Source organism: Brachybacterium sp. AOP24-D1-21, assembly GCF_052378665.1.
Classification (GTDB): Bacteria; Actinomycetota; Actinomycetes; order Actinomycetales; family Dermabacteraceae; genus Brachybacterium.
In genome coordinates this window covers 1-57,671 of record NZ_JBQSXX010000002.1, presented here as the reverse complement: position 1 = coordinate 57,671, position 57,671 = coordinate 1, and the positions used below count along the sequence as shown (strand labels likewise).

The window sequence follows — 57,671 nt, the reverse complement described above, 5'->3', positions numbered from 1 at the left end:
GTGCTGCTGGAGCACCTCGCGGCCGCTGCCCGCGAGCGCGGCATCAACGAGTTCACCGCCGAGGTGCTCCCGCAGAACACCAAGATGATCAAGGTCTTCACCGAGACCGGCTTCGACGTCACCCGGGTGCTCGATGACGGCGTGGTCATGGTCTCCTTCCGGATCGACCCCACCGCCCGCTCTCTCGCCGTGATGTCGGAACGGGAGCACCGCGCCGAGGCGAGGGCCATGGAACGGCTCCTTCACCCGCAGTCGGTGCTGCTGATCGGTGTCTCCTCCCGCGCGGACTCAGCCGGCGGCCGCTTCCTCACCGCTCTGGAGGACTCGGGCTACGGCGGCACCGTGCACCTCATCGCCCGTGACGTCCTCGAGCTGAGGGGGCGCCGCACCTGGGCCAGAGTGGGTGACGTGCCGGGCACCGTGGACCTCGCCGTGATCGCGCTGCGTCCCGAAGCCTGCCTGGACGCGATCGACGAATGCGCCGCGATCGGGGTGCGCAGCGTCCTGATCCCCACCGAAGGATTCTCCGACAGCGACGAAGGGCGCCTGCTGCAGCGCGAGCTGGTGGCCCGCGCCCGCCGCCACGGCATGCGCCTGCTGGGACCCGGCTCCCTCGGCTTCCTGCGCACCGGGGAGGATGCCATCAGCCTCTCGCTGGCCCCTCGGATGCCGCAGCCCGGAACGGTCGCGCTCGCCGGGCAGTCCAGCGCGCTCTCAGCGATGCTGCTGGCGGGCACCGACGCCCGAGGCATCGGCCTGCACGAGTTCGTGGGCGTGGGGAACCGTGCGGACGTCTCCTTGAACGACACCCTCCAGCACTGGGAGGACGACGATCAGGTCGGCGTCATCGGGCTGGCCCTGGAATCGATGGGAAATCCTCGCAAGTTCACCCGGATCGCGCGCCGGCTGACGCGCAGCACCCCGCTGATCGTGCTGCGTCCCCCCGGCAGCGAGTCACACCTGCCGCCCGGTCACGACGTGCGCTCCTCGACCCTGCCCCGTCGCGCCATGGACCAGGTGCTCGACTCGGCCGGGGTGGTCCAGGCAACGGGAGTGGACCACCTGCTCGACGTGGTCGACGCGATCGGACGGCAGGGCCTCCCGCTCGGCCGACGAGTAGGGCTGCTCTCCAACACGGCCGCGCTCGGCGCCTCCCTGAGCGGGGCCGCCGGTCAAGCCGGCTTCGACGTGGTCGCGGAGAACCACAGCGTTCCGCTCTCCCCGGATCCGCGCCTCATCCAGCGCGCCTTCACCACGATGGCGGCGCTGGGCCAGGTCGACCTGGTGATCGCCGGCATGATCGACCCGCAGACGGCCGACATCACCGAGGTGCTGCGGCAGATGTCGATCGTGGCCCGTCATTCCGAGGTGGTGCTCCTGGTCTGCCTGGTCACCACCGAGGACCGCTTCGCCGAGGTGCAGCGGGCGGTGCGCGCCGACCTCTCGCTGCCGCCGGTGCACGCCACCCCCTACGCGGTGGTGCGCGCCGGTGCAGGAATGCTCGCGGCCGCCCTGCGTCCCGAGGTGGATGACGCGGAGCCGGCCCAGCGGGAGGGCATCGATCGCGCGGCGGCCCGGGAGCTGGTGGAAGCGCTGACTCCCTCGCCCGCCGCGTCCGCCGTGGATCTCTCCACCGCCGAGATCACCGCGCTGCTTGCCGCCTACGGCATCGACCAGCTGAGCAGCCGCCGGATCACCGATGCCGAGGACGCCCTCGCCCAGGCGGCGGAGATCGGCTATCCGGTCGCGCTGAAGTCCACGGACCCCGTGCTGCGCCATCGCGCTGATCTCGGCGGGGTGCGGCTCGACATCCCCGACGCGGTCCAGCTGCGCCACGCCGTCGACTCGATGCGCCGTGACCTGTCCTATTCGAGCGCACCGCTCGAGGTCCAGGCGATGGCCCCCGCCGGGGTGCCGATGGTGGTGCGCAGCGTCGAGGATCCCTCTCTCGGCCCGGTGGTCTCGCTGTCGGTGGCGGGGGATGCCACCGATCTGCTCGATGACATCGCCTATGCGATCCCGCCCTTCAGCGAGAGCGCCGCGGCACGGCTGGTGGACGCTCCCGCCACGGCCGTGAAGCTCCGGGGAATGCGCGGCCTGCCCCCGGCGGATCGGGAGGCGCTCGCCGATCTGGTGGTCCGCATCGGCCTGCTCGCGGAGGACCTTCCCGAGGTGGCCTCCCTCGAGCTGTACCCGGTGCTGGTGGCGCAGGACGGCCTCACCGTGATCGGTGCCCGGGTACGGCTGGCACCCCCGCCCAACCGCACCGATGGGGCCCGACGCACGCTGTCCGGCCCACCGGGGTCCTGAGCCGCGCCGCCCATCGAGTCGGAGCGTGGAACAATGACGGGATGACCACCGCACTTCCCACCGATCTACTCAAGGCTCTCGAGACCGCCGGGTACTTCCCACAGGCGGCAGCCCAGAGCCTGGAGCGTTCGCTGCGAGGCCGCGCTCCGGTCGCCCATCTGGTGCGGCCCGAGACCACCTTCGACGGGCCGGAGGTGCGCCGCCACCTCACCGTCGTGGTGCTGACCCCCACGCACCTCCTGATCACACACCTCGATGACGATCCGGCCGATGCGCTCAACCCCAGCCAGGTGGTCTCCACCACCGAGCGGATCCGGCTGCAGCGGATCACCGCGACCGGCCTCTCGCAGGTCTTCGACACCGATGGGCAGCTCAACCCCGGCCGGGAGTCCGAGATCACCCTGGGCATCACCTGGGACGGCAGCCGCCGCCTGGACCTCGAGCGGGCAGTGTGCGAGGACCCCGGCTGCCAGCTGGATCATGGGTACACCGGCACCATCGCCCCCTCGGATCTCGCCCTGCGGGTCAGCGCCCTGGCCGATGGCGCCGGCGCGGTCGAGGAGGCCCTGGCCTTCCACGACCAGCTGATCGACGCGATCGACGCGGTCGGGGCCTGAGCCGGCGTGCGTGCCACAGGTCCCGGACCCCGCCACCGCGACGCACCCGGAGCGATGGAGGACTGGCCCGCCGACCTGCTGCCGCCGCCCTTCACCGGCGGCGCACGGCCCGGCCTCCTGGATGTCCTGCGCCCGCTGGTCGAGAAGCCGAAGCCCGGCCGGGACCTCGTGGTGCTGCTCGACGGGCTCGGCGCAGATCTGCTGCGTGAGCACCGGTCGCTCACGCCGACTTTGCGTCGCCTGGAGGCGCAGACCCAGCGGATCCGCACCGTGGCCCCCTCGACCACCTCCAGCGCCATGGTCTCGCTGCAGACCGGCGCTGCACCGCTCGAGCACGGGGTCCTCGGCTATCTCACCTACGACCCGCAGACAGGCCGCAGCCTCAATCAGATCAGCGGAGCGAATTGGATCGACCCGCGTGCCTGGATGCCGCTGCCGACCCTGGTCGGCTCCGGCTCTCGCCGGGCGGTGCAGGTGGGGCCGAGCAAGCACGCCGGCTCCCATCTGAGCGGCGTGGCCTACCGGGGCTGGGAGTTCCTCGGCCACGGGCGCACCGACCGTGTCGACGTCGTCCGTGCCGCCCTGCGTCGCGCTGGCGCCGACGGGCTGGTGCATCTCCATGTCGATGACGTCGACCACGCCGGACATCGCCACGGGGTCGACTCCATGCAGTGGCGTGACGCGCTGGCCGAGGTGGACTCCCTGATCGGGACGCTGCTGCGGCGACTGCCTCGCGGCACCCGGATCCACCTCACCGCAGACCACGGCATGGTCGACACGTCACCTGAGCTCACCACGGACCTCGCGGACCACCCGCAGATCCTGCGCCTCATCCATGAGGTCTCAGGCGAGGCCCGCGCGCTGGCGCTGCATGCGGTCCGCGGCGACGGTGCGGCTGAGGAGCTCGCGGCTCAGCTCGCAACGCTGCTGGGGGAGCGGGCCCTGGTGCTGCCGCGCGAGGACATCCTCGCCAGCGCCCTGCTGGGACCGGCCGGAGCTGAGGTGACCGAGCGGGTCGCGGGCCGCGTCCCGGATGTGCTGGTGCTGTCCCGGGGACGCTGGAGCGTCGACGACTTCTCCCGGCGACCGGACTCCGCACGGCAGATGGTCGGCGTGCACGGATCGCTCACCGCGGCCGAGTCCTGGGTGCCGCTGCTGCACACCGAGGTCTGAGCAACCCCTCCAGCTCAGGCCCAGCCCTGTTCGGGCTCAGTCCTGCTTCGAGCCGTTCGACCCGAAGACGATCTCGTCCCAGCTCGGCATCGAGGCGCGCTTGCTCTTCGGTCGCGGCTTCTTCGTGCTCTTCGATGGCGTGCCCGCGGCGTCTCCCGCAGGCTTCTCTGAGCTCGCTGAGCTACCTGAGCCCTCTGAACTCTCCGCCGGTTCCGCGCCCGCGGCGCCGGGGATCACCGTACCGACGGCGTCGAATCCGGGCAGCGGGGTGAGATCGATCGTGTCCTGGTACTGGATCTCGTCTTCGGCCGTGTCGGCAGTGTGCCCTGCCTCAGGATCCAGGTCGCCCTGGTCCTCGTCGGTGCCGTCGGACTCCGGGGTCGCGGTGAGGTCGTCCTCGTGATCGCTCTGGGTGGAGTGCTCCTCCAGCGCCTCGAGGTCGGCGTCGTCGTCGGCGTGTCCCGACTCGACGGACTGGGCTGTGAGGTCCGTCTCGGACGGCTCGGGCTGGGAGTCCTCGTCGAGCCCGGACCAGACGGTCGCGGAATCGTCGGGGCGCGGCACGGAGCGCAGGCCGCGACGTGCGTTGAGGGCATCGAGCTCCTGGTCGTCGATCACGGAGGCGTGATCGTCGACCGAGGGGTGGTCCTCGGCCACGGTGCGGCGTGCATTCCAGCCGCGGGCGCGCGAGGGCGCCGCCGGGCTGCCCTCGAGCGACCCGTCCGCCTCGAGGTCGTAGACCGCGCTCTTGACGGCCTGGAGCCGTCCCCGGCCGCGCGACGGCTCGGAGGGCGCGTCCTCGTCGCTGATCCAGCGCGCCTCATCGTCCACCGGCGAGACGGTGCGGTTGTCGATGTCGGCGACCCAGTGCGCCTGCCGGGTGCGCCCGCCGGCGGAGAAGGTCAGCTCGAGCGTCCAGGTGCCGTCCTGGCGCCGCCAGGCGTCCCAGGCGGTCTCCCCGGTCGCCTCCCGGGCGGCGAGCCGCTCGGCGACGACGTCCTGCAGTGCAGGACCCCCGCGGCCGACGGGGAAGGTGCGGGCACGGGAGGCGGTCCACTCACGCTCGGCGAGCACCGGGCCTTCGTAGCGGCGCACTCGCTCGAGCGGGATCTCGGAGGCGTCGGCGATGTCCTCGGCGCTGCGGCCGGAACGGAGCATCGCCTGGATCTCGCGCGGACGGACGGGGGTGGAGTCCGCGGCCTGGATCATGTTCAGGGCCGGGCGGTCCGAACGGACCGCCGCCCGGAGCGCCCGGTCGATGCGCAGCGTGTACCGCTCGCCGTCGGAGTCGACCAGGAGCAGATGTTCCCCGTCGTCATGGATCCCGTCGAGTTCGAGCTCGCGCATCGTCGTCCTCTCCGTCGGAGCCTGGTCGCTTGCATGCAGAAGTCTAGGCCGTGACCATATCGTGCACGGCCCCGCGGTGCCGGTTCCCGGGGGTGCGGGCGTCGGCGTGTTGCGGGCTGCGGTGGACGCCGTGTTGTGAGTCGCAGGCCGCTCTGCAATAATGCCGCCGCATTCAGCGTTGAGACCCGGGCCGACCAGAAGTGGCCCGCGAGGACTCACCGGCGCGGAACTGCCCCAGCCACCCAGGTCGGATGAACCCCGATGACAACCAGGAACGGACCGTAGATGGCCACTGATTACGACGCCCCGCGCAAGAACGACGACGAATCGAATGACGACTCCATCGAGGAGCTGAAGGGTCGCCGGAACGAAGCGGCGACCCCCACCGTCGATGAGGACGAGGCGGATGCCGCCGACTCCTATGAGCTCCCCGGTGCCGATCTCTCGGGCGAGGAGCTCTCCGTGCGGGTGCTGCCCCGCCAGGCGGACGAGTTCACCTGTGCGAGCTGCTTCCTCGTGAAGCACCGCAGCCAGATCGACCACGTCGAGGGCACTCTCATCATCTGCAAGGAGTGCGCCGCGGCGTGATCCTGCTCGTCCCATGACGACGACGGCGCCACCTCCCGACCGGGAGGTGGCGCCGTCGTCGTTCTACGGGCTGGCGCATCGTGGGTCCTGGGTCCTGGGTCCTGGGTCCTGGGTCCTGGGTCCTGGGTCCTGGGTCCTGGGTCCTGGGTCCTGGGTCCTGCGGCACGGGCCTCAGGGTCAGCGGCCCCACCGCTCGAGCCGAGTGTTGCCCGGGCCCAGCGCTGCCCGGGTCCGAGCGCTCAGCGGTCCTCGCGCGCCTTCAGCTGCTTCGCGGTCCTCAGCGCGAGGGCCAGGTCCTCGGGACGGCGGGTCGAGGCGACCCAGGCGGTGATCGGATCCTCAGGGTCGAGCACCTCGACCCGGAGCCCGGAGCGGGTCCACCCACGGATGCAGTGATGAGCCAGCGGCTCGAAGCCCTGTCCGATCGTGCGAGCCCAGTCCTCTCCCTGGAGCGGCGTGGGATCGCCGAGCAGCTCGACCCCGATCTGCGCGCGGCCCAGGCGGAAGCGGCCGTTCGCCACCTCGAGCACGGGGGAGTACTGGTGGACCAGCACCAGCAGGGCGAGGATGCACACGGAGGAGAACACGATCGCGACCGTGAGGTTCAGCGGGACCAGGATCAGGCCGAGCGCGGCTCCGATGGCGACCGCGACCACCCAGACCGTGGGGCCGGGGAAGAGGTGCTCACGGAAGAGGACGGTGCTCTCGTCGGAGGCGGCGGGGCGAGCGGCCGCCGGGACGGGGGAGGTGTGATCAGCGGGGCGATCAGCTGCTGCGGACATGCCGCCATGGTCTCACGCAGCACCTGGACGTCCACGGCCCGCCGTGCGAGGCTCCGAGCTCGCTGGGAGCAGGGTGTCGCCACGGCATACCCTGTGCCCATGTCTGTCGATCACGCTGATTCCTCGTCACACGATGCGACGGCCGCACCTGCGGCCGGAGACCCCGTCCTGCGCATCCGCCGCAGCGGCGCGACGGCGTTGCCGCATCGCGCCCATGCCGACGACGCTGGGCTGGACCTCGCCAGTGCGGAGGACCTCGTGATCCCCGCCGGTGGCCGGGCCCTGGTGGACACGGGCCTCGCGCTCGCGCTGCCGCCCGGCACCGTGGGCATGGTCTGCCCCCGCTCCGGCCTCGCAGCGCGCCACGGGATCACCGTCCTGAACGGCCCCGGTATCGTGGATGCTGGCTACCGCGGTCCCGTCAAGGTCTCGCTGCACAACACCGATCCGACGGAGCCGTTCGCCCTCCATGTCGGAGACCGCATCGCCCAGCTGGTGGTGGTGCCCTTCATCACCCCGGTGCTGCAGGAGGTCGCGGACCTCGAGGAGACCGACCGGGCGCAGGGCGGCTTCGGCTCCAGCGGCGGTTTCGGAGCCGCCGCGACAGCTGAGCCGATGACGGCGGCTGCGACCGCCACGGCGGCCGTGACCGCCGACGAGACCACGGAGGGATGATCATGGGACTGTTCTCTCGCAAGAAGCAGCAGAAGGTCGAGGAGATCGACGGCCTGGATGCGCACGACTCCCAGGATTCGGGGATCTCGCAGAAGGCGACCGACCGGCCCGATGCCGAGGACGCCGAGAACGATGAGGGCACCGAGCGGGCAGAGGGCCGCGACGGCGACAGCGACTCCGCCGCCCCTCGCGGAGAGCACCTCGAAGACGGCCCCTATGACGAGTCCGAGGCACCCGCGGAAGAGCGGATCGACCTCGGAGCACTACGCGTCCCGGCCATCGACGGCATGGAGCTGAGGATGGAGGTCGATCAGCGCAGCGGCTCGGTCACCGGGGCGAATCTGGTGATCGCCGGCTCGTCCCTGCAGGTCCAGGCCTTCGCCGCGCCCAAGACCCGCGGTCTGTGGGAGGACGTGCGCTCCTCGCTGCGCGACTCCGTGGTCAAGCAGGGAGGGACCGCGGAGACCCGGCCCGGAGCCTTCGGCACCGAGCTGATCACCCGGCTGCCCGTGAAGCGGACCGATGGGCGTACGGGATACCGGCCGGCGCGATTCATCGGCATCGACGGACCGCGCTGGTTCGTCCGGGCGATCCTCACAGGCAAGGCGCTGGGCGACAAGGAGCAGTCACGCCGTTTCGAGACCCTCATCTCCCGCCTGGTGGTGGTGCGCGGGTCCGAGGCGATGGCTCCGCAGGAGCTGATCCCGCTGCATCTGCCCGGGGAGCGGCCGGGCCTGAGCCAGGTCGGTGCCGCACCGCTGGACCCGCTGGCACGGGGCCCAGAGATCACGGAGGTCGGGTGAGTCCCGCGGTGCCCGGCTCCGGCTCTGGCCCCGAGACCCACGGCCCCGAGCACGAAGCACCCGAGACCCAGGGGCCGGAGCCGCGAGGCGCCGAGCGCCCGGCTCCGGCGGCCCGAGGCCCTGAGCGCCAGGGTCCCGCAGCCGGAGGCCCCGGCATCGGTCCAGAGGCGGGCACGGGCCCAGCCGCCGAGGAGCACGAGCCGACGTCCCGCAGCGGGCTGGGTGCCGTGCTGCGGGATGAGGAGTTCTCCGTCTCCGACGCCATCGGCGGCCCCCGCGGCATCGTCGAGTCGGTGCTGCCCACGCTGCTCTTCGTGGTGCTGTTCGTGGTCACGCGCTCGGTCATGGTCGCGGCCGTGGCTGCGGTCATCGTGGTGCTGGGACTGCTGATCGCTCGCATCGTGCAGCGACAGAGCCCGTCCACGGTGCTCGGCGGCCTGCTCGGGGTGGCACTCGGCGCCGTGCTCGCGATCCGCTCCGGCGAAGGCTCTGACTTCTACTGGCCCGGTATCGTCACCAACGCCGTCGCTCTGGTGGTGCTGCTGACCACTCTGGCGCTGCGGCGACCGCTGGTGGGAATCTTCGTCGGCCTGCTCGATCCTCGGGTGAAGGACTGGACCGAGGACCCTGACGCACGCCGTGTCTACACCAGGGCCACGTTGCTCTTCGTCGGGCTCTACGCCGCGAAGCTGGCCGTGCAGCTCCCGCTGCTGCTGACGGATCAGGTCGCCGCCCTCGGCGCCGCCAAGATCGCCATGGGCCTGCCCGCCTTCGCCGTGATCGCGTATCTGGTGTGGCTCATGCATCGCGGACTGCTGGCGCGTCGCGAGCGACGTTGAGCACCTGCTCGGGCCGTGTGCGCAGGAGCGTCATCGGGTCGGGCACGCAGGAACGCCATCGGGCCGGGCGCCAGGACCGTCCACTGGATGAGACAATGGGCGGACGGTTCCCCGCACCCGACCGCAGGTCTGCGCGGGACCTCCCCATAGATCGAGCAGCCACGGTCCGCGTCGTTCCCCGCGCGGACGGGAAGAGAGTGGTCCGATGACCTCCGATGCCGAAACCGCGCCGAGCAGCTCCGCCCTCGGCGGGCGCCTCCTGACCCTCACTGTCGGCCCGCCCGCAGCCGGCGGCACCTTCGTGGCACGCCATGAGGGACGGGTCGTGTTCGTCCGCGGCACGACCCCGGGCGAGACCGTGACCGCCCGACTGCTCGAAGACCCCGAGGAGCGCGCGAACGCACGTTTCTGGCGCGCCGAGGCGCTCGACGTGCTCGAGGCAGGCCCGGACCGTGCACCGTCGGTCTGGGAGGAGGCCGGCATCGACGGCGTGGGAGGTGCCGAGTGGGCGCACATCGCACTGCCCGCCCAGCGCCGGATCGCCACCGAGGTGATGCAGGAGCTGCTCCGCCGCGCCGGGGTGACGAGCTTCCCGATCGAGCAGGTGCAGGTCGAGCCGGCGCCGCACGACGCCGAAGGGCTGGCCTGGCGCACACGCGTGCGCTATGCGGTCGATGCCGATGGCCGGGTGGGCATGCGCGGCTGGCGTTCTCATGAGGTTCGTCCGGTGGGCGCGGATCCCCTCTCGGCCCAGGCCATTCGTGACCTGCAGCTGGGGGAGTGGACCGCCCCCGAGGGGACCGAGGCGATCGATGCGGTCGCTCCGTCGGCCGGTCCTGCCTCCGTGGTGCTGATCGGGCGGGAGCTCGACCCGAGCGCAGTGGTCATCCCGGAGACCTGGGGGGATGCTGACGTCTCTGTCCGCACCGGGCGCGGCCTGGTCCCGCTGCGCGGGGACGGACTGGTCCATGAACGCCTCGGGGAGCGCATGTTCGCCGTCAGCGCGACGGGCTTCTGGCAGTCGCACCGACGCGCCGCGGAGCTCCTGAGCGAGGTCGTCGAATCGACGCTGCGCGCACCGCACGGCGGCAGCGCCTGGGATCTGTACGGCGGAGTGGGGGTCTTCTCCGCAGTCGCAGCGCGGCAGGTGGGGGCCGACGGCTCGGTCGTCTCCGTCGAGGGGAACCGGCGCGCCTCGCAGATCGCCGCCGAGAACCTCGAGGATCTTCCCCAGGTCTCGACCGCGACCGCGGACGTGACGGACTGGGTCCGTGCCCGCCGTGGCGGCGTCGACACGGTGGTGCTGGACCCGCCGCGCAGCGGTGCAGGCACCGAGCTGATGGACCTCCTGGCAGCCGCCGTCCGCCAGCGGATCGTCTACGTCTCCTGCGAGCCCTCCACGCTCGCCCGGGACCTCGCAGCGATCGAGAAGAAGGGGTGGCAGATCGCGGACCTGCGTGCCTTCGACCTGTTCCCGCATACCCACCACATCGAGTCGGTCGCGGTGCTGGAGCGAGTCTCGGCCTGAAGGGACGGGGCGGCGTCGCTCGGCCGCGCCAGGGCCGTCGCACCAGGGCCGTCGCACCAGGGCGCCCGCCGAGACGGCGAGCTTCGACACACCTGCAGATCAGCTGACGAGGTGTCAGGTCGAGGGTGCCTGACATGGTACTATTTATCTTGACTTCAAGATATATGCCGGATCGAGCCGGCGTCCCCTCGGTCGACCTGCATGAGCAGCGGTTCATCGCGAGGTGAGCGTTCGTCCGCCTGTCGCGGATTGCGCGCCTACGATGGAGGGGTCAACCCCACACCAAAGGAGTTCGCCTGATGAGCACTGTCGACTCATTCGCCGCGAAACAGGATCTCAGCGTCGGCGGCACCGACTACGAGATCTTCGCGCTCGACGCCGTGGAGGGCGCCGACAAGCTTCCCTACAGCCTCAAGATCCTGCTCGAGAACCTGTTGCGCACCGAGGACGGGGCGAACATCACCGCCGACCACGTGCGCGCCCTGGCGGGCTGGGAGCCCTCTGCCGATCCGTCGGTCGAGATCCAGTTCACCCCGGCCCGCGTGATCATGCAGGACTTCACCGGCGTGCCCTGCGTCGTCGATCTCGCCACCATGCGCGAGGCCATGCAGGATCTCGGCGGCGATCCCGAGAAGATCAACCCGCTCGCCCCGGCCGAGATGGTCATCGACCACTCGGTGATGATCGACGTGGCCGGTCGCCTGGACGCGCTCGAGAAGAACATGGAGCTCGAGTACGAGCGCAACCGTGAGCGCTATCAGTTCCTGCGCTGGGGCCAGACGGCCTTCGACGACTTCAAGGTCGTCCCCCCGGGCACCGGCATCGTCCACCAGGTCAATATCGAGTACCTGGCCCGCACGGTCATGACCCGTGAGGTGGGCGGCGCCCTGCGCGCCTACCCGGACTCCTGCGTCGGCACCGACTCCCACACCACCATGGTCAACGGCCTGGGCGTGCTCGGCTGGGGCGTCGGCGGCATCGAGGCCGAGGCCGCGATGCTCGGCCAGCCGGTCTCCATGCTGATCCCGCGCGTGGTGGGCTTCAAGCTCACCGGCGAGATCCCGCCGGCCGCGACCGCCACCGACGTGGTGCTCACGATCACCGAGATGCTCCGCGAGCACGGCGTGGTGGGCAAGTTCGTCGAGTTCTACGGCGAGGGCGTCACCCAGGTGCCGCTCGCCAACCGCGCGACCATCGGCAACATGAGCCCCGAGTTCGGCTCCACCTGTGCGATCTTCCCGATCGACGAGGTGACCGTCGACTACATGCGTCTCACCGGCCGCACCGAGGAGCAGCTCGCGCTGGTCGAGGCCTACGCCAAGCGCCAGGGCCTGTGGCACGACGCCTCCAAGGAGGTCGCGTACTCCGAGTACCTCGAGCTGGACCTGTCCACCGTGGTGCCCTCGATCGCCGGCCCGAAGCGTCCGCAGGACCGCATCGTGCTGACCGAGGCCAAGGAGTCCTTCCGCGAGGTGCTCCCGTCCTACGCGCGTGACCACGAGGCCTCCGAGAACGGCGCGGACACCGCTGGCACCTTCCCCGCCTCGGATCCCGCCAGCCAGGGTTCGGACAACGACTCCGGCGGCTCGGCTCCCGAGCACCAGCACGTCACCGGCCGGGCATCGAATCCGGTGCAGGTCAGCGGTCGGGACTTCTCGATCGATCACGGCATCGTCTCGATCGCCTCGATCACGTCCTGCACCAACACCTCGAACCCCTCGGTGATGATGGCGGCGGGCCTGCTCGCGCAGAACGCGGTGGATCGCGGACTGGTCGCGAAGCCCTGGGTGAAGACCTCCATGGCCCCCGGGTCCCAGGTCGTCACGAACTACTACACCAAGGCTGGGCTCTGGCCCGCCCTGGAGTCGCTCGGCTTCCACCTGGTCGGCTACGGCTGCACCACCTGCATCGGCAACTCCGGCCCGCTGGACTCGGAGATCTCCGACGCGATCGCGGAGAAGGATCTCGCGGTCACCGCGGTGCTCTCGGGCAACCGCAACTTCGAGGGCCGCATCAACCCCGACGTCAAGATGAACTACCTGGCCTCCCCGCCGCTGGTCATCGCCTACGCGCTCGCGGGCACGATGGACTTCGACTTCGAGAACGACCCACTGGGGCAGGACAAGGACGGCGCGGACGTCTTCCTGCGCGACATCTGGCCGAACCCCACCGAGGTCGAGAAGGTCATCGCGGAGTCCATCTCCCAGGAGATGTTCACCGAGGACTACAAGGACGTCTTCACCGGCGACGAGCGCTGGCGCAACCTCGACACTCCCGAGGGTGCGACCTTCGAGTGGGATGACGAGTCGACCTACGTGCGCAAGCCCCCGTACTTCGAGGGAATGTCGGCGACGCCGGAGCCCGTATCCGACGTCTCCGGTGCGCGGGTGCTGGTCAAGGTCGGCGACTCGACCACCACTGACCACATCTCGCCCGCCGGTGCGATCAAGCTGGACTCCCCGGCTGGTCACTACCTCCAGGAGCACGGAGTTGCCCGCAAGGACTTCAACTCCTACGGCTCGCGCCGAGGAAACCACGAGGTGATGATCCGCGGCACCTTCGCGAACATCCGCATCAAGAACCAGCTGCTCGACGGCGTCGAGGGCGGGTACACCAAGAACCTGCTGACCGGTGAGCAGGAGTTCATCTACGACGCGGCCCAGGCCTACGCCGAGCAGGACATCCCGCTGGTGGTCCTCGCCGGCAAGGAGTACGGCACCGGTTCCTCCCGTGACTGGGCGGCCAAGGGCACCAAGCTCCTCGGCGTCGAGGTCGTCATCGCGGAGAGCTTCGAGCGGATCCACCGCTCGAACCTCATCGGCATGGGCGTGCTTCCCCTGCAGTACCCCGTGGGGGAGAACGCCGAGTCCCTCGGGATCGACGGCACGGAGACGTTCTCGTTCACCGGCGTGACCGCTCTGAACGACGGCTCCATCCCGAAGACGGTCAAGGTCGTCGCTGTGAAGGAAGACGGCTCCTCGGTGGAGTTCGACGCGCCCGTGCGCATCGACACCCCCGGTGAGGCGGAGTACTTCCGCAACGGCGGCATCCTGCAGTACGTGCTCCGCTCGCTGGTCGCAGCCTGACTGACGTGCTGCGAGGAACGAGCGGCAGGAAGCCAGGCAGACGGTAGAGCCTGACTGACGTGCTGCGAGGAACGAGCGGCAGGAAGCCAGGCAGACGGTAGAGCCTGACTGACGTGCTGCGAGGAACGAGCGGCAGGAAGCCAGGCAGGCAGTAGAGCCTGACTGACGTGTTGCGCGCAGCCGCCGCCTGATCGGCGCCATACGACGCCCCGGCCCTGAAGGGTCGGGGCGTCGTCGCGTCATGGCGCGTCCTGAGTCGGGAGTCCGGACCCCTGAAGCCTGAAGCCTGGGTCCTGGGTCCTGAGTCCTGAGTCCTGAGCGCCGATATGCGGCGCGGGCGAGTGCCCGAGTGCACCATTGCTCGGCCCCTCTGCACCGCGATGCACACCGAGGGCGGGACCCGTGAATCACCGGTGAAGATGTGCACAGATGTGATCACCTCGAGCGTCACCACAGGTCACGAGGACATAGGCTGGCCGAGTTCCGGCCCCGTCCCTGAGGGAGGACCACGCGTGTCCACCATTGAGCACCGTTCCGCCACCCCGCACCGCGGGCGAGCTGCAGTGACCCCGTCGGCACCGGCTGCGGATGCTTCCACCCCACCGTCAGAGGTTCCAATTCCGGGCGGCCCCGAGGCGCTGCGGGCGCTCGACGCCGCACAGCTGCCGGGGCTGGCACGCACTCTGCGTCGGCGTCTGCTGGAGATCTGCTCGCGCAGCGGAGGCCACCTGGGACCGAACCTCGGCGTGGTCGAGCTGACGATCGCCCTGCACCGCGAGTTCCGTTCCCCGGACGAGCCGATCGTCTTCGACACCGGTCATCAGGCCTATGTGCACAAGATGCTCACCGGGCGCGCCGATCTGCCGGGGCTGCGCACCGCGGGCGGCATCGCGGGCTACCCGGACCGCGCGGAGTCGGTCCACGATCTGGTGGAGAACTCCCACGCCTCGGGATCCATCGCCTGGGCCCACGGACTGGATCGCGCCCACCGGCTCGCCGGGGCCGACGGGGCCGCGGTCGCAGTCATCGGGGACGGCGCTCTCACCGGAGGGGTGGGCCTGGAGGCCCTCAACCTGCTCGCCTCCGATCAGGGCTCGCGCACTGTCGTGGTGCTCAACGACAACACCCGCTCCTATGCCCCCACCGTGGGCGGGATCGCCGAGCATCTCGCCGAGCTCCGCGCCGGCCGGATCGGTGCCGGAGAGGATCTCTTCACCTCGCTCGGGCTGACCTATCTCGGACCGGTCGACGGCCATGACCTCACCGCCCTCGCCGACGCCCTGACCGCAGCTCGACGTGCCGCGGAGGATCCCACGAGCTCCGGGGTGCTCGTCCACGTCCTGACCCGGAAGGGTGCCGGCTTCGCTCGCGCGGAATCGGACACCGTGGACCATTGGCATGCCACCAGTCCCTTCACCATCCAGGAGCAGGCCGCACCGGGAGCGCCGACGGAGACCTGGACCTCCCGGTTCGGCGCCGCGATGCTCGATGCCGCCCGCGCCGATGAGCGCGTGGTCGCGATCAGCGCCGCGATGATCGACCCCGTGGGCCTCACCCCGATGCAGCAGGAGCTGCCGGGGCGCGTGCTCGATGTCGGGATCGCCGAGCAGCTCGCGCTCGACACGGCCGCCGGACTCTCCGCCGGCGGCCGCAAACCCGTGGTCTCCCTCTACGCGACCTTCCTGAACCGGGCGATCGACCAGCTGCTGCTCGATGTCGCCCTGCACGGCGAAGACGTCACGATCACCTTGGACCGGGCCGGTGTCACCGGCGATGACGGGCCCAGCCATCACGGGATCTGGGACCTCGCCCTGGCGACGAAGGTGCCCGGTCTCTCGCTGTGGGCGCCCCGGGACGGAGTTCGTCTCGATGCCGCGGTCCCCGCCGCTCTCGGGACCCTCGGCCCGTCCCTGGTGCGCTTCCCCAAGGGAGCCTGCCCGCCGGAGCTGCCGGCTCTCGCGCAGCTGCCTGCCGGGGAGGTGCTCGCCGGTGACGCGCACGCACCCGTCGACATCCTGCTGGTCTCCATCGGTGCTCTGGCTGGCCGCGCCGTCGAGGCCGCCGCAGAGCTCGCTGCGGCGCATCCAGAGCTGAACCTCGTGGTCCTCGACCCGGTGCAGTCACTGCCGCTGGGGGAGGAGCTGCTGGACCTCGCCGCGACCGCGCGCGCGGTCGTCACGCTCGAGGACGGCCTGGCCGAGCACGGGATCGGTGCGGCCCTCGGTACGCGGCTCGCCCGGCGTGCCACGCTCTCCGCGCCCGGACCGGTCCTGCGCAGCCTTGGCGTCGACCTGGAGTTCATCCCGCATGGGAAACGCGATGCGATCCTCGCGGCTCAGGGCCTGGATGCCGCGGGCATCGCAGCGAGCATCCGCTCTCTCCTGCAGGGGAGCTGAGCCGCGGGGCTGCACCTTCACCCACGCGTGGGCCGGCGCTCCGTCTCAGCCCAGTGAGCTGCGCGGGGAGGGGTCGTCGGGCCGGGCGGTGAGGATGATCGGTGCGCCGGTGGTGACCTGCAGGGTGTGCTCGGCATGGGCCCCGCGGGAGCCGTCGGCCGAGAGCTGCGTCCAGCCATCTCGCTCGTCGACCTTGAGCTCCGAGGTGGTGGGCACCAGGAACGGCTCGACCGTGATCAGCTGTCCTGCCACCAGCGTGGGGCCACCGCCGGGGGTGCCGTGATTGGGCACGAAGGGTGCCTCATGCATGGTGCGCCCCACCCCATGACCGCCGAAGCGCTCATTGATGGTGTATCCGAGCGCGTGGGCCTCGTTCATCACCGCATGGCCGATGTCGCCCACGCTGTTCCCGGCGGTGACCTGGTCGATGCCGGCCCACATCACCCGCTCGGTGTCGCGGATCAGCTGGAGGTCCTCTTCGCGCGGTGTGCCCACGATGATCGAGAGGCAGGAGTCCGCGACCCAGCCCTCGACCTCGACGGCGAAGTCCAGGGAGAGCAGATCACCATCTTCCAGGAGCCGGTCGTAGGGACGGCCGTGCAACACCCCGTCGTTGACGGAGGTGCAGATCGCGTGCCCGAACGGGGAGGCCCCGAAGACCGGGTGGTACTCGATGTAGCAGCTGGTCGCGCCGGCCTCGCGGATCATGCGATGGGCTTCGGCATCCACTTCCAGGAGGTTCCAGCCGACGTCCACGACGTCGCGCAGGTGCGAGAGCACCGAGGCGACGAACTCTCCGGCCGGCCGGGCCTGGGCCAGGGTCGGCAGCTCCTGCGTGGAGCTGCGGCGGCGCTTGCCGAGGATCATCATGCCTCCGTGCTGAGGGGTGAGTCGCCGGCTGCAGCTGCAGCCGGGTGCGGTTCCTGCCAGGTGACCAGGCGGGCTCCCACCCATGCGATCCCGGCGCCGAACAGCGCCGCACCGATCAGGTGGAGGAACACGATCAGCTCCGGAAGGCCGAGGAAGTACTGGACATAGCCGATGATGCCCTGGACCACGGTCAGGACCACCAGCCACCAGGCCGCGACGATCGCCTCACGCCGCGCCGCGGATCGGTGGAGCACGACCAGCAGGACTGCGAGCAGGGCGCAGAACGCATAGACCGACAGGGCGTGGATCCGGGAGGCGATCATGGGGTTCAGCGCAATCCGGGTGACGTCTCCGGCGTCCCCGGAATGAGGTCCGGTGCCGGTGACGATCGTGCCCAGGACCAGCACTACGAAGCCCACCACCGCGAGGGGTACGAAGACTTGGAGAGCACGCACCGGGACTGCCCGCCGGATCGCACCGTCGCCGTCATAGAGGCGCACCAGCAGCACCATCGAGACCGCGGCCAGCACTGGGGAGAGCAGGAAGTGGGGGCTGACGATGCCCGGGTGCAGATCCGCGAACACCACGACCATGCCGACGATCGCCTGCACAGCGGTGCCGATCAGGGGGACGCAGGCCAGGCGGCGGAAGCCGGTGCCCTTGTGCCCGAGCCAGCGCCAGCTCACCAGCAGCAGTGCGACCGCGAACACGGTCAGCACCCCGGTCAGCGAACGGTTGCCGAATTCCACGAAGGGGTGGATGCCCGCCTCCATGGTGAGCACCGGTGTGAACTGCCCTGGCTCGCAGTTCGGCCAGGTGGAGCATCCCAGCCCGCTGCCGGTCAGCCGTACGGCGGCGCCCGAGAGGATGATCCCGATCTGCGAGAGCAGGTTCCCCCAGAACACCACCGCGGCCACCCGGGCACGGCGCTGCGGGCCCCAGGAGGGCAGGCGGGGATCGGGCAGGGTGGTCAGGCGCCGGTAGCGCTCAGGGGCGCGCGGCGCGGCTGCGACGGGACTGGACATGCTCCGAGTCTAGATTCTGCCGCGGTGAGAACGCTGGGCGCAGCGGACGGATGCGACCGACGACGCATCCTGGGCGTCCCGCAGCCGCTCTGCTGTTGCTCTGCAGCCGCTCAGCTGTCCGTCCAGCGGAACCAGCGCATGACGGCGAGCACCCCGCCGGCGGCCCAGACCAGCAGCACCACGACGGAGCCGACGGAGAACGGTCCGGAGGCCAGACATGCGCGCATCAGCTCACCGAGTGCACCGGAGGGCAGCAGATCGACCAGGCCTCCCAGGATCCGCGGATAGGCGGCGGTGGGGAAGGCGACGCCGCCGGCCGCGATCATCAGCACGAACACCAGGTTCGAGACGGCCAGCACCGCCTCGGTGCGCAGCGTGCCAGCGATCAGCATGCCCAGCGAACCGAAGGCGACGGTGCCCACGAGCCACACCGGGATCAGCCCGAGCAGCCCCGACAGCTCGGGCCGCCAACCGATGATCAGCGCGATCAGCCCGAGGACGATCACCTGGAGGACATGGGTGGTCAGTGTCGCGAGGATCTTGCCGGCCAGGTACCCGCCGCGTCCCAGCGGTGTGGTCGCCACCCAGCGCAGCACGCCGTTGCGGCGGTCGAAGCCGGTGAGGATGGCCTGCGAGGTGAAGGAGGTGGAGATCAGCGCCGTGGCGAAGGTCGCGGCGACGGCGGTGTCGACCGCGGCGACGCCCTCGAGCCTGCCCAGCGGCAGCAGCCATAGCCCGATCAGCACCATCGCCGGCAGCGCGACGGCAACGGTGAGCTGCTCCCCGTTGGAGAGCAGAACCCTGGCCTCGAGCCCGGCGTGGGAGAGGATCCGACGCAGCGCGGGCGCAGGACGGGGGCTCCGCTCCGGCCGCACTGGTGCAGGGGAGGCGGGCGCAGGAGAGGTGGGGTTGGTCATCGGTGTTCCTCTCGGGAGGTGGAGAGGCGTGCCGCGGGTTCAGGCATCTCGGGATCGGGCTGTCCGGCGCTGAGGTCCTCGACCCGGTGGCTCTCGACGCTGTGGTCCTCGGCGTCGTGCTGCTGAGCCGCGTGCTCCTCGGCCGCGTGCTCTTCATCCATCAGATCCAGCAGCACGGATTCCAGATCAGCCGCGCCGCCCGAGGTCACTTCCAGCCGCACGCCATGGCGTGCGGCGGCTGTGCGCAGATCGGCTTCGAGCGCGGGTGCCACCTGAGGGTCGACGCCCGAGGCGGTGGCCTGCACGACCATGGCACCGTCGGCCGAGCGGTGGTCGTTGATCACGTCCTGGACGGAGCCGGAGGCGAGGACCTGGCCGCGGGAGATCACCCGGACCGCGTCGGCGAGGCCCACCACGTCATCCATCAGGTGGGTGGTGAGCACGACGGCGGTGCCGGTGCGGGCGAGCCCACGGATCAGCTCGCGCACCCGGCGGCGGATCGACGGGTCCATCCCTGCGGTGGGTTCGTCCAGGAAGACCAGGTCCGGGCGGCCGATGATGGCGAGCGCGAGGGCCAGGCGCTGACGCTGGCCGCCGGAGAGACGCCGCACCAGGGTGCGCGCGAAGGTGTCGATGCCCAGATGCTCGGCCACCTCCTCGACGTCCAACGGTGCGGCGTGGAGGGCCGCGCCGTAGCGCAGCAGCTGCATCGCCCCGGCACCCGAGGCGAGCCCGCCGTCCTGGATCATCACCCCCACCCGGGCGCGATGCTCCGGGCTGGAGCGCCAGGGGTCGACACCCAGCACCCGCACGCTGCCGCTGTCAGGGCGCAGCAGGCCCGTGGCGCAGGAGATGGCGGTGGTCTTACCGGCACCGTTGCTTCCCAGCAGCGCGGTCACGGCACCGCGCTCTGCGGTCAGGGTGAGCCCGTCCAGCGCGCGGACGGAGCCGTAGCTGAGGGAGAGGTCGGTGGCGACAAGGGCAGGGGAGTGGTCGTCCATGGCGCTCACCATCGTAGGCCGCGGCCCGCAGAACCAGCACCCGACGTGAGCGACCGGTCATGCGCGCCGGGCAGAGAGGTTCTCAGCGGCCGGTCACCTGCAGAGGGGTGTGCGCGGGATCGACCACCTCGGCGGCCAGCGGTGCCGCCGGGGCAGTGCCTCCGGGGCCCCAGGTGTCGGTCTCGAAGCGGTCGCGATCGTGGGGGTCCAGCAGCGGTTCGAGGGCCGGGCCCAGCGGCACCACCTGGGTGGGGTTCAGGTCCTCGTGCACGAAGTAGTAGTGGCGCTTGATCTGCTCGAAGTCGACGGTGTCCCCGAAGCCGGGGGTCGTGAACAGGTCCTTGGTGTAGTTCCACAGGTTCGGCATGCTCGAGAGCGCCTGCCGGTTCGCCTTGAAGTGGCCGTGGTACACGGGATCGAAGCGGATCAGGGTCGGGAACAGGCGCACATCCGCTTCCGTGATCGAGGGACCCAACAGGTAGCGGCTGCGGCCCAGGCGCTCCTCGAGCTCGTCGAGCGCCTCCCACAGTGCGCGGTACTCCTTCTCGTACGCCTCCTGGGAGCCCGCGAAGCCGACTTTGTACACGCCGTTGTTGACGTGGTGGAGCATCCACTTGTTCAGCGCGTCGATCTCCTCGCGCTGCGCCTCGGGGTAGAGGTCCGGCGCACCCGCGCGGTGGTGATCGCTCCACTCCGTGGCGAAGTCGAGGGTGATCTGCTGGAAGTCATTGGTGACGACCGCCTTGGTGGGGACGTCCACCACGGCGGGGACGGTGATGCCGCGGGGGTAGTCCGGGAATCGCGCGAAATACGCCTGCTGGAGTCGCTCGTAGCCGAGCACCGGGTCGACTCCGCCCTCGTCGAGATCGAAGGTCCAGGAGCGCTTGTCGTGGGTCGGGCCGGGCATGCCCACGGAGAGCACGTCCTCCAGGCCGAGCAGGCGACGGGAGATCAGGGTGCGGTTCGCCCAGGGGCAGGCGCGCGCCGCGACCAGGCGGTACCGGTCCTTCTCCGCGGGCCAGCCGTCGCGGCCATCACGCGTGATCCGGTCATCGATGTAGTTCATGTCGCGGTCGAAGGATCCGCCGACGGTGACATAGGCGCCCCGCGTCGAATGCTCCTCGGAGGCAGTCGGTGCGGCAGTGGGCGGGGGAGTGGACGAAGCAGCGGGCGCGGCAGTGGACGAAGCAGCGGATGAGGCGGTGGCTGGGCCGGCGGGGTGCGTGCTCTCAGCAGGCATGGGATGGTCCCTTCAGATCGGGGAGGCGTCCCTCGAAGGGTAGTTGAAAACGGCACTAATTGGAAGCGCGGCCTGTCGGCGACGCCTTTCGTGGCAGTTGCGGGCGGCTGCGGAAGGCGTGTCTGCCCAGGTAAGGGGATCCTTCGTGCTGTGGCGCACAGGGGTCCGTACGTATTTGGCAACACTTATGTTGTAAAATCGAAAGGCGATGGACGGGAGGAGGCAGCAATGACCGCATCAGGCACAGCACCAGGCATCGAGACGGCCGTCACGCAGACCACGCGCGACCGCCTCGTGGATGCGATCTCGACCCACGGCCCGATCACCGCACGTCGGCTGGCCGAGCAGTTCGGCCTCACCAGTGCTGCGGTGCGCCGCCATCTGGCGGCGCTCGAGGCGGAGGGGGTCATCGCCGAGCACGACCTCCCCATCGCCCCGCGCGGCCGCGGGCGGCCCAGCAAGTCGTTCGTGCTCTCGCCCTCGGCCCACGAGGATCTGCCCGGTGGGTATGACGAACTCGCCGTGATGGCGATGGACGAGCTCGCCCGACTGGGCGGAAGCGAGGCGGTGACCGCCCTGGCGGAACGCCGCATCGCCGACTGGGAGAGCGTGCTGGCCGAGCGCGTCGCACAGCGTGAGGAGGCGGGGGAGGACATCACCGTCACCCGCAAGCTCGAGCTGCTCTCCGAACTGCTCACGGAGCGAGGGTACGCCACTTCGGTGCGCCCACTCCATGTGCCGCTGCCCGGCAGGGGCCCCCAGGCGGGAGCCGCTCCGCGTACCCTCGTCACGGCCCAGCTGTGCCACGGGCACTGCCCGGTCCTCGACGTCGCCGCAGATCACCCCGAGCTGTGCGAAGCTGAATCCCGCGTCATCTCCCGAATCATCGGAGCGCCTGTCCAGCGTCTTGCCACGCTGGCGCAGGGGGCTCACGTCTGCACGACTCATATTCCGCTCACCGAGGGAAGGACACCATGACGAGCGCACCAGAAAAGCTCACACAGGACGAGATCATCGACTCCATGGGCCAGTACGCCTATGGATGGCATGACGAGGACTCCGCCGGTGCCAGCGCGCGCCGCGGTCTGTCCGAGGACGTCGTGCGCGACATCTCGGCCCGCAAGGACGAACCGGAGTGGATGCTCGAGCGCCGCCTGAAGGCACTCAAGCTGTTCTATAAGAAGCCGCTGCCCACCTGGGGTCCCGACCTCTCGGGCATCGCCTTCGACCACATCAAGTACTTCGTCCGCTCCACCGAGAAGCAGGTCACCTCCTGGGAGGATCTGCCTGCGGACATCAAGGAGACCTACGACCGCCTCGGCATCCCCGAGGCCGAGAAGCAGCGTCTGGTCTCCGGCGTCGCCGCGCAGTACGAGTCCGAGGTCGTCTACCACCAGATCCGCGAGGATCTGGAGGAGCAGGGCGTCATCTTCCTGGACACCGACACCGCGCTCAAGGAGCACCCGGAGCTCTTCAAGGAGTACTTCGGCACCGTCATCCCCTCTGGTGACAACAAGTTCTCCGCACTGAACACCGCGGTGTGGTCCGGCGGCTCCTTCGTGTACGTCCCCAAGGGCGTCCATGTGGAGATCCCGCTGCAGGCCTACTTCCGGATCAACACCGAGAACATGGGCCAGTTCGAGCGCACGCTGATCATCGCCGACGAGGGCTCTTACGTGCACTACGTCGAGGGCTGCACCGCGCCGATCTACAAGTCGGACTCGCTGCACAGCGCCGTCGTGGAGATCATCGTGAAGAAGGACGCACGCGTCCGCTACACGACGATCCAGAACTGGTCGAACAACGTGTACAACCTGGTCACCAAGCGCACGATCGTCGAACAGGGCGGCGTGATGGAGTGGGTCGACGGCAACATCGGCTCCAAGGTCACCATGAAGTACCCGGCCGTCTGGCTGATGGGCGAGCACGCCCGCGGCGAGACCCTCTCGGTCGCCTTCGCGGGCGAGGGCCAGAACCAGGACACCGGTTCGAAGATGGTGCACATGGCGCCTCACACCTCGAGCTCGATCGTCTCGAAGTCGGTCTCCCGCGGTGGTGGACGCAGTTCTTACCGAGGTCTCGTGCAGGTCATGCCGGGCGCGGAGCACTCCGCCTCGACCGTGCTGTGCGATGCGCTGCTGGTGGACACCATCTCCCGCACCGACACCTACCCCTACGTCGACGTCCGTGTCGACGATGTCCAGATGGGCCACGAGGCCACCGTCTCCAAGGTCTCCGAGGAGCAGCTCTTCTACCTGATGAGTCGCGGCATGGACGAGACCGAGGCGATGGCCATGATCGTGCGTGGGTTCATCGAGCCCATCGCCCGCGAGCTCCCGATGGAGTACGCACTGGAGCTGAACCGCCTGATCGAGCTGCAGATGGAAGGAGCAGTCGGTTGATGACGACCACTGATGTGAAGGGTGCCGAGAACGCTGGGGATCCGGCCGCGAACGAGGCCGTGGGCCACGCCGCAGGAGCCGCCCCCGTCGTCGCCCAGTCCGCCCTCGACGATGTCGAGACCACCGCGGCGCCGGAGCTGGAGGAGGAGAATCTGACCCTGCCGGGACAGGACGTCTCCGCCGCCCATGCCGCGTCGAACCGAGGCGCGCGAAAGCGTTCCTTCGAGGTCTCCGACCACGAGGTCCCCAAGAGCGACATCGAGGAGTGGCGCTTCACCCCGCTGCGCCGTTTCGCGCCCCTGTTCCAGGACGTCGCGACCGACGACCGCGAGGGCGATCCTGCGGTCGATTACCAGGTCACGGTGCCCGAAGGGGCTCCCGAGATCTCCACTCTGGCGCCCGGCGAGGCTCCCCGCGGCACCGTCCTGGTGCCCGAGGACCTGGCCTCCGCGGTCGCGTCGGCACGCACCGAGCAGGCACTGCACCTGGTCGCCGCGAAGAACGCCACCTATGACACGCCGTTCCGCGTGGACATGACCGGCCGGGGCGCCGAGCGTCGCGCCAACGCGCACATCGTGCTCGAGGCGAAGGAGTCGAGCTCGGCGACCTTCGTGCTCAACCACGCCGGTTCCGCGCAGTATGCGCAGAACGTCGAGATGATCGTCGGCGACAACGCGCAGATGACCGTCATCACCCTGCACGACTGGGATGACGACGCGGTGCACATCGCGACCCATCACGCCCGCGTGGGTCGTGACGCGAAGCTCAAGCATGTCGCCGTCACCCTGGGTGGCAGCGCGGTGCGCTTCAACGCGATCGGCGAGTATGCGGCAACCGGTGGCGAGATCGAGAAGCTCGGCCTGTACTTCTCCGATGAGGGGCAGTTCTTCGAGAACCGCCTGTTCATCGACCACAGCGCCCCGCGCTGCACCTCCAACGTGGCCTACAAGGGCGCGCTGCAGGGCAAGAACGCCCGCTCGGTGTGGGTCGGTGATGTGCTGATCCGCAAGGAGGCCGAGGGCACCAACACCTACGAGCTCAACCGCAATCTGCTGCTCACCGAGGGGGCACGCGCCGACTCGGTGCCGAACCTCGAGATCGAGACCGGTGAGATCGAAGGCGCGGGCCACGCCGCTGCGACGGGTCGTTTCGACGACGAGCAGCTGTTCTACCTGCGTTCTCGCGGAATCGACGAGATCGAGGCGCGTCGGCTCGTGGTGCGCGGCTTCTTCGCCGAGATCATCCAGCAGATCGACGTCCCCGAGATCCGTGAGCGGCTCTCGGCCTCGATCGAGGGCGAACTCGCACGGAGCATGAACTGATGTCGGACGCCTTCGTCCCCGTCGCCGCCCTGGCAGACCTCGCCCCCGGCGAGGCGATCGATGTCGTCGTCGACGGCATCGAGATCGCCCTGGTGCGCGCCGAGGACGGGGGCGTCCACGCCCTCGAGGACATCTGCTCGCACGACGAGATCGCGCTGAGCGATGGCGACGTCGAGGGCTGCACCATCGAATGCTGGAAGCACGGCAGCCAGTTCGACCTGGTCACAGGTCGTCCCCTGCAGCTTCCTGCGGTCCTTCCCGTGCGGGTCTTTCCCGTGCGGATCGACGAGAGCAGCGGCGAGATCCTGGTGGATCCGACCGTCGCCCCCGGCACCTGATCACTCCGGGCGCCTCTCCACGGCGCCCTTCCGACTTCACGAACCCACCAGCATCCCTGGTCAAGGAGAACCACCTATGTCGATCCTCGAGATCAAGAACCTCCACGCCACCGTCGATACTCCTGAGGGCACCAAGGAGATCCTCAAGGGCGTCGACCTCACCATCAAGGCCGGCGAGACCCACGCCATCATGGGCCCCAACGGCTCCGGCAAGTCGACCCTCGCGTATGCCGTCGCCGGTCACCCCAAGTACCAGATCACCGAGGGCGAGGTCCTCCTCGACGGTGAGAACGTGCTCGAGATGAGCGTCGACGAGCGCGCCCGTGCGGGTCTCTTCCTCGCGATGCAGTACCCGGTCGAGGTCCCCGGCGTCACCGTCTCGAACTTCCTGCGCACGGCCAAGACCGCGATCGATGGCGAGGCCCCCGCGCTGCGCACCTGGGTCAAGGACATGAAGGGCGCGATGGCGGATCTGAAGATGGATCCCGTCTTCGCCGAGCGCAACGTCAACGAAGGGTTCTCCGGCGGCGAGAAGAAGCGCCACGAGATCCTCCAGATGCAGCTGCTCAAGCCCAGCATCGCGATCCTCGACGAGACCGACTCCGGTCTCGACGTCGACGCGCTGCGTGTGGTCTCCGAGGGCGTCAACCGCGTCAAGGAGAACTCCGAGGTGGGCATCATGCTGATCACCCACTACACCCGCATCCTGCAGTACGTGAAGCCGGACTTCGTCCACGTCTTCGTGAACGGCCGGATCGCCGAGCAGGGCGGCCCGGAGCTGGCCGAGCGCCTCGAGGCCGAGGGCTACGACCGCTTCCTCGTCGGCGCCTGACGCCATTCGTCGGTCCGGCTCGGGAGGAAGTCCCGGGCCGGACCGGCCCCACCCCTTTCGGGAGCAGCACCTGCGCTCCCTATCCCCTCGGGAGGATGCGATGACCGAACAGAAGACCCCTGACGCGACGGTGAGCTCCGCCGACGTCATCGAGGCGATGAAGGACGTGATCGATCCCGAGCTCGGGATCAACGTCGTCGATCTCGGCCTCGTCTACGGCGTCACCGTCGAGGACGGCAATGCCGTCGTGGACATGACCCTGACCTCCGCCGCCTGCCCGCTGACGGACGTGCTCGAGGAGCAGACCTTCGCGGCGCTGGACCCCATCACCGAGACGCACCGCATCAACTGGGTGTGGATGCCGCCGTGGGGCATGGAGAAGATCACCGAGGACGGCCGCGAGCAGCTGCGCGCGATCGGCTTCAACCTCTGAGCTGAGGCTCAGCACGCCAGCGCCGTCCCGCGCCGCCGTGTACTCGGCTGTGCGCTCGGCCGGCAGCAGAAATGTCCCCGGAGGACCGATGCGATGATTCGCATCCGTCGTCCGGGGACATTTCTCGTTGAACCCCGGCCAGTCTCAGGCGATGATCTGCTCCGCTGAGGTGACCTCGAGACCGTGGGCCTCGCCGGTGCCCGCATGGGCGAGCATGCCCTCGTGGGTGTGCAGGCCCTTGGCGAGCGCATCGTCGGAGCGCATCGCGTCGCGCCAGCCGGCCCCGGCGATCTTCAGGATGTACGGCAGCGTGGCATTGTTCAGCGCCGCGGTGGCGGTCACCGGCACCGAGCCCGGCATGTTCGCCACGCAGTAGTAGACGGTGTCGTGGACGCGGAAGGTGGGATCGTCGTGCGTGGTGGGACGGGAGTGCTCGAAGCACCCGCCCTGGTCGATCGCGACATCCACGAGCACCGAGCCCGGCTTCATCGTGGAGACCATCTCATCGGTCACCAGCTTGGGCGCACGCTTGCCCGGGATCAGCACCGAGCCGACCACGACGTCCGCCCGCCTGATCTCCTCGGTCAGGTCCAGGGCCGTCGAATAGCGGGTGCGGATGTCGCCATGGTGCATGGTCGCGATCTGCCCGAGGCGGGAGACGTTCAGATCCATCACGGTGACATTCGCATGTAGGCCGTTGGCCATCATCGCGGCCTGCTCACCGACCACACCGCCGCCGATGACCAGCACGTTCGCCTCGCTCGTCCCGGGGACTCCGCCCATCAGCACCCCGGCGCCGCCGAGCGGCGCCATCAGGTGGTAGGCGCCGACCTGCGTGGCGAGACGACCCGCGATCGCGCTCATCGGCGCGAGCAGCGGCAGTGAGCGGTCGGGGAGCTGCACCGTCTCGTACGCGATCGCCGTGGCCCCCGAGGACAGGAGCGCCTCGGTGAGCTTCTGATCCGCGGCGAGGTGGAGGTAGGTGAAGAGGATCTGCCCCTTCCTCAGGTAGTCGTGCTCCTCGGGGAGCGGCTCCTTCACCTTGATGATCATCTCGGCCTGCGCCCAGACCTCCGCGGCCGAGTCGAGGATCGTGGCTCCGGCGGCACGATAGTCCTCGTCGGTCACTCGCGAACCGATGCCGGCGCCCGTCTCGACCACGACTTCGTGGCCACGGGCCACGAGCTCATGGACGCCGGCAGCGCCCAGACCCACACGATTCTCATTGTTCTTGATCTCACGGGGTACCCCGATCCGCATGGCGCGCCTCTCTGCTGCGTTCTTCGGTCTCGATCGTGACCGCTCGGGCCAGCATCTCACCAACTCGGCACCTGGGGGAGCTGAGCTGTGGAACGCGGCACCGTCGGCGCAATTCTCGTGCTCTGGGAGAGGCGGCGGCCCTAGAGTGGTCCAGGCTCCGCGCGGGCCCGTCCGTCGCTCCGCGCAGGAGTGTCCGTCCGCTGCGCACCGAGCCGCCGCACCCTCGAACAGGAGCATCATCCAGTGATCACCGTGCACGACCTCGCCATCCGCGTCGGCGCCCGGCTGCTCATGAGCGACGTCTCCTTCCAGATCACCGCTGGCGACAGGGTGGGGCTGGTGGGCCGCAACGGCGCCGGCAAGACGACTCTGACCAAGGTGCTCTCGGGAACGCTGGACCCGTCCGAGGGCAGTGTCGAGGTCACCGGCGAGCTCGGCTACCTGCCTCAGGACACCCACAGCGGGGAGGACACCGAACCGGTGCTGTCCCGCATCCTCTCCGCCCGCGGGCTCGACGGGATCTTCAAGAAGCTCCGCCGCGCCGAGGAGGAGATGGGGGACATGAGCCTCACCGAGGCTCGCCGCGAGAAGGCCATGAACCGCTACCCGCGGATCGAGGCCGAGCTCGATGCGGCGGGCGGCTACGCGGCCGAGGCCGAGGCCAAGCGGATGTCCGCGAACCTGGGGCTGCCCAACCGGCTGCTCGAGCAGGAGCTGGGCACCCTCTCGGGTGGCCAGCGGCGCCGCGTAGAGCTCGCCCGGATCCTGTTCTCCCAGGCCACCACCATGATCCTGGACGAGCCGACCAACCACCTCGATCACGACTCGATCGTCTGGCTGCGGGAGTACCTGATGGGCTACCGCGGCGGGCTGATCATCATCAGCCACGACGTGGAGCTGGTCGAGCACGTCGTGAACAAGGTCTTCTACCTCGATGCCAATCGCGCCTCGATCGACATGTACAACATGGGCTGGAAGCTGTACCAGCGCCAGCGCGAGGATGACGAGAAGCGTCGCAAGCGCGAGTGGACGAACGCCGAGAAGAAGGCCACCCAGCTCACCGCCCAGGCCGAGAAGATGCGTGCGAAGGCCACCAAGGCGGTCGCCGCGCAGAACATGCTCAAGCGCGCCGAGCGGATGCTCGACGGGCTCGAGGGGGAGCGCCAGCAGGACCGCGTCGCCTCGCTGCGCTTCCCCAAGCCCGCCCCCTGCGGCAAGACACCGCTGATGGCGGAGGACCTCTCGAAGTCCTACGGCAGCCTCGAGATCTTCACCAGCGTGGATCTCGCGATCGATCGCGGCTCGAAGGTCGTCATCATCGGGCTCAACGGCGCCGGCAAGACCACTCTGCTGCGGATCCTCGCCGGAGTCGATGAGCCGGACACCGGCGGGCTGCTCCCCGGCCATGGCCTGCGGATCGGCTACTACGCACAGGAGCACGAGACCCTCGATCTGGACCGCACGGTGCTCCAGAACATGATGACTGCCGCCTATGAGCTGCCCGAGGTCGAGGCCCGCAAGATCCTCGGCTCCTTCCTCTTCACCGGGGAGGATGTCCACAAGCCGACCCGGGTGCTCTCCGGCGGCGAGAAGACCCGTCTCGCGCTCGCGACCCTCGTGGTCTCCAGCGCGAACGTGCTGCTGCTGGACGAGCCGACGAACAACCTCGACCCCGCCAGCCGTGAGGAGATCCTCGGAGCGCTCGCGGCCTTCGAGGGCGCCGTGGTGCTGGTCTCGCACGATCCCGGCGCCGTAGCGGCACTGAACCCCGAGCGGGTGCTGATGATGCCCGACGCGGTCGAGGACCTGTGGAACGCGGAGTACCAGGAGCTCATCGAGCTGGCCTGAGCAGGGCACGGCACGGAAAGCGACACGAGGGACGGCACCCGCATGCCGTGAGTCAGCGATAAATCGCTGTATCGTCACGAGCACCTGATATCCATCGTTCCTGACGTCAGTCCTCGAGGAGTCGCCGTGTTCGTCCTGTCCCTCTCCGGCCGTCGCGGCCACGGCCGCGACGAGGGTGATCCGATCCCCGCCCTGCTCGCCGCCCTGGACGGGCTCGACGTGTCGCTGCCGCCCGAGCGCACCATGGGCCCCGACGCCCTGGTCCTCGCCGGGCGGGCCGAGGTCGCGCTCGAGGTGCTCCTGCGCGCGGCGGAGATCGGCCCGCTCGCGGCAGGCCTGGGCATCGGCGCCGTGACCCGCCCGCTGCCCGGCTCCGTGCGCGAGATCTCCGGACCCGCAGTCGTGGCCGCGACTGCGGCGCTGCAGGCGGCAGTCACGACCTCGCAGGTCCCCGTGGCTGTGCGCGCGGCTGATGACCGTCACCGCGACACCGCCGCGGACGCCGAGGCCGTGCTGCGCCTGGTGGTCTGGATGATCCGCACCCGCAATCGCCGCCAGCGGGAGACCGTCGGCGAGCTGCGCGAGGATCCCGGCGCCACCCAGGCGCAGCTGGCCCAGCGCCTCGGGGTCACCCAGCAGACGGTCTCGCGGGCCGTGAAGACCAGCGGTTGGCGCGAGGAGAGCGCCGCGCATCCGCTGGCCGTGAGGCTGCTGAGCATGATCGACCTCACGTCGGCTCGCTGAGTGCCCTTCCGACCCCGGCGCAGCCGTGCCTGCGCGCTATCCTGGGCACGCCCAGACGACTACCGAGGAGACTCATGGCGACGACGAACGATCTGAAGAACGGGATGGTCCTGGTGCTGGACCAGCAGCTGTGGAGCGTGGTCGAGTTCCAGCACGTCAAGCCCGGCAAGGGCCCGGCCTTCGTGCGCACCAAGCTGAAGAACGTCATGTCCGGCAAGGGCGTGGACAAGACCTTCAACGCAGGCCTCAAGGTCGAGACCGCCACGGTCGATCGCCGCGACATGCAGTTCTCCTACCTCGACGGCGACATGTTCGTGTTCATGGACACCAGCAGCTGGGAGCAGACCAGCCTCACCGCGGAGACCGTCGGCGAGGCCAAGGACTTCCTGATCGAGGAGCAGGACGTGGTGATCGCCTTCCACGAGGGTGCGGCGCTGTTCGTCGAGCTGCCGGCCTCCGTGGTCCTCGAGATCAAGTTCACCGAGCCCGGCCTGCAGGGCGACCGCTCCAGCGGTGGCACCAAGCCCGCCACGCTCGTGACCGGACGCGAGATCCAGGTCCCGCTGTTCCTCAACGAGGGCGACAAGGTCAAGGTCGACACCCGCAGCGGCGACTACCTCGAGCGCGTCAAGTGACCTCAGACTCCCCACAGGAGGACTCCGGGGTCCCGGCGATGCGCCGGGTCCCCGGGCTGCCCCACCCCACCCGGGAAGGCGCGGAGGTCACCTTCGAGCGCACGATCCCCGCTCCGTCCGACCGGCTCCACAGCCGTTCGCGTGACCGGATCCGGGCGATCGACGTGCTCTTCGAGGCCGATGCCAAGCAGCGCGAGGTGCTCGGTGTGCTGGAGGAGCGGCTGCGCCGTACGGCGGCGCAGACCCCGCTGCCGCAGCGCTCCCGTGAGCTCGTCGAGCTCTATGCCCCGAATGCGGTGGACATCGACGAGGACCTCGCCACCCACTCCCGGGACTGGCCCCTGCACCGGATGCCCGCGGTGGACCGCGCGATCCTGCGCCTGGGCAGTGCGGAGCTGCTCTACGGCGAGGACGAGTCCGGCCGGGGAGCGATCATCGGCGAGTACACGAAGATCGCCGAGGTGCTCTCCACCGACGACTCACCGCGATTCGTCAACGGGCTCCTCCAGCGGCTGGTCGAAGTGCGCGGCCTGCTCTCCTGAGCTGACGGCGGCGCGACCCGCCCGGGTCGCCGCCGCCATCCCCGCCGTCAGTCCGAGGGGCGGTCACCCGGGCTTCGCCCGCTGCCCGCCCTCTAGACTCGGCACCGCTCCCATGAGCGACAGACCCTTTAACGACACGTCCTGAGAGGCGTCGAAGGGAGACGAACGATGAATGACGATCCCCACGCGGGCCGCCGGCCTGCGACGAACGATCCGGTGCCCGCCGCGGACAGCTCGCGCGTGCTCGGCCCCGAAGAGATCCGGCGGGCGCTCACGCGCATCGCCCACGAGATCCTCGAGAGCGGTCACGGCGCCGATGACCTGGTCCTGCTCGGCATTCCCCATCGGGGAGTGCCGCTGGCCCGGCGCCTCGCGGAGCAGATAGCGCGCGCAGAGGGCCGCCCCGACGGCGAGGACCTCACCGAGCTGTACGGCGCGCTGGACATCACCATGTACCGCGACGACCTGCGGAACAATCCCACGCGTGCTCCGAGCCCGACCCGGATCCCGCGCTCCGGCATCGACGGGCGCATCGTGGTCCTGGTCGATGACGTCCTGTACTCCGGGCGCACGATCCGCGCGGCCCTCGACGCCCTCGGGGCGATCGGGCGGCCCGCCGCGGTACGACTCGCGGTGCTGGTCGACCGCGGTCATCGGGAGCTGCCGATCCGTGCGGATCACGTCGGCAAGAACCTCCCCACCGCGCGCAACGAACGGGTGCACGTCCAGCTCGCCGAGACCGACGGGGTCGATGCCGTCGACATCGTGCGCCCGGTCGGCGCCCGGTCCGAGGAGGTGCAGGCATGAAGCACTTCATCTCCATCGCCGATCTCTCCCGGGATGAGGCGCTCGCAGTGCTCGCCACCGCAGAGCACATGGCACAGACCCAGTCCCGTTCGATCCGCAAGCTGCCCACCCTGGTGGGCACGACCGTGGTGAACCTCTTCTTCGAGGACTCGACCCGCACCCGGATCAGCTTCGAGGCCGCCGCCAAGCGGCTCTCGGCGGATGTCATCAACTTCTCGGCCAAGGGATCCAGCATCTCCAAGGGCGAGTCGCTGAAGGACACCGCGCTGACCCTGCAGGCCATGGGCGCCGATGCGGTGGTGGTGCGCTCCGGTTCCTCCGGCGCCGCGCACCTGCTCGCCCACGCCGGCTGGATCGAGCAGCCGATCATCAACGCCGGAGACGGCGCGCACGAGCATCCCACCCAGGCGATGCTCGATGCCTTCACGATGCGCAGGCACCTGCGGCCGGGGGATCCCACCGCGGACCTCGCCGGGACGCACGTGGTCATCGTCGGCGACATCATCCACTCGCGCGTGGCGCGGTCCAACGTGCTGCTGCTGACCCTGCTCGGCGCGCGGGTGACGCTGGTCGCCCCGCCCGCCCTGGTGCCGGTCGGCGCCTCCGCCTGGCCCTGCGAGATCAGCTACGACCTCGACCAGGCGCTCGCGACCGGGCCGGATGCCGTGATGATGCTGCGGGTGCAGAGCGAGCGCATGGTCGGCGGCGGCTTCTTCCCGACGGTGGGGGAGTACTCCCGCCGCTACGGACTGTCCACCGCCCGGGCAGCGGCCCTGCCCGACCACACCATCGTGCTGCACCCCGGACCGATGAACCGGGGGCTCGAGATCGCCGGGGCGGTGGCGGATTCCCCGCGCAGCGTCATCGTCGAACAGGTCGCCTCCGGCGTCTTCGTCCGGATGGCCGTCCTCTTCCACCTGCTCGCCACCGACGCCCGGGAGGCTCCCCGTGACCACTGAGAACCCCAGCACCATCGACGCCGGAGGCAAGGGCCTGCCCGCCCCGCTCCTGATCCGGGGCGGCCGCCCGTACGGCGAGGACGTCCAGGACGTGCTCCTGGTCGCCGGAAGCATCGAGGCGATCGGCGCCGACCTCGAGGCACCCGAGGGCACCGAGGTCATCGACGCCGACGGCTGCATTGTGCTGCCCGGGCTGGTCGACCTCCACACGCACCTGCGCGAGCCCGGCGGTGAGGAGGCCGAGACCGTCGAATCCGGCACCCGCGCCGCAGCCCGCGGCGGCTTCACCGCCGTGCACGCCATGGCCAACACCACCCCGGTCGCCGACACCGCCGGCGTCGTGGAGCAGGTCGCCCGGCGCGGCGACAGCGCCGGCTGGTGCTCCGTGCGCCCGGTCGGAGCGGTGACCGTGGGTCTGGCGGGCGAGCGGCTCGCAGAGCTCGACGCGATGGCGAACTCCCGCGCGAAGGTCCGGGTGTTCAGCGACGACGGCAAATGCGTGCACGATCCCGTGCTGATGCGCCGCGCCCTGGAGTACGTGAAGTCGTTCGACGGCGTCATCGCCCAGCACGCCCAGGACCCCCGCCTCACCGAGGGCGCCCAGATGCACGAGGGAGCCGTCTCCGCCGAGCTGGGGCTGGCCGGTTGGCCCGCTGTCGCCGAGGAATCGATCATCGCGCGCGACGTGCTGCTGGCGCAGCACGTCGGCTCTCGGCTGCATGTCTGCCACCTGTCCACCGCCGGCAGCGTCGACATCATCCGCTGGGCCAAGCAGCGCGGCATCGAGGTGACCGCCGAGGTCACCCCGCACCACCTGCTGCTGACCGACGAGAACGTGCGGCAGTTCGACGCGGTGTTCAAGGTCAACCCGCCGCTGCGCACCGCCGAGGACGTAGAGGCAGTGCGCGAGGGCCTGGCCGACGGCACGATCGACATCGTCGCCACCGATCACGCCCCGCACCCGCGCGACGCCAAGGACCGCGAGTGGGATCAGGCGGCGATGGGGATGACCGGCCTGGAGACGGCACTCGCGCTGGTCCAGCTGACGATGGTCGACGAAGGTCGCCTCAGCTGGCGGGATGTGGCCCGGGTGATGTCCGAGAAGCCGGCGCAGATCGGACGCGACGAGGAACAGGGACAGGCCCTTAAGCCCGGCGCCCCGGCCCACGTCCTGGTCTGGGATCCGCGGCCGGTGCGCGTCGCGGACCCGGCCCAGCACGCCTCGCTGAGCCGCAACTCGCCCTTCGCCGGCCTCGAGCTGCCCGGCCTGAACCGGCTCACCGTGCTCGCCGGCCGCCCGACCGTGCGCGACGGCGAGGTGGTCGAACGATGAGCGACCAGCTCATCCCCGTCCTGCTGCTCGCGGCGCTGTTCGTGCTGATCCTGGCCGCGATGGCCTGGGGCTGGCACCGACGCGGACGGTCCCAGCAGCATCTTCCCGTCCCGGAGGACGCCACCCTCGAACAGCTCGGGGAGGCCGTGGCCCACGGTCCGGTCGCTGCCGTCTACGTCGACACCGTGCTCGCCGAGCAGCCGCTCGAGCGGATCGTCGCCCATGGTCTCGGGCAGCGGGCCAACGCCATGGTCACCCTCGGCGACCAGGGCTCCTGGCGACTGAAGCGTGAGGGCACCAGCAGCTTCACCATCCCCGGCACGGTCGTCACCGAGCTCACCTCGGGCCCCGGCATGGCCGGGAAGTTCATCGGTGGCGACGGCCTCCTGATCATCCGCTGGCGCCTCGGCGACCAGCTCCTCGACACCGGACTCCGCCTCGCGCGACGTTCCGACCACGACCTCCTGCTCTCCCGGAAGGAGAACGCATGACCTCCCCCGCGTCCCCAGAATCCCTCGCCCCCACCAGGGCCCCCAGCCACCGCCTGCGCACGGAGAAGGCGCTGCTGATCCTCGAGGACGGCACCATCCTGCGAGGCTCCGCCTACGGAGCGCGAGGCTCCCGCCTCGGCGAGGTCGTCTTCACCACCGGTATGACCGGCTACCAGGAGACCCTCTCGGACCCCTCCTACGCCGGACAGATCGTCGTGCAGACCGCCCCTCATATCGGGAACACCGGGGCCAACGCCCAGGACATGGAGTCACGGAAGGTGTGGGTGCGCGGCTACGCCGTGCGCGACGCCAGCCGCATCGCCTCCTCCTATCGCGCCGAGCAGACCCTGGATGAGCTGCTGATCAGCAGCGACATCGTGGGCATCAGCGACATCGACACCCGTATGCTCACCCGCCGGCTGCGCGAGCATGGCTCCCTGCGCGGCGGGATCTTCTCCGGGGACGCCCTGGCGAGCTCCGAGCAGGAGCTGCTCTCCCAGGTCCGTGACCAGCCCGCGATGACCGGCGCGAGCTTCATCGAGGAGGTGACCATCGCCCAGCCCGTGACCCTCGAGCCCGAGGGCGAGGTGGTCGCGACCGTCGCCGCCCTCGACCTCGGCATCAAGAGCGCCGCCCCGCGCAGCATGCTCCTGCGCGGGCTGCGGGTGCACCTCCTGCCCGCCTCGACCTCGCTTGAGGACCTGGTGGCGCTGGCCCCGGATGCCGTGTTCTTCTCCAACGGCCCGGGGGACCCCGCGGCGGCGACCGCACCGATCGAGCTGCTGCGCGGCGTCCTCGACGCCGGCCTGCCCTTCTTCGGCATCTGCTTCGGCAACCAGCTGCTCGGCAGGGCCCTCGGCTTCGACACCTACAAGCTGAAGTTCGGCCACCGCGGCATCAACCAGCCCGTGCAGGACCGCGAGACCGGCGAGGTGGCGATCACCGCCCACAACCACGGCTTCGCCGTCGACCTCCCGATCGAGGGTGAGCACATCGCCCCCCACGACGGCGGCCGCTACGGACGCGTGGTGGTCTCCCATGTCGGCCTCAACGACCAGGTGGTCGAGGGCCTTCGCTGCCTCGACCGGCCCGCGTTCTCGGTCCAGTACCACCCCGAGGCGGCCGGCGGCCCGCACGACGCCTCGCCCCTCTTCGATCGTCTGGCAGAGCTCGCCGTCGCGCACCGCGCCGGCTCTGCATCCAAGGAGTCCTGATGCCCCGTCGCACCGATATCTCGTCCGTCCTGGTCATCGGCTCCGGCCCGATCGTGATCGGCCAGGCCGCGGAGTTCGACTACTCCGGCACCCAGGCCTGCCGGGTGCTGCGCGAGGAGGGCCTGCGGGTCATCCTCGTCAACTCCAACCCGGCCACGATCATGACCGACCCGGAGATCGCCGACGCCACCTACATCGAGCCGATCGACCCGGAGATCATCCGGACGATCATCGAGAAGGAGCGGCCCGACGCGCTGCTGCCCACCCTCGGTGGCCAGACCGCGCTCAACGCCGCCATCGCACTCGCGGAGAACGGGACCCTGGAGGAGTTCGGGGTCGAGATGATCGGCGCGAGCCTCGACGCGATCAACAAGGCGGAGGACCGCCAGCTGTTCAAGGAGGTCGTCGAGCGAGTCGGTGGCGAATCCGCCCGCTCGAAGATCTGCCACTCCGTGGAGGATCTGCTGGCCGGCGCCGAGGAGCTCGGCTACCCGATGGTGGTGCGCCCCAGCTTCACCATGGGCGGGCTCGGCTCCGGCATGGCCTATGACGAGAAGGACCTCCGCCGCATCGGCGGGGACGGCCTGCACTACTCGCCGACCTCCGAGGTGCTGCTCGAGGAGTCGATCCTGGGCTGGAAGGAGTTCGAGCTCGAGCTGATGCGCGACAGCGCCGACAACTGCGTCGTGATCTGCTCGATCGAGAACGTCGACCCGGTCGGCGTGCACACCGGCGACTCGGTGACCGTCGCCCCCGCCCTCACCCTCACCGACGTCGAGATGCAGATCCTGCGGGACCTCGGCATCGCGATCATCCGCGAGGTGGGGGTCGACACCGGCGGCTGCAACGTCCAGTTCGCGACCCATCCCGAGACCGGCCGCGTGGTGGTCATCGAGATGAACCCGCGCGTCTCGCGCTCCTCGGCACTGGCCTCGAAGGCCACCGGCTTCCCGATCGCGAAGATCGCAGCCCGCGTCGCGATCGGCTACACGCTCGACGAGATCCGCAACGACATCACCGGCACCACCCCGGCGAGCTTCGAACCCGCGCTGGACTACGTGGTCGTCAAGGTGCCCCGCTTCGCCTTCGAGAAGTTCCCGGCGGCGGATCCGACGCTGACCACGACCATGAAGAGCGTCGGCGAGGCGATGGCCATGGGCCGCAACTTCACCGAGGCGCTCGGCAAGGCGCAGCGCTCGATCGACGTCAAGGGCGCTTCCCTCTCGTACCTGGGGACCCCGCCGTCACCCGCGGAGGTCACCGAGCTGCTGGAGGCCTCGCGCACCCCCACGGCGGAGCGGCTGGTCGACATCGCTCGGATCCTGTGGTCCGCGGCCGAGGGGATCCTCGATCCGGCCGAGACGCTCGACCGGCTGGTGGAGGCCACCGCGATCGATCGCTGGTTCCTCGATCAGATGCAGCTGGTCGCAGAGATCGCCGCGGAGATCCGCGGCGCGGAGGTGCTGGACGCGCAGCTGCTGTCCCTGGCGAAGCGCCACGGGCTCTCGGACGATCAGATCGGTGCGCTCACCGGGCGCAGCGGTGACGTGGTCAAGGGCGTCCGTGAGGCGCTGGGCATCAACCCCGTCTACAAGACGGTCGACACCTGCGCCGCGGAGTTCGCCTCCGCCACCCCGTACCACTACTCCACCTATGACCAGGAGACTGAGGTCGAACCGCGCGAACGTCCCGCGGTGCTGATCCTCGGCTCGGGCCCCAACCGCATCGGTCAGGGCATCGAGTTCGACTACTCCTGCGTGCACGCTGCGATGGCGCTGGGCAACCCGGAGCTGCCCGGCGGCGGCTACGAGACGGTCATGATCAACTGCAACCCCGAGACGGTCTCGACCGACTACGACATCGCCGACCGCCTCTACTTCGAGCCGCTCACCTTCGAGGACGTCGTCGAGGTGTACGAGGCGGAGAAGGCTGCCGGCCCCGTCGCCGGGGTCATCGTGCAGCTCGGCGGCCAGACCCCGCTCTCGCTCGCCCGCCGCCTCGAGGCCGAGGGACTGCCCATTATCGGCACCAGCCCGTCGGCCATCGACAACGCCGAGGACCGCGGTCACTTCGGAGCGGTGCTCGCCGAGGCGAATCTGCCGGCTCCGCCCTATGGGACCGCCTGGGGGCTCAGCGATGCGACCGAGGTCGCCGCGAAGGTCGGCTATCCGGTGCTGGTGCGCCCGAGCTACGTGCTCGGCGGGCGCGGCATGGAGATCGTGTTCGACGAGGCGGGGCTCGTGGACTACGTGGCCCGCAACCTGCCCGACGGCGGCCGGGCCGAGGCCCCGATCCTCATCGACAGCTTCCTGGACACCGCGATCGAGATCGACGTCGACGCCCTCTACGACGGCACCGACCTCTACATCGGCGGCGTGATGGAGCACATCGAGGAGGCCGGCATCCACTCCGGCGACTCGGCCTGCACCCTCCCGCCGATCACCCTCAGCGATGCGGTCATGGACCGCATCCGCACCTCCACGCTCGCGATCGCCGAGGGCGTGGGCGTGCGCGGACTGCTCAACATCCAGTTCGCCCTCTCCCACGGGGTGCTCTATGTGCTCGAGGCCAACCCGCGCGCCTCCCGCACGGTGCCCTTCGTCGCGAAGGCCACCGGGGTGCCGCTCGCGCAGGCCGCGGCGCTGCTGATGGCCGGCACCTCGATCGCGGACCTGCGCCTCGGGGGAGTGCTCCCGCTCGAGGGCGACGGCATGGACCTGCCCGACGACTCTCCCATCGCGGTGAAGGAGGCGGTGCTCCCGTTCAAGCGCTTCCGCACCCGTGAAGGCAAGGCGGTGGACTCCGTGCTCGGGCCGGAGATGCGATCCACCGGTGAGGTGATGGGGCTGGACTCGACCTTCCCCCTCGCCTTCGCGAAGTCTCAGCTCGCGATCTCCGGTCAGGGCCTGCCCACCTCCGGCACCGCCTTCGTCTCTGTCGCGGACCGGGACAAGCGGTCGCTCGCACTCCCGGTGGCGCGCCTGGCGGCGCTCGGATTCGAGATCCTCACCACCGCGGGCACCGGAAGGGTGCTGCGCCGCTACGGCATCCCCTGCCGGGTGCTGCGCAAGGCCTCCGAGGCCGGCGACGAGGCGAGCGTCATCGAGCTCATCGAAGACGGCACGGTGGACCTGGTGATGAACACACCTTCCGGCTCCAACGCCCGGGTGGACGGCTACGCCATCCGCGCCGCCGCGACCAGCATGGACGTGCCGATGATCACCACCCTCCAGGAGTTCCAGGCCGCGGTGCAGGCGATCGAGGCACGACCGGTCGAGCCCTTCGAGGTGACGAGCCTGCAGGACCACACCGCACGGCTGAACGCGGTGCGTGCCGCCCAGGTCGGCGCATGACGCTGCAGGGGAGGAGCTTCGGCTCCCGGCTGCAGCAGTCCGTCGCGGAGCACGGCCGGCTGGTCGCCGGCATCGACCCCCACGCCTCGCTGCTGGAGGCGTGGGGGCTGCCGGACACACCGGAGGGCCTGCGGGAGTTCTCCCGGATCGTGCTGACCGCGGTGACCGGCAGGGTCGCCGCGATCAAGCCCCAGTCCGCCTTCTTCGAGCGCCATGGCTCCGCCGGGGTCGCAGTGCTCGAGGAGCTGCTGCAGGCCGCGCGAGAAGCCGGGGTGCTCAGCATCCTGGACGTCAAGCGCGGAGACATCGGCTCGACCATGGCCGCCTATGCGGACGCCCACCTGCTCCCGGGTGCCCCGCTCGAGGCCGACTCGATCACCGTCAGCCCCTTCCTGGGCACCGGGTCCCTCGACCCGGCGGCGCAGCTCGCGACCCAGCACGGCAAGGGCCTCTTCGTGCTGGCGCTGACCTCGAACCCGGATGGTCCCCAGGTCCAGCACGCCCTCACCTCTGCAGACACGCCGGTGGCGCAGGAGATCGCGCGACACGCCGAGGCGCTCGGAGCTGCGGCGCCGGGGGAGTGGTCGAGCATCGGCCTGGTCGTGGGCGCGACCGTCGGCGACAGCTATCGCCGGCTCGGCCTGGATCGCGTCGCACCCTCGGTCCCGCTGCTCGCACCGGGCTTCGGGGCACAGGGCGCCGGTCCCGCCCAGATGGGTGAGGTATTCGGCGAAAGTGCAGGTCACGTCCTGGTCTCACTCTCGCGAGGACTCTTGGCGGCAGGCCCTGACCCGGACGCCCTGAGCCGACGGGCCGAACAGCTGCGCTTCGAGTACGCCGGTCCTGCCGACGCCTCCTGAGGAACCGTCCGGGTGGGGGTCACGACCCCCGCTCGGACCCCCTCGGGAGTGACCGATCTGCACCGGACCAGCGACGAAGCCTGTCAAAAGTGCGCTCGACCACGAATATGGGGTTACGCTCTTCCCACATCGAGGTCCTCCCGGATCTCCCCGTCACCAGCAAGAGAACAAGAGGTAAGAACTGTGGCTCTCCCTCCCCTCACCCCTGAGCAGCGGGCCGACGCCCTGAAGAAGGCAGCCGAGGCTCGTCGCGAGCGCGCCGCCATCAAGGCCCGGCTCAAGGACAGCGCCGGACACCGCGGCGAGGAGATCAAGAAGGTCCTCAAGGAGGCCGAGACCAACGAGGTCGTCGGTCGTCTGCGCGTCTCCGCCCTGCTGGAGGCCCTCCCGGGTGTCGGCAAGGTCAAGGCCCAGCAGATCATGGAGGAGATCGGCATCTCCCCATCCCGCAAGATCCGCGGCCTCGGCTCCCATCAGGCTGAGAAGCTCGTCGCACACTTCTCCGAGTGATCGACCACTCCACCACCGGGGCCGGCGCCGTGAAGGCGTCGGCCCCGGTGACTGTGCTCGCCGGGCCCACGGCCGTCGGCAAGGGCACCGTCTCCGCAGCGATCCGCGCGCGATACCCGCAGATCTGGTTGTCCGTCTCCGCCACCACCCGCGCCCCGCGCCCCGGTGAGGTCGACGGCGTGCACTACCGCTTCGTGAGCGAGGAGGACTTCTCCTCGCTGATCGAACAGGGGCAGATGCTCGAGTGGGCCGTGGTGCACGGTCGCAACAAGTACGGCACCCCGCGGGGCCCTGTCGAGCAGAAGGTGTCCGAAGGGCGCCCGGTCCTGCTCGAGATCGATCTTGCCGGCGCCCGCCAGATCCGCGAGTCGATGCCCGAGGCACGCTTCGTGTTCCTGGCCCCGCCGGACTGGGACACCCTGGTGGACCGACTCGTCGGGCGTGGCACCGAGGACTCCGAGGAGCGCGAGCGCCGCCTGCAGACGGCGAAGATCGAGCTCGCCGCAGAGGGCGAGTTCGACGTCACCATCGTCAACGACACCGTGGACCGCGCCGCCGATGAGCTCGCCGGGCTGCTCGGCGTGCGCGACCTCACCTGACCCCGCACGCTCTCGCCCTCGCCCCCGAGCTCACAAGGGCGTATCCTGAAGCGTCGCACGCCGAAACTCATGAAGGGACATCCGTGGCCGGAACAGTCGCTCAGCCCGAAGGCATCACGAACCCCCCGATCGACCGTCTCCTCGAGACTGTCGATTCCAAGTACGCCCTGGTGCTCTACGCCTCCCAGCGCGCTCGCCAGATCAACGCGTACTACTCGCAGCTCTCCGAAGGGCTGCTCGAGTTCGTCGGTCCGCTGGTGGATGTCGACAACCAGGAGAAGTCGCTCTCGATCGCACTGCGTGAGATCGATGAGGGCCTGCTGACCGTCCGCGAGATCGACGAGGAGGAGTACGCCGCGCAGAACGAGCCGGATCCGAATGCTCCGGCCCCGCTGATGCTCGGCGACGACGCTCCTGAGGTCCCGCCCTCCGGCTTCACGCTCTGACTCGGCCATCGCCGGGTTGAACCGATGAGCATCCTGTCGCGCCCCCTCGCCGGGGCCCGCGTCCTGATCGGAGTCGGCGGCGGCATCGCCGCATACAAGACCGCGCACCTGGTGCGCGGTCTTGTCGGTGAAGGGGCGGACGTCCGCGTCCTCCCCACTCCCGCCTCCCTCGAATTCGTCGGGGCGGCGACCTGGGAGGCGCTCAGCCACCATCCGGTGCTCACCTCGGTCTTCGAGGACGTCGACGAGGTCGCGCACGTGCGCTTCGGCCAGGAGGCCGACCTGGTGGTGATCGCCCCTGCCACCGCAGATCTGCTCGCACGGATGCGGATGGGTCGTGCCGATGACCTGCTGACCGCCTCATTGCTGGTGACGCGTGCGCCCGTGGTGGTCGCGCCCGCGATGCACACCGAGATGTGGGAGCACCCCTCGACCCGCGAGAACGTGGCAGTGCTGCGCGCACGCGGCGTCACCGTGATCGAGCCCGCCGTCGGCCGCCTCACCGGCCCGGATTCCGGGCCCGGCCGGCTCCCGGAGCCGGCGGCGATCCTCGAGGCCGCGAGAGCGGCGATCACGGCCCCGCGCGACCAGCACGGAGCCGTGCGAAGGGACCTCAGCGGCCGCGAGCTGCTGATCACCGCCGGCGGCACCCGCGAGGATCTCGACCCGGTGCGCTTCCTCGCTAACCACTCCTCGGGCAAGCAGGGCTGGGCCCTCGCGCATGCGGCCCTCGTCCGCGGCGCCCGGGTGCGCCTGGTCGCCGCCAACGTCGACCTCGACACCCCGCCCGGTGCCGAACGTTTCGATGTGGGCAGCGCCGCCGAGCTCGCGAGCGTCGTCGCGGCGCATCGAGGTGAGGTGGATGCGCTGGTGATGGCCGCAGCAGTGGCCGATTTCACCGCTGCCGCGCGCGCGGACGCGAAGATCAAGAAGGACGACGGCGATGACGAGTCCGTGCCGGCCATCGCCCTGCGCCGCACCGAGGACATCCTGCGTCACAGTGTGCTCGACCGCGCAGACTCCCAGCGGCCCGCGATCGTCGGCTTCGCGGCCGAGACTGGCGGCGACGGCTCCACGGCTCTCGACCTGGCGCGCGCCAAAGCGCGACGCAAGGGCGCGGACCTGCTGGTCTTCAACGACATCAGCACCGGAGTGTTCGGCGCGCCCGACAACTCCGTGCGCATTCTCGACCGCGACGGTCAGGAAGTTGCCTGTGCCGAGGGCAGCAAGACCGCCGTCGCCCACGCGGTGCTCGACGAACTCGTCACCGCCCTCCCGGAAGTACCCTGATCCTCATGACCTCCAGCAAGCTGCGCACCTTCACGTCCGAATCGGTCACCGAAGGGCACCCAGACAAGATCTGCGACCAGATCTCCGACGCGATCCTCGACGATCTGCTGGCCCAGGACCGCGATGCGCGCGTCGCGGTGGAGACGCTGGTCACCACCGGGCTCGTCCACGTCGCCGGGGAGGTCCGCACCTCCGGATACAGCGACGTCTCGACGATCGTGCGCAATGTGATCCGGGAGATCGGCTACGACTCCTCCGAGAAGGGCTTCGACGCCGATTCCTGCGGTGTGCAGGTCTCGATCGGCGCGCAGTCCCCGGACATCGCCCAGGGTGTCGACAACTCGCTCGAAGCTCGCGGTGATTCCACGGCAGAGGCCTTCGCGCGGCTCGGCGCCGGAGACCAGGGACTGATGTTCGGCTACGCCTGCCGGGACACCCCGGAGCTGATGCCGCTGCCGATCCACGCCGCGCACCGCCTGACCCGCAACCTCTCGACCGCTCGCCGCGACGGGGTGCTGCCCTACCTCCGCCCCGACGGGAAGACCCAGGTCTCGATCGGCTACGACGAGGACGGCGTGGCCCGCAGTGTCGAGGCGATCGTGGTCTCCACCCAGCACAGCGAGGAGGTCGACCTGCTCACCCAGCTGGCACCGGCGATCTCCAAGGTTGTCATCGCCCCGGTGCTCGAGGACCTCGAAGCGCTGGGCCTGGACACCACGGATGTCACCACCCACATCAACCCCTCCGGCCGCTTCGTGCTCGGCGGGCCCAAGGGCGATGCGGGACTGACCGGTCGAAAGATCATCGTGGACACCTACGGCGGGATGGCCCGTCACGGCGGGGGCGCGTTCTCCGGCAAGGACCCCTCGAAGGTCGACCGCTCCGGCGCCTACGCCATGCGCTGGATCGCGAAGAACATCGTCGCCGCCGGTCTCGCGGACCGCTGCGAGGTGCAGGTCGCCTACGCGATCGGGGTCGCCGAGCCGGTGGGTCTGTACGTCGAGACCTTCGGCACCGGCCACGCTCCCTCGCACCAGATCGCCGCTGCGGTGCGGAAGGTCTTCGATCTGCGCCCCGCCGCCCTGATCGACGCTCTGGACCTGCTGCGTCCGATCTACTCGCTGACCTCGGTGCACGGCCACTTCGGCCGTGAGCTGCCGGAGTTCACCTGGGAACGTGCCGACCGTGCCGAGGAGCTGGAGCGCGCACTGTGAGCACCCTTGATCGCGCCTCCGCTGACGGTTCCCTGCCCGTCTCGGGTCTCGACCCCGCCCTCGCCTCCCGCCTCAAGCGGGACGTCGACGGCCTGCTGACCGCTGTGGTGCAGGACGCCACCGACCAGCGGGTGCTGATGGTGGGCTGGATGGATGACGAGGCGCTGCACCGCACCCTCAGCACCGGCCGCGTCACCTACTGGTCCCGTTCCCGCGGGGAGTACTGGCGCAAGGGCGACACCAGCGGTCACGTCCAGTGGGTCCGCTCCGTCGCGCTGGACTGCGACGCCGATACCCTGCTGATCCGGGTGGACCAGGTCGGCGCGGCCTGCCATCGCGGGACCGACACCTGCTTCGACGGCGGCGATCTCGATGCCGTCGTCCTCGACCCCACGGAGCGCAGGCATGACTGACCTTCCCCTGACCGGCCCGGGCACCGACGGTACTGCCGAGCCCGCCGAGCCCGTCCGCGCGGCTGCCTATCCGGAGCAGGTCGGCGGCCGGGAGGGGGACGCGCTCGGCGTGATCACCCCGGACCGGGCGACCTTCCGTGAGCTCGCCGCCCGGCAGCGGGTAGTGCCGCTCAGCGTCCGCCTGCTGGCCGATGAGGACACCCCGGTCTCGCTCTACCGTCGGCTCACCGCCGATGGCGACACCCGTGGCACTTTCCTGCTCGAATCGGCAGGCGAGGGAGAGGCATCGCGGTACTCGATCATCGGCACCAGGGCGCGCGCCGTCCTCACCGAGCGCGACGGCGAGGCGCACTGGCGCGGCGACGTCCCGGCCGGGGTCCCCACCGCGGGCAGCCCGGTGGAGGCGCTGCGTGCGGTCACCAGCGCCTTCCACGCCGCCCGGCAGCCGCATCTGCCGCCATTCTCGGGTGGGCTGGTCGGCTTCATCGCCTACGACGCCGTGCGGCACTGGGAGAAGCTGGACGCCTCCCCACCGGACGAGATCGGGTTGCCGGACCTCTCGATGTTGCTCGCCCAGGACGTGGTGGTCCATGACGCCCATGACTCGACCGTGGTGCTGGTCGCCAACGCCCTGAACCTCAACGCCACGGCCGACGGGGTCGACGCCGCCTACGACGACGCGCTCGCGAGGCTCGAGAGGATGCGCGAACGGCTGCGCACCCCGGTGAGCACCGGGCCGATCGTCTATGACGCGTTGCGCGAGCTCGAGCCCAAGGCCCGCACCTCCCAGCTCGAGTACGAGCGGGCCGTCCACGAGGCCGTCCAGGACATCATCGACGGCGAGATCTTCCAGGTGGTGCCCTCGCAGCGGTTCTCGCTGCCGGTCTCCGCCGACCCGCTGGACGTGTACCGCGTGCTGCGGCGGATGAACCCCAGCCCGTACATGTACCTGCTGCGGACCGTCGACGCCGAGGGCGAGCCGATCGACGTGGTCGGAGCCAGCCCCGAATCCTTGGTGACGGTGCGCGGGACCACCGCCACCACCCACCCGATCGCGGGCTCGCGTCCGCGCGGCGCGACGCCGGAGGAGGACGAGCGCCTGGGCAGCGAACTGCTCGCCGACCCGAAGGAACGCTCCGAGCACCTGATGCTGGTCGACCTCGCCCGCAATGATCTGCAGAAGTTCTGCGCCCCGGGCACCGTGGTGGTGCGCGACTTCATGCACATCCAGCGCTTCTCCCACATCCAGCACATCGTCTCCACCGTCACCGGCCATCTGCGCGAGGGTGCACTGGCCTATGACGCGCTGCGCGCGACCTTCCCGGCCGGGACCCTCTCCGGTGCGCCGAAGCCCTCGGCGATGCGGATCATCGACCGCCTGGAGCCCGTGCGACGCGGCGTCTACGGAGGCACCGTCGGTTACATCGACTTCGCCGGTGACATGGACATGGCGATCGCGATCCGGACCGCGGTGATCAAGGACGGCACCGCTCACGTCCAGGCCGGTGGGGGAGTGGTCGCAGATTCCGACGCGACCATGGAGCACCGCGAGACCCAGTCCAAGGCCGCCGCCGCGCTGCGGGCCGCGGCCTCGGCCGAGACCCTCCGCCCGGCATGAGCGAGCAGCCCCCGGCCCGGCACCCTGCCCGCCTCGGTCGCCGCGCCACCGTGCTCGCCGCGACCGCAGCCTCCGCGCTGCTGGCCGGGGCGACCCGCACCACCTGGATCCACGCCACCGCACCCGATCTGACCGGCACCGCCCAGCAGGTCGAGGTGCTGGGGTCGGAGGCGGCTCCGGCAGTGCTCGCGCTCTCCCTGGCGGCGATCGCGGCCTCCCTCGCCACCTCGCTCTCGTCGGCCTGGCTGCGGTTCCTCACCGGACCGGTGCTGATCGTGACCGGCGTGGGAGCGGCCTTCGCCGCCTTCTCTGCGGCGCAGGCCCCGCAGGACGCCGCGGGCTCCGCAGTGGCTTCCGCGACCGGGGTGCTGGGAGCCGCGGTGCAGGCAGAGGCGACCTCCTGGCCGCTGCTGACCCTGATCCCGGCTCTCGCCGTCGCCGTGATCGGCGTGCTCGTACTCGTGGTCGGCCGGTCCTGGCCGACCGGCAGCCGTTATCGCAGCGCGGCACTGGCGGCGCCTGTGCGTCGCGGTGATCCCGCCGAGGACCCTGCCGCAGCGTGGGACGCGCTCACCCGCGGTGAGGACCCGAGCCTCAGCAGCGGTGAGGTGGACAGCGAGGACACCGCTCGCGGTGAGGGCGAGGGCGAGGACCGTCCCGAACCTCCCGTTCAGGGGCGGCCCGGCACTGCCGGGTGATCCTCCTCACCGGATGCGACGGGGCCTCGCGCCACGCCGCGGACCGGGCGCCTCGGACGGCGGATGACGTGGCACAATGGCCCCGACCGGGACCCTGACTGGAGAAGGATCATGCCGAAGACCTACGCTGTGCCGCCGCCCCCTCATCACAACGAGGGCAAGACCGTTGCGGGCTGGACCATGAACCTCGGCATCGTCCTCGGTTCGATCCCCATCGCGGCCGGCATGATCCTGTCGGACATGACGATTCTGATCTGGATCGGCGCCGGCATCATCGTGCTGGCCATCGTGGTCGGTGTTGTGCTCTCCCTGGCCGGGCTCGGCCAGCCCCGCGGCTACAGCCAGCTCTCCGCCGAGGTCACCGCCGATGGCGGCGCGAACGCGCGGGGACATGTGCCCGCCGATGGCGGCACCAACGCACGGGGCAATGTGCCCGCCGAGGCCGACGCCAGGTGATCGACGCGGCGAGGAGTGGGCACGGCGGCGCCGTGCTCCACGCTCCCGCCCGCAGCCCTCGTCGGGCTCTCCTGCCGCTCGCGATCGGCATCGGCGGCGTGGCCGTCGCGGCCGGGGTGCAGCTGGTCTTCGACCCGTTCCGCACCCACATCCCGCTGTGCATCCTGAATCACCTCACGGGGCTGGAGTGCCCCGGCTGCGGAGCGATCCGTGCCGTGCACTCCCTGCTCGCCGGTGATCTGTTGCTCGCGTTGCGGAGCAATGCGCTGGTGACCATTGCGATCCCTCTGGTCGCGGCCGGGCTCCTGACCTGGGCGGTGCGTCGTGCCCGAGGACTGCGCACCGACCTGATGCCCTCGAAGCCGGTGCTGCTGGGTCTGGTCGGCATCGCAGTCCTGTTCGCGGTGCTGAGGAACCTGCCAGCTTTCTGGTTCCTCGCCCCGATCTCCTTCGTCGGCGGCTGACCCCGCCCGCCGGCCACCCTTGCGGAACCCGCGGCACAGCGTGCCGTACCGCTCCGACCTGCTGCAGGAGGCATGCGTGACCACCACCGGAACCGTCCTCGATGAGATCATCGACGGCGTGCGCGAGGACCTCGCGCCGCGTCGCGCCGCCGTGCCCGATGTCGAGATCCAGCGCCTGGCCAGGGCTGCCGGTCCGGCTCTGGATGCCCGGGCGAGCCTGCGCGGTGATGGCACCACTATGGGCCTGATCGCCGAGGTCAAGCGTGCCAGCCCCTCCAAGGGAGCTCTCGCCGAGATCCCGGAGCCGGCCGAGCTCGCCGCCGTCTATGCCCGCGCAGGCGCCTCCGCGATCAGTGTGCTCACCGAACAGCGCCGCTTCCGCGGAACCCTCGCCGATCTCGATGCGGTCCGTGCCCGGGTCGAGGTGCCCGTGCTGCGCAAAGACTTCGTGGTCGAGCCGTACCAGGTGTTCGAGGCCCGTGCCCACGGTGCCGACCTGGTGCTGCTGATCGTGGCCGCCCTCGACGACGCCCAGCTGCGCGAGCTGTACGAGCTCATCATGGAGCTCGGCATGCAGGCGCTGGTGGAGGTCCACACCGACCAGGAGCTGGACCGTGCACTCGCGCTCGGAGCGGACATCATCGGAGTCAACGCCCGCAACCTCAAGGACCTCAGCGTCGACCTCGGGCGGGCCGCGGACCTGCTGCGCCGCATCCCGGCGGGGCCGCTCGCGATCGGTGAGTCCGCCGTCCTCTCGGTGGCGGACGTCGAGGCCTACGCCGCCGCCGGCGCCGACGCGGTGCTGGTCGGCGAAGCGCTCGTCACCTCGGGAGACCCGGCCGCTGCAGTGACGTCGTACCGCCAGGTGGCCCGTCGCGGCCGCCCCCTCACGGAAGGAGCTCAGGCATGAGCAGCCCCGACCACGAACGTTCCCTCTCCGAACGAGTCGTCACCGACCTCACGCGCCCGCTCTCCGAGCTGCGCTCCGAGGCGGGTCCCTACTTCGGTGATTTCGGTGGCCGCTTCCTGCCCGAGGCGCTGGTGCCCGCCCTCGATGAGCTCACCGAGATGTACGAGAAGGCGATCATCGACCCCGAGTTCATCGCCGAGCTGCAGCACCTCGCCGCCGAATACACCGGGCGGCCCTCCCTGCTCTCCGAGGCGCCGCGCTTCTCCCAGCTCGCCGGCGGTGCCCGCATCCTGCTCAAGCGCGAGGACCTCAACCACACCGGCAGCCACAAGATCAACAACGTCCTCGGGCAGGCGCTGCTGACCAAGCGCATGGGCAAGACGCGGGTGATCGCCGAGACCGGTGCCGGCCAGCACGGGGTCGCAACGGCCACCGCAGCAGCGCTGTTCGGCCTCGACTGCACCATCTACATGGGCGGCGAGGACACCGAGCGCCAGGCGCTCAACGTCGCACGGATGCGCCTGCTGGGTGCGGAGGTGATCGCTGTCGAGCAGGGTTCACGCACCCTCAAGGACGCGATCAACGAGGCATTCCGCGACTGGGTCGCGAACGTCGAGACCACCCACTACCTGCTGGGCACCGTCGCCGGCCCGCACCCTTTCCCGGCCATGGTGCGCGACTTCCACCGCATCATCGGCGAGGAGGCCCGGGCGCAGACCCTCGAGCGGGTGGGCCGCCTGCCCGACGCGGTGGTCGCCTGCGTGGGCGGCGGCTCCAACGCGATGGGGATCTTCCACGCCTTCCTCGACGACACCGACCCGCTGGTGCGCCTGATCGGCTGCGAGGCCGGCGGCGACGGGATCTCCACCGGTCGCCACTCCGCGACCATCACCGGCGGCACCCCCGGCGTGCTCCACGGAGCCCGCAGCTTCGTGATGCAGGACGAGGACGGCCAGACGATCCCCTCCCACTCGGTCTCCGCTGGCCTGGACTATCCCAGCGTCGGCCCCGAGCACGCCTGGCTGGCGGACATCGGCCGCGCCGAGTACCGCGCGATCGACGACGGCCCCGCCATGGAGGCCTTCGCCCTGCTGTCCATGACCGAGGGCATCATGCCCGCGATCGAGTCCGCCCACGCCCTGGCCGGTGCGCTGGTGCTGGGCCGTGAGCTCGGCGAGGACGCCGTCATCCTGGTGAGCCTCTCCGGCCGCGGGGACAAGGACGTGGACACCGCCTCGCGCTGGTTCGGCCTGGTCGGGGACGAGCCCGCCCGCGCCGATCTGTCCGCGCTGCGCGCTGCGGCCCGTGAGACCACCGACCCGGCAGAGGAGTCCCGATGACCACCGCTGAGAACCACCGCCTGCGCGCAGACGAGGTCCTGGACCGCGCCCGCGCCGAGAACCGGGCCGCGCTGATCGCCTACCTCCCCGTCGGCTTCCCGGATCTGGAGCGCTCGATCGAGGCCGCGCGGATCCTCATCGACCACGGCGCCGACATGATCGAGCTGGGACTGCCCTATTCCGATCCGGTCATGGACGGAGCGGTCATCCAGGAGGCCGCCGCCGCCGCACTCGAGGGCGGGACCCGCACCCGCCACGTGCTCCAGGCCGTCGAGGCGCTCTCCGGCCGCGGCGCCGCGATCCTCGTGATGAGCTACTGGAACCCGATCCTCGCCTACGGGCCCGACGCCTTCGCCCGCGATCTCGCCGCAGCCGGCGGCGCCGGCGTGATCACCCCGGATCTGATCCCCGATGAAGGCGCGGACTGGATCGCCGCGAGCGAGAAGCACGGCGTGGACCGGGTGTTCCTGGTCGCGCCCAGCTCGCCCCGTGATCGGCTCGAGCATGTGGTCTCGCACACCCGGGGCTTCGTGTACGCAGCGAGCACCATGGGCGTGACCGGAACCCGCGCGAGCGTCTCCGCAGCGACGGAGGGCCTGGTCGAGCGCACTCGCGCGGCCGGCGCGAAGAACGTCTGCGTGGGACTCGGCGTCTCGAACGGTGAACAGGCCTCCCAGGTCGGCGCGTACGCTGATGGAGTTATCGTCGGGTCCGCGTTCGTCCGTGCCCTGCTCGAGAACCAGGACGACGACGCCGCAGCCCGCACCGCGCTCGCGGCCGTGGCCGATGACCTCCGCGCCGGCGTCGAACGCGCCCGCGCGTGACCGCCAGCGAATGACCTGAAGCCCCGATAGCCCGATGAGCCGAGAACAGGAGATGCCGCGATGATCCCCAGCTCTCCGATCTCTGCGCTCTCCCTCGGCCCGCTGACGATCCACTTCTACGCCCTGTGCATCCTCTCCGGGATCGCGGTGGCGATGTGGTGGGCGACCAAGCGCTGGGAGAAGCGCGGCGGAGACGGCGACACGCTGTTCGACATCATCTTCGTCGCGGTGATCGCCGGCATCATCGGCTCCCGCATCTGGCACGTGCTCACCTCGCCGGCGCCCTTCTTCGGACCCGACGGCGACCCGCTCGCGGTGCTCTACATCTGGCAGGGCGGACTCGCCATCTACGGCGGAGTCGCCGGTGGTGCGCTGGCAGTGTGGATCATGGCGAAGGTGAAGGGCGTCTCCTTCACCGCCCTGGCCGACACCGTCGCCCCCACCCTGATGATCGCCCAGGCGCTGGGACGCACCGGGAACTGGTTCAACCAGGAGCTCTACGGCCCGCCGCTGAACGCCTGGTGGGCCTGGGACGTCACCTGCGTGACCAACGGACAGACCATCGGCGGCTGCGTGCCCGGCACCTACCACCCCACCTTCCTGTATGAGCAGCTGTGGCTCCTCGCCGGCCTGGCCGTGCTGCTGCTGCTCAGCCGCCGCTACCAGTGGGCCGGCGGCAGGATCTTCTGGGCCTACGTCGCGATCTACTCCACCGGTCGCGCCTGGATCGACGCGATCCGCTCCGAGCCGGTGCTGATGATCGGCCCGCTGCGCATCCACACCGTGGTCGCGATCGTGATGGCGCTGGTGGGCGTCGCCATGTTCCTCCTGCTCACCCATCGCAAGCAGCAGCGTGGGGGAGAGGTCGTCGCCGCGGACGGTTCCTTCGAGCTGCCCGCGCAGACGGCGGGCAACGGCCCTGACGAGGACGAGACGGAGAAGTCCGGCACGCCTCCGTCCCCAGCCACGGATCCCTCACCCGGACCGTAGGCACCGCACCCCCGAGCGACGCAGATCGCCAGGACGGGTGGCGAGCCCCGGCACCGGGTGCTCGTCGAATCCGACGAACCCGTCACTGGCCGCCCACTCCGAAGGGCTCTCTGCGTCATGCTCCCGCTCACCTCCCGTTTCTCGTCCTTCCCCGGCCCGCAGGGCCTCTACCACCCCGACTCCGAGGTCGACTCGTGCGGCGTGGCGATGATCGCCACCCTCCGCGAGCCCGGACACCACATCGTCGAGCACGCCCTCACGGCGCTGCGCAACCTCGACCACCGCGGCGCAGTCGGCGCCGAGGAGAACACCGGCGACGGCACCGGCATCATCCTCCAGCTGCCGGACGCCTTCCTGCGCGAGGTCAGCGGGCTCGACCTGCCGCCCGCGGGCTCCTACGCCGCGGGCACCGCCTTCGTGCCGCGCGACGCCGCGGGCCGGGCCGAGGTCCTCGGCGCCGTCGAGCGGATCTCCGCGGAGGAGGGGCTGCAGCTCCTGGGCATCCGCGAGGTCCCCACCACCGACGGGCTCGTCGGCCCCTCGGCGGAGGCCGTGCGGCCGGACATGGTCCAGGTCTTCCTCGCCGATGCGGCCGAGGCGCGCAACGGGCTGGACCTCGAGCGGGCCGCCTTCGCGGTGCGGCGCCGGGTCGAGCACGCCACCGCCGGGTACTTCCCCTCCCTCTCCACGCGAGTGATGGTCTACAAGGGCATGCTCACGCCCTTCCAGCTCGACGAGTTCTACCCGGACCTGCGCGATCCCCGCCTGGCCACCCGGATCGCCGTCGTGCACTCGAGGTTCTCCACGAACACCTTCCCGGCCTGGCCGCTCGCCCAGCCGTTCCGCACCCTCGCGCACAACGGCGAGATCAACACCGTGATCGGCAACCGCAACCGGCTCCGTGCGGCCGAGGGGTCGATGGTCACCGGTGCCTTCGGCGAGGACTTCGCCCGCCTGCTGCCGGTGAACACCCCTGGAGCCTCGGACTCGGCGAGCCTCGACGAGGCGCTCGAGCTGCTCCACCTCAGCGGCCGCTCCCTCGTGCACTCCCTCATGATGCTCATCCCCGAGCCGTGGGAGAACGACGAGTCGATGGACCCGGACCTGCGAGCCTTCTACGAGTTCCATGCCGCGCTCCAGGAGCCATGGGACGGCCCGGCCGCGGCCGTCTTCACCGACGGCACCCGGGTGGGCGCGCGTCTGGACCGCAACGGGCTGCGTCCCCTGCGCTACTGGGTGATGGAGGACGACCTGGTGGTGCTCGGCTCGGAGACGGGTCTGGTGGACCTGCCGCGCAGCGGCGTGGTGCGCACCGGCCGCGTCGCGCCGGGGGAGATCTTCCTGCTCGATCTCGAGCGCGGCGAGATCGTGCCCAGCGAGGAGATCACCCGCGAGGTCGCCACCGAGCACCCGTACCGCACCTGGGTGCGCGAGCAGAAGGTCTCCCTCTCCGAGCTTCCCGAGCGCGAGCACATCACCCACTCCCGCGCTTCCGTGGTGCGCCGCCAGCAGACCTTCGGCTACACCGAGGAGGAGCTGCGCATCCTGCTCGCGCCGATGGCGTCTATGGGCGCCGAGCCGCTCGGTGCGATGGGCACGGACACCCCCATCGCCGTGCTCTCGGAGCGTCCGCGTCTCCTGTTCGACTACTTCACCCAGATGTTCGCGCAGGTGACGAACCCGCCCCTGGACTCCCTGCGCGAGGAGATCGTGACCTCTCTGGGCGTGACGCTCGGTCGCTCACGCAACCTGCTGGACGCGACCCCGCAGCATGCCCGCCAGCTGTCCCTCGACTTCCCGATCCTCGACAACGACGAGCTCGCGAAGATCATCGCGATCGACGCGAACCCGGACACCGCCGACTTCCACACCGTGCGCCTGCGCGGCCTGTACCCCGTGGGAGGCGGCACCGCGGCGCTCGAGCTGCGCCTGCACGAGATCTGTGAGGAGGCGGGCCGCGCGATCGACGAGGGCGCCACCTTCCTGGTGCTCTCGGACCGCGATGCGAACCAGGTCCTCGCCCCGATCCCGTCCCTCCTGCTCACCAGCGCGGTCCAGCACCACCTGGTGCGCACCGGGCGGCGCACCTCTGCGGCGCTGCTGGTCGAGGCGGGCGATGTGCGCGAGGTCCACCATGCCGCGCTGCTGATCGGCTACGGCGCGAGCGCGATCAACCCCTATCTCGCGATGGAGAGCGTCGAGGAGCTCGTCGAGCGCGGCGTGATCAGCGACGTGACCCCCGAGAAGGCGGTCGCGAACCTCAACAAGGCCCTCGGCAAGGGCGTCCTGAAGATCATGTCCAAGATGGGCATCGCGACGGTCGCCTCGTACCGCGGCGCGCAGATCTTCGAGGCTGTCGGTCTCGCCCACGACCTTGTGGAGGAGTGGTTCTCCGGCACCATCAGCCGGATCGGCGGCATCACGCTCGACGTGATCGCTCAGGAGAACGCGGCCCGCCACGCACTCGCCTACCCGGTGGACGGCCAGCGCCCCGCGCACCGCAGCCTCCCCGTGGGCGGCGAGTACCAGTGGCGTCGCGAGGGCGAGCCGCACCTGTTCACCCCCGAGGCGGTCTTCCGTCTCCAGCACTCCACGCGCACCCGTCAGTACGAGGAGTTCCGCCGCTACACCGACGAGGTCGACGACCAGCACGAGCGGTTGATGACCATCCGCGGCCTGCTGCGCCTGCGCACCGGGGCCCTGGAGCCGGTGCCGCTGACGGAGGTGGAGGGGGTCGACGCGATCACCCGTCGCTTCATGACCGGCGCGATGAGCTACGGCTCGATCTCCCAGGAGGCTCACGAGACGCTCGCGATCGCGATGAATCAGCTCGGCGGCATGTCCAACAGCGGCGAGGGCGGCGAGGACCCCGAGCGCCTGCGCGACCCGGAGCGCCGCAGCGCGATCAAGCAGATCGCTTCGGGCCGCTTCGGCGTCACCAGCGAGTACCTCACCTTCGCCAAGGACATCCAGATCAAGATCGCCCAGGGCGCCAAGCCCGGTGAGGGCGGGCAGCTGCCGCCGGAGAAGGTGTACCCGTGGATCGCCCGCACCCGGCACTCCACGCCCGGCATCGGGCTGATCTCCCCGCCGCCGCACCACGACATCTACTCGATCGAGGACCTGGCCCAGCTGATCCACGACGCGAAGTCCGCGAACCCGGCTGCGCGCGTTCACGTCAAGCTGGTCTCCCGCTTCGGCGTGGGCACGGTCGCGTCGGGCGTCTCCAAGGCGCATGCGGATGTCGTGCTGATCTCCGGCCATGACGGCGGCACCGGCGCGAGTCCGCTGAACTCGCTCAAGCACGCGGGCACCCCGTGGGAGCTGGGCCTCGCCGAGACGCAGCAGACTCTGCTGCTGAACGGCCTGCGGGACCGGATCACGGTGCAGGTCGACGGCCAGCTGAAGACCGGCCGTGACGTCGTGATCGCCGCATTGCTGGGCGCAGAGGAGTACGGCTTCGCCTCGGCCCCGCTGGTCGTCTCCGGCTGCGTCATGATGCGCGTCTGCCACCTGGACACCTGCCCCGTGGGCGTCGCCACCCAGAACCCGGAGCTGCGCGCACGCTTCACTGGGAAGGCGGAGCATGTGGTGACCTTCTTCCGCTTCATCGCCGAGCAGGTGCGCGAGCACCTGGCGGCCCTGGGACTGCGCTCCCTCGACGAGGCGATCGGTCGCAGCGACCTGCTTGCCCTGGCCGAGGGTGGGCATGCCGGCACCGCGCTCGGCGCCGCCAAGCGGGAGGGACTGGACCTCGCGGCGATCCTCGCCGCGCCGACCATCCACGAGGGGGACTTCCCCCGTCGTCGACGTGGCCAGGACCATCACCTGGACCGTGCTCCCGACCATTCCTGGATCGCGCAGGCCGACGCCGTGATCGAGGGGATCGAGCGCTCGATCTGCCTCCGCGACACGCTCCGCAACGTGCAGCGCAGCGCCGGCACCCTGCTCGGTCATGAGGTCACGCGCCGCACCGGCGGCGACGGGCTCCCCGACGACTCGATCGTGCTCGATCTCGACGGCACCGGCGGGCAGTCCTTCGGCGCCTTCCTGCCGCGAGGCATCAGCATGCATCTGACCGGGGACGCCAACGACTACGTCGGCAAGGGCCTCTCGGGCGGGATCATCGCTGTGGGCCACGGTGCCGGGACCTCGCCGTCGCTGACCTCCGCACCGATCGCGGGGAACACCTGCGCCTACGGAGCGACCAGCGGCCGTCTGCTGCTGGCCGGCGCGGCAGGGGAACGGTTCGGGGTGCGCAACTCCGGAGCCACCCTCGTGGTCGAGGGCATCGGCGACCACGGCGCGGAGTACATGACCGGCGGTGCGGTGCTGGTGCTGGGCCCGACGGGACGCAACCTCGGCGCCGGGATGAGCGGCGGCACGCTGTTCGTGCTGGATCTGGATCCCAGCCGCCTGAATCCGGCCGACGCCGCCGGCTTCGAGCTCAGCGCCGTCAAGGACGAGCACCGCGAGTTCGTGCTTGAGGCGGTGCGTGATCACGCCGCGCGCACCGGCTCCGACCGGGCGGCCGCGCTGCTCGCGGACGAGGAGGAGCTGTTCGGTCGGCTCACCGAGATCGCGCCGCGCGCCTTCCTCACCATCACCGCGCTCCGTGAGGATGCGGTGGCCCGGGGCAACGACCCCGATGCGAACGATGTCTGGAACGAGATACTGGAGGCCACCCATGGCTGATCCCCGCGGATTCCTGCGCTACCGAGACCGTGAGCTGCCGGCCCGCCGGCCCGTGCCGTTGCGACTGATGGACTGGCGCGAGGTGTACGAGGCTCGTGAGAAGGGCACCCTCGACGTCGTCTCCCGCCAGGCCGGGCGCTGCATGAACTGCGGCATCCCCTTCTGCCACCAGGGCTGCCCGCTGGGCAACCTGATCCCCGAGTGGAACGACCTGGTCTACCGGGAGGATTGGCGGGAGGCGAGCGAGCGCCTGCACGCCACCAACAACTTCCCGGAGTTCACCGGCCGCGCCTGCCCGGCGCCGTGCGAGTCCAGCTGCGTGCTGGGCATCAACCAGCCACCGGTGACGATCAAGAACATCGAGCTCTCGATCGTCGAGCGGGCCTTCGAGGAGGGCTGGCTCGATCCGGTCGAGCCCACCCGCCAGACCGGCCGCTCGGTCGCCGTCGTCGGCTCGGGCCCTGCGGGCCTGGCCGCCGCTCAGCAGCTCACCCGGGCCGGTCACTCCGTGGTGGTGCTCGAGCGCGACGACCGCCTCGGCGGCCTCATGCGCTACGGCATCCCCGAGTTCAAGCTCGAGAAGCGCTTCGTGGACCGACGCCTTCAGCAGATGCGCGCCGAGGGCACCCGCTTC

The 57,671-nt window shown here is 70.2% G+C and carries 51 protein-coding genes (1 of these 51 running past the window's edge); 43 read left to right on the top strand and 8 right to left on the bottom strand.

Going from position 1 to position 57,671, the window contains the following annotated elements:
* The 3 genes in view from ACT3UF_RS14980 to ACT3UF_RS14970 are tightly spaced (at most 54 nt apart) and all read left to right on the top strand, a layout consistent with a single transcriptional unit that may run on beyond the window.
* A protein-coding gene (locus ACT3UF_RS14980) for a bifunctional acetate--CoA ligase family protein/GNAT family N-acetyltransferase (RefSeq protein WP_444502141.1) crosses the window boundary here: on the top strand, positions 1-2,310 show its 3' portion. It extends 405 nt beyond the left edge of the window; only the last 2,310 of its 2,715 coding nucleotides appear in the window; the start codon falls outside the window, past its left edge; its stop codon occupies positions 2,308-2,310.
* Between the two features lie 41 nt (positions 2,311-2,351).
* Positions 2,352-2,927: a DUF5998 family protein gene (locus tag ACT3UF_RS14975; RefSeq protein ID WP_441445441.1), complete on the top strand. Its 576-nt coding sequence runs from the start codon at positions 2,352-2,354 to the stop codon at positions 2,925-2,927.
* A gap of 54 nt (positions 2,928-2,981) precedes the next feature.
* A complete protein-coding gene (locus ACT3UF_RS14970) occupies positions 2,982-4,100 on the top strand; it encodes an alkaline phosphatase family protein (protein ID WP_441445442.1) in 1,119 nt (372 codons plus the stop codon).
* A 36-nt stretch (positions 4,101-4,136) separates the two neighbouring features.
* On the opposite strand, the gene sepH is transcribed toward ACT3UF_RS14970, so the two are convergent.
* On the bottom strand, positions 4,137-5,447 hold the full coding sequence (gene sepH, locus ACT3UF_RS14965) for a septation protein SepH (RefSeq protein ID WP_441445443.1): 1,311 nt from the start codon (positions 5,445-5,447) through the stop codon (positions 4,137-4,139).
* A 285-nt stretch (positions 5,448-5,732) separates the two neighbouring features.
* On the opposite strand from sepH, the gene ACT3UF_RS14960 reads away from it, so the two are divergent.
* Positions 5,733-6,035 (top strand): DUF4193 domain-containing protein, encoded by a 303-nt coding sequence (locus ACT3UF_RS14960; RefSeq protein WP_345080488.1) that lies wholly within the window; start codon positions 5,733-5,735, stop codon positions 6,033-6,035.
* A gap of 239 nt (positions 6,036-6,274) precedes the next feature.
* On the opposite strand, the gene ACT3UF_RS14955 is transcribed toward ACT3UF_RS14960, so the two are convergent.
* Positions 6,275-6,817, bottom strand: coding sequence for a DUF3093 domain-containing protein (locus ACT3UF_RS14955; RefSeq protein WP_441444113.1), 543 nt, complete (start codon positions 6,815-6,817; stop codon positions 6,275-6,277).
* Positions 6,818-6,916: 99 nt separating this feature from the next.
* On the opposite strand from ACT3UF_RS14955, the gene dut reads away from it, so the two are divergent.
* The 6 genes from dut to ACT3UF_RS14925 all read left to right on the top strand — a co-directional run bounded on the left by dut (position 6,917) and on the right by ACT3UF_RS14925 (position 16,144).
* Positions 6,917-7,492 (top strand): dUTP diphosphatase, encoded by a 576-nt coding sequence (gene dut / locus ACT3UF_RS14950; protein ID WP_444608420.1) that lies wholly within the window; start codon positions 6,917-6,919, stop codon positions 7,490-7,492.
* Between the two features lie 2 nt (positions 7,493-7,494).
* A complete protein-coding gene (locus ACT3UF_RS14945; RefSeq protein WP_441444111.1) occupies positions 7,495-8,295 on the top strand; it encodes a DUF3710 domain-containing protein in 801 nt (266 codons plus the stop codon).
* On the top strand, positions 8,292-9,134 hold the full coding sequence (locus tag ACT3UF_RS14940; RefSeq protein ID WP_441444110.1) for a DUF3159 domain-containing protein: 843 nt from the start codon (positions 8,292-8,294) through the stop codon (positions 9,132-9,134). The genes ACT3UF_RS14945 and ACT3UF_RS14940 overlap by 4 nt, the downstream gene beginning before the upstream one ends.
* Before the next feature lie 205 nt (positions 9,135-9,339).
* A complete protein-coding gene (locus tag ACT3UF_RS14935; RefSeq protein ID WP_441444109.1) occupies positions 9,340-10,662 on the top strand; it encodes a class I SAM-dependent RNA methyltransferase in 1,323 nt (440 codons plus the stop codon).
* Positions 10,663-10,961: 299 nt separating this feature from the next.
* A complete protein-coding gene (gene acnA, locus ACT3UF_RS14930) occupies positions 10,962-13,748 on the top strand; it encodes an aconitate hydratase AcnA (RefSeq protein WP_444608419.1) in 2,787 nt (928 codons plus the stop codon).
* A 512-nt stretch (positions 13,749-14,260) separates the two neighbouring features.
* A complete protein-coding gene (locus ACT3UF_RS14925; RefSeq protein WP_441444106.1) occupies positions 14,261-16,144 on the top strand; it encodes a 1-deoxy-D-xylulose-5-phosphate synthase in 1,884 nt (627 codons plus the stop codon).
* A 45-nt stretch (positions 16,145-16,189) separates the two neighbouring features.
* Here the strand turns inward: ACT3UF_RS14925 and map are convergent, their stop codons facing one another.
* The 5 genes from map to ACT3UF_RS14900 form a co-directional block, all read right to left on the bottom strand.
* A complete protein-coding gene (map, locus tag ACT3UF_RS14920; RefSeq protein ID WP_441444118.1) occupies positions 16,190-17,011 on the bottom strand; it encodes a type I methionyl aminopeptidase in 822 nt (273 codons plus the stop codon).
* Positions 17,011-18,039 carry a COX15/CtaA family protein gene (locus ACT3UF_RS14915; protein ID WP_441444105.1) on the bottom strand — a complete coding sequence of 343 codons (1,029 nt, stop codon included), beginning with the start codon at positions 18,037-18,039 and terminating at the stop codon, positions 17,011-17,013. Before ACT3UF_RS14915 ends, map begins: the two co-directional genes overlap by 1 nt.
* Before the next feature lie 110 nt (positions 18,040-18,149).
* Positions 18,150-18,956, bottom strand: a complete 807-nt coding sequence (locus tag ACT3UF_RS14910) for an ABC transporter permease (RefSeq protein WP_442331788.1) — start codon at positions 18,954-18,956, stop codon at positions 18,150-18,152.
* Complete coding sequence (locus ACT3UF_RS14905; RefSeq protein WP_441444103.1) at positions 18,953-19,957, bottom strand: ABC transporter ATP-binding protein; 1,005 nt, start codon at positions 19,955-19,957, stop codon at positions 18,953-18,955. Before ACT3UF_RS14905 ends, ACT3UF_RS14910 begins: the two co-directional genes overlap by 4 nt.
* 82 nt (positions 19,958-20,039) lie before the next feature.
* Complete coding sequence (locus ACT3UF_RS14900) at positions 20,040-21,197, bottom strand: glutathione S-transferase family protein (protein WP_442331789.1); 1,158 nt, start codon at positions 21,195-21,197, stop codon at positions 20,040-20,042.
* A gap of 228 nt (positions 21,198-21,425) precedes the next feature.
* Between ACT3UF_RS14900 and ACT3UF_RS14895 the strand changes: the two genes are divergently transcribed.
* The 6 genes from ACT3UF_RS14895 to ACT3UF_RS14870 all read left to right on the top strand — a co-directional run bounded on the left by ACT3UF_RS14895 (position 21,426) and on the right by ACT3UF_RS14870 (position 26,524).
* Positions 21,426-22,175 carry a helix-turn-helix transcriptional regulator gene (locus tag ACT3UF_RS14895; protein WP_441444101.1) on the top strand — a complete coding sequence of 250 codons (750 nt, stop codon included), beginning with the start codon at positions 21,426-21,428 and terminating at the stop codon, positions 22,173-22,175.
* The gene (sufB, locus tag ACT3UF_RS14890; RefSeq protein WP_441444100.1) at positions 22,172-23,599 is read left to right on the top strand and encodes a Fe-S cluster assembly protein SufB; all 1,428 of its coding nucleotides are present in this window, start codon (positions 22,172-22,174) and stop codon (positions 23,597-23,599) included. Before ACT3UF_RS14895 ends, sufB begins: the two co-directional genes overlap by 4 nt.
* The gene (gene sufD, locus ACT3UF_RS14885) at positions 23,599-24,921 is read left to right on the top strand and encodes a Fe-S cluster assembly protein SufD (RefSeq protein ID WP_442331790.1); all 1,323 of its coding nucleotides are present in this window, start codon (positions 23,599-23,601) and stop codon (positions 24,919-24,921) included. The genes sufB and sufD overlap by 1 nt, the downstream gene beginning before the upstream one ends.
* Positions 24,921-25,259 carry a non-heme iron oxygenase ferredoxin subunit gene (locus ACT3UF_RS14880; RefSeq protein WP_441444098.1) on the top strand — a complete coding sequence of 113 codons (339 nt, stop codon included), beginning with the start codon at positions 24,921-24,923 and terminating at the stop codon, positions 25,257-25,259. The genes sufD and ACT3UF_RS14880 overlap by 1 nt, the downstream gene beginning before the upstream one ends.
* A 76-nt stretch (positions 25,260-25,335) precedes the next feature.
* A complete protein-coding gene (gene sufC, locus ACT3UF_RS14875) occupies positions 25,336-26,091 on the top strand; it encodes a Fe-S cluster assembly ATPase SufC (RefSeq protein ID WP_441444097.1) in 756 nt (251 codons plus the stop codon).
* A 100-nt stretch (positions 26,092-26,191) separates the two neighbouring features.
* The gene (locus ACT3UF_RS14870) at positions 26,192-26,524 is read left to right on the top strand and encodes a metal-sulfur cluster assembly factor (protein ID WP_441444096.1); all 333 of its coding nucleotides are present in this window, start codon (positions 26,192-26,194) and stop codon (positions 26,522-26,524) included.
* A gap of 144 nt (positions 26,525-26,668) precedes the next feature.
* On the opposite strand, the gene ald is transcribed toward ACT3UF_RS14870, so the two are convergent.
* The gene (gene ald / locus ACT3UF_RS14865; RefSeq protein WP_442331791.1) at positions 26,669-27,784 is read right to left on the bottom strand and encodes an alanine dehydrogenase; all 1,116 of its coding nucleotides are present in this window, start codon (positions 27,782-27,784) and stop codon (positions 26,669-26,671) included.
* Positions 27,785-28,027: 243 nt separating this feature from the next.
* Here ald and ACT3UF_RS14860 point away from each other — a divergent pair, with 243 nt between their 5' ends.
* The 27 genes from ACT3UF_RS14860 to ACT3UF_RS14730 all read left to right on the top strand — a co-directional run.
* Complete coding sequence (locus tag ACT3UF_RS14860) at positions 28,028-29,632, top strand: ABC-F family ATP-binding cassette domain-containing protein (RefSeq protein ID WP_441444094.1); 1,605 nt, start codon at positions 28,028-28,030, stop codon at positions 29,630-29,632.
* A 126-nt stretch (positions 29,633-29,758) separates the two neighbouring features.
* On the top strand, positions 29,759-30,376 hold the full coding sequence (locus ACT3UF_RS14855; RefSeq protein ID WP_441444093.1) for a winged helix-turn-helix domain-containing protein: 618 nt from the start codon (positions 29,759-29,761) through the stop codon (positions 30,374-30,376).
* A gap of 74 nt (positions 30,377-30,450) precedes the next feature.
* Positions 30,451-31,011: an elongation factor P gene (efp, locus tag ACT3UF_RS14850; RefSeq protein ID WP_441444092.1), complete on the top strand. Its 561-nt coding sequence runs from the start codon at positions 30,451-30,453 to the stop codon at positions 31,009-31,011.
* Complete coding sequence (gene nusB / locus ACT3UF_RS14845; protein WP_441444091.1) at positions 31,008-31,553, top strand: transcription antitermination factor NusB; 546 nt, start codon at positions 31,008-31,010, stop codon at positions 31,551-31,553. The genes efp and nusB overlap by 4 nt, the downstream gene beginning before the upstream one ends.
* 168 nt (positions 31,554-31,721) lie before the next feature.
* The gene (gene pyrR, locus ACT3UF_RS14840; RefSeq protein WP_441444090.1) at positions 31,722-32,360 is read left to right on the top strand and encodes a bifunctional pyr operon transcriptional regulator/uracil phosphoribosyltransferase PyrR; all 639 of its coding nucleotides are present in this window, start codon (positions 31,722-31,724) and stop codon (positions 32,358-32,360) included.
* A complete protein-coding gene (locus ACT3UF_RS14835) occupies positions 32,357-33,319 on the top strand; it encodes an aspartate carbamoyltransferase catalytic subunit (protein WP_441444089.1) in 963 nt (320 codons plus the stop codon). Before pyrR ends, ACT3UF_RS14835 begins: the two co-directional genes overlap by 4 nt.
* Positions 33,309-34,652, top strand: coding sequence for a dihydroorotase (locus tag ACT3UF_RS14830; RefSeq protein WP_441444088.1), 1,344 nt, complete (start codon positions 33,309-33,311; stop codon positions 34,650-34,652). Before ACT3UF_RS14835 ends, ACT3UF_RS14830 begins: the two co-directional genes overlap by 11 nt.
* Positions 34,649-35,143 carry a PH-like domain-containing protein gene (locus ACT3UF_RS14825; protein ID WP_444608418.1) on the top strand — a complete coding sequence of 165 codons (495 nt, stop codon included), beginning with the start codon at positions 34,649-34,651 and terminating at the stop codon, positions 35,141-35,143. The genes ACT3UF_RS14830 and ACT3UF_RS14825 overlap by 4 nt, the downstream gene beginning before the upstream one ends.
* Positions 35,140-36,357, top strand: coding sequence for a glutamine-hydrolyzing carbamoyl-phosphate synthase small subunit (gene carA, locus ACT3UF_RS14820; protein ID WP_441444086.1), 1,218 nt, complete (start codon positions 35,140-35,142; stop codon positions 36,355-36,357). Before ACT3UF_RS14825 ends, carA begins: the two co-directional genes overlap by 4 nt.
* Positions 36,357-39,710 carry a carbamoyl-phosphate synthase large subunit gene (gene carB / locus ACT3UF_RS14815; protein ID WP_441444085.1) on the top strand — a complete coding sequence of 1,118 codons (3,354 nt, stop codon included), beginning with the start codon at positions 36,357-36,359 and terminating at the stop codon, positions 39,708-39,710. The genes carA and carB overlap by 1 nt, the downstream gene beginning before the upstream one ends.
* Positions 39,707-40,570, top strand: coding sequence for an orotidine-5'-phosphate decarboxylase (gene pyrF / locus ACT3UF_RS14810; protein ID WP_441444084.1), 864 nt, complete (start codon positions 39,707-39,709; stop codon positions 40,568-40,570). Before carB ends, pyrF begins: the two co-directional genes overlap by 4 nt.
* Before the next feature lie 183 nt (positions 40,571-40,753).
* Positions 40,754-41,080 (top strand): integration host factor, actinobacterial type, encoded by a 327-nt coding sequence (gene mihF, locus ACT3UF_RS14805; protein WP_345080401.1) that lies wholly within the window; start codon positions 40,754-40,756, stop codon positions 41,078-41,080.
* Positions 41,080-41,679 carry a guanylate kinase gene (gmk, locus tag ACT3UF_RS14800; RefSeq protein ID WP_441444117.1) on the top strand — a complete coding sequence of 200 codons (600 nt, stop codon included), beginning with the start codon at positions 41,080-41,082 and terminating at the stop codon, positions 41,677-41,679. Before mihF ends, gmk begins: the two co-directional genes overlap by 1 nt.
* Before the next feature lie 83 nt (positions 41,680-41,762).
* Entirely contained in the window at positions 41,763-42,125 is a 363-nt protein-coding gene (gene rpoZ, locus ACT3UF_RS14795; protein WP_299303474.1) for a DNA-directed RNA polymerase subunit omega, read from the top strand.
* Positions 42,126-42,149: 24 nt separating this feature from the next.
* Entirely contained in the window at positions 42,150-43,415 is a 1,266-nt protein-coding gene (gene coaBC / locus ACT3UF_RS14790) for a bifunctional phosphopantothenoylcysteine decarboxylase/phosphopantothenate--cysteine ligase CoaBC (protein ID WP_441444083.1), read from the top strand.
* Between the two features lie 5 nt (positions 43,416-43,420).
* Positions 43,421-44,629, top strand: coding sequence for a methionine adenosyltransferase (metK, locus tag ACT3UF_RS14785; RefSeq protein ID WP_441444082.1), 1,209 nt, complete (start codon positions 43,421-43,423; stop codon positions 44,627-44,629).
* Complete coding sequence (gene hisI / locus ACT3UF_RS14780; RefSeq protein ID WP_441444081.1) at positions 44,626-45,042, top strand: phosphoribosyl-AMP cyclohydrolase; 417 nt, start codon at positions 44,626-44,628, stop codon at positions 45,040-45,042. Before metK ends, hisI begins: the two co-directional genes overlap by 4 nt.
* On the top strand, positions 45,035-46,660 hold the full coding sequence (locus tag ACT3UF_RS14775) for an anthranilate synthase component I (protein ID WP_441444080.1): 1,626 nt from the start codon (positions 45,035-45,037) through the stop codon (positions 46,658-46,660). Before hisI ends, ACT3UF_RS14775 begins: the two co-directional genes overlap by 8 nt.
* On the top strand, positions 46,657-47,358 hold the full coding sequence (locus ACT3UF_RS14770; protein ID WP_441444079.1) for a Trp biosynthesis-associated membrane protein: 702 nt from the start codon (positions 46,657-46,659) through the stop codon (positions 47,356-47,358). The genes ACT3UF_RS14775 and ACT3UF_RS14770 overlap by 4 nt, the downstream gene beginning before the upstream one ends.
* A gap of 111 nt (positions 47,359-47,469) precedes the next feature.
* Entirely contained in the window at positions 47,470-47,814 is a 345-nt protein-coding gene (locus tag ACT3UF_RS14765; protein ID WP_441444078.1) for an HGxxPAAW family protein, read from the top strand.
* Between the two features lie 32 nt (positions 47,815-47,846).
* Positions 47,847-48,278, top strand: a complete 432-nt coding sequence (locus tag ACT3UF_RS14760) for a DUF2752 domain-containing protein (protein WP_441444077.1) — start codon at positions 47,847-47,849, stop codon at positions 48,276-48,278.
* Positions 48,279-48,354: 76 nt separating this feature from the next.
* Positions 48,355-49,188: an indole-3-glycerol phosphate synthase TrpC gene (trpC, locus tag ACT3UF_RS14755; RefSeq protein ID WP_441444076.1), complete on the top strand. Its 834-nt coding sequence runs from the start codon at positions 48,355-48,357 to the stop codon at positions 49,186-49,188.
* A complete protein-coding gene (trpB, locus tag ACT3UF_RS14750) occupies positions 49,185-50,528 on the top strand; it encodes a tryptophan synthase subunit beta (RefSeq protein WP_441444075.1) in 1,344 nt (447 codons plus the stop codon). Before trpC ends, trpB begins: the two co-directional genes overlap by 4 nt.
* Complete coding sequence (gene trpA / locus ACT3UF_RS14745) at positions 50,525-51,352, top strand: tryptophan synthase subunit alpha (protein ID WP_441444074.1); 828 nt, start codon at positions 50,525-50,527, stop codon at positions 51,350-51,352. Before trpB ends, trpA begins: the two co-directional genes overlap by 4 nt.
* 60 nt (positions 51,353-51,412) lie before the next feature.
* A complete protein-coding gene (gene lgt, locus ACT3UF_RS14740) occupies positions 51,413-52,342 on the top strand; it encodes a prolipoprotein diacylglyceryl transferase (RefSeq protein ID WP_441444073.1) in 930 nt (309 codons plus the stop codon).
* A gap of 117 nt (positions 52,343-52,459) precedes the next feature.
* Positions 52,460-57,037 (top strand): glutamate synthase large subunit, encoded by a 4,578-nt coding sequence (gltB, locus tag ACT3UF_RS14735; RefSeq protein WP_441444072.1) that lies wholly within the window; start codon positions 52,460-52,462, stop codon positions 57,035-57,037.
* On the top strand, positions 57,030-57,671 hold a 642-nt coding region (locus ACT3UF_RS14730), incomplete at its 3' end, for an FAD-dependent oxidoreductase (RefSeq protein ID WP_444608417.1). The genes gltB and ACT3UF_RS14730, both read left to right, overlap by 8 nt.

Coding starts and splice junctions, on each gene's coding strand:
- ACT3UF_RS14895 (WP_441444101.1), top strand. CDS start 21,426: ATGACCGCATCAGGCACAGCACCAGGCATCGAGACGGCCGTCACGCAG.
- ACT3UF_RS14775 (WP_441444080.1), top strand. CDS start 45,035: ATGACTGACCTTCCCCTGACCGGCCCGGGCACCGACGGTACTGCCGAG.
- ald (WP_442331791.1), bottom strand. CDS start 27,784: ATGCGGATCGGGGTACCCCGTGAGATCAAGAACAATGAGAATCGTGTG.
- trpB (WP_441444075.1), top strand. CDS start 49,185: ATGAGCAGCCCCGACCACGAACGTTCCCTCTCCGAACGAGTCGTCACC.
- pyrR (WP_441444090.1), top strand. CDS start 31,722: ATGAATGACGATCCCCACGCGGGCCGCCGGCCTGCGACGAACGATCCG.
- pyrF (WP_441444084.1), top strand. CDS start 39,707: ATGACGCTGCAGGGGAGGAGCTTCGGCTCCCGGCTGCAGCAGTCCGTC.
- ACT3UF_RS14960 (WP_345080488.1), top strand. CDS start 5,733: ATGGCCACTGATTACGACGCCCCGCGCAAGAACGACGACGAATCGAAT.
- sufB (WP_441444100.1), top strand. CDS start 22,172: ATGACGAGCGCACCAGAAAAGCTCACACAGGACGAGATCATCGACTCC.
- efp (WP_441444092.1), top strand. CDS start 30,451: ATGGCGACGACGAACGATCTGAAGAACGGGATGGTCCTGGTGCTGGAC.
- map (WP_441444118.1), bottom strand. CDS start 17,011: ATGATCCTCGGCAAGCGCCGCCGCAGCTCCACGCAGGAGCTGCCGACC.
- carB (WP_441444085.1), top strand. CDS start 36,357: ATGCCCCGTCGCACCGATATCTCGTCCGTCCTGGTCATCGGCTCCGGC.
- gltB (WP_441444072.1), top strand. CDS start 52,460: ATGCTCCCGCTCACCTCCCGTTTCTCGTCCTTCCCCGGCCCGCAGGGC.
- lgt (WP_441444073.1), top strand. CDS start 51,413: ATGATCCCCAGCTCTCCGATCTCTGCGCTCTCCCTCGGCCCGCTGACG.
- carA (WP_441444086.1), top strand. CDS start 35,140: ATGACCTCCCCCGCGTCCCCAGAATCCCTCGCCCCCACCAGGGCCCCC.
- sufD (WP_442331790.1), top strand. CDS start 23,599: ATGACGACCACTGATGTGAAGGGTGCCGAGAACGCTGGGGATCCGGCC.
- dut (WP_444608420.1), top strand. CDS start 6,917: ATGTCTGTCGATCACGCTGATTCCTCGTCACACGATGCGACGGCCGCA.
- acnA (WP_444608419.1), top strand. CDS start 10,962: ATGAGCACTGTCGACTCATTCGCCGCGAAACAGGATCTCAGCGTCGGC.
- ACT3UF_RS14915 (WP_441444105.1), bottom strand. CDS start 18,039: ATGTCCAGTCCCGTCGCAGCCGCGCCGCGCGCCCCTGAGCGCTACCGG.
- ACT3UF_RS14910 (WP_442331788.1), bottom strand. CDS start 18,956: ATGACCAACCCCACCTCTCCTGCGCCCGCCTCCCCTGCACCAGTGCGG.
- ACT3UF_RS14765 (WP_441444078.1), top strand. CDS start 47,470: ATGCCGAAGACCTACGCTGTGCCGCCGCCCCCTCATCACAACGAGGGC.
- ACT3UF_RS14905 (WP_441444103.1), bottom strand. CDS start 19,957: ATGGACGACCACTCCCCTGCCCTTGTCGCCACCGACCTCTCCCTCAGC.
- sepH (WP_441445443.1), bottom strand. CDS start 5,447: ATGCGCGAGCTCGAACTCGACGGGATCCATGACGACGGGGAACATCTG.
- ACT3UF_RS14900 (WP_442331789.1), bottom strand. CDS start 21,197: ATGCCTGCTGAGAGCACGCACCCCGCCGGCCCAGCCACCGCCTCATCC.
- ACT3UF_RS14970 (WP_441445442.1), top strand. CDS start 2,982: ATGGAGGACTGGCCCGCCGACCTGCTGCCGCCGCCCTTCACCGGCGGC.
- ACT3UF_RS14935 (WP_441444109.1), top strand. CDS start 9,340: ATGACCTCCGATGCCGAAACCGCGCCGAGCAGCTCCGCCCTCGGCGGG.
- ACT3UF_RS14825 (WP_444608418.1), top strand. CDS start 34,649: ATGAGCGACCAGCTCATCCCCGTCCTGCTGCTCGCGGCGCTGTTCGTG.
- coaBC (WP_441444083.1), top strand. CDS start 42,150: ATGAGCATCCTGTCGCGCCCCCTCGCCGGGGCCCGCGTCCTGATCGGA.
- sufC (WP_441444097.1), top strand. CDS start 25,336: ATGTCGATCCTCGAGATCAAGAACCTCCACGCCACCGTCGATACTCCT.
- ACT3UF_RS14955 (WP_441444113.1), bottom strand. CDS start 6,817: ATGTCCGCAGCAGCTGATCGCCCCGCTGATCACACCTCCCCCGTCCCG.
- ACT3UF_RS14770 (WP_441444079.1), top strand. CDS start 46,657: ATGAGCGAGCAGCCCCCGGCCCGGCACCCTGCCCGCCTCGGTCGCCGC.
- ACT3UF_RS14880 (WP_441444098.1), top strand. CDS start 24,921: ATGTCGGACGCCTTCGTCCCCGTCGCCGCCCTGGCAGACCTCGCCCCC.
- ACT3UF_RS14835 (WP_441444089.1), top strand. CDS start 32,357: ATGAAGCACTTCATCTCCATCGCCGATCTCTCCCGGGATGAGGCGCTC.
- trpA (WP_441444074.1), top strand. CDS start 50,525: ATGACCACCGCTGAGAACCACCGCCTGCGCGCAGACGAGGTCCTGGAC.
- ACT3UF_RS14975 (WP_441445441.1), top strand. CDS start 2,352: ATGACCACCGCACTTCCCACCGATCTACTCAAGGCTCTCGAGACCGCC.
- ACT3UF_RS14870 (WP_441444096.1), top strand. CDS start 26,192: ATGACCGAACAGAAGACCCCTGACGCGACGGTGAGCTCCGCCGACGTC.
- metK (WP_441444082.1), top strand. CDS start 43,421: ATGACCTCCAGCAAGCTGCGCACCTTCACGTCCGAATCGGTCACCGAA.
- ACT3UF_RS14945 (WP_441444111.1), top strand. CDS start 7,495: ATGGGACTGTTCTCTCGCAAGAAGCAGCAGAAGGTCGAGGAGATCGAC.